The sequence below is a fragment of the Variovorax sp. LjRoot290 genome, assembly GCF_964253985.1.
GTDB lineage: Bacteria > Pseudomonadota > Gammaproteobacteria > Burkholderiales > Burkholderiaceae_C > Variovorax.
On record NZ_CAXURW020000002.1, the window covers coordinates 1,511,893 to 1,565,628 of the forward strand.

General features: G+C 65.2%; 57 protein-coding genes and 2 pseudogenes (2 of these 59 cut by a window edge). 26 read left to right on the forward strand and 33 right to left on the reverse strand.

The window, feature by feature from the left end:
* The 3 genes in view from ACSQ9A_RS36315 to ACSQ9A_RS36325 are tightly spaced (at most 6 nt apart) and all read left to right on the forward strand, a layout consistent with a single transcriptional unit that may run on beyond the window.
* On the forward strand, positions 1-716 hold the 3' portion of the coding sequence (locus ACSQ9A_RS36315; RefSeq protein WP_436307556.1) for an ABC transporter permease. The gene continues 196 nt to the left of window position 1, outside the view; only the last 716 of its 912 coding nucleotides appear in the window; its start codon lies beyond the left edge, outside the window; the stop codon is at positions 714-716.
* A 6-nt stretch (positions 717-722) separates the two neighbouring features.
* On the forward strand, positions 723-1,529 hold the full coding sequence (locus tag ACSQ9A_RS36320; RefSeq protein ID WP_436307557.1) for an ABC transporter permease: 807 nt from the start codon (positions 723-725) through the stop codon (positions 1,527-1,529).
* Complete coding sequence (locus ACSQ9A_RS36325; RefSeq protein WP_436307558.1) at positions 1,529-2,806, forward strand: NAD(P)/FAD-dependent oxidoreductase; 1,278 nt, start codon at positions 1,529-1,531, stop codon at positions 2,804-2,806. Before ACSQ9A_RS36320 ends, ACSQ9A_RS36325 begins: the two co-directional genes overlap by 1 nt.
* 191 nt (positions 2,807-2,997) lie before the next feature.
* Here ACSQ9A_RS36325 and ACSQ9A_RS36330 read toward each other — a convergent pair whose 3' ends face one another.
* Positions 2,998-4,815 (reverse strand): winged helix-turn-helix domain-containing tetratricopeptide repeat protein, encoded by a 1,818-nt coding sequence (locus tag ACSQ9A_RS36330; RefSeq protein WP_436307559.1) that lies wholly within the window; start codon positions 4,813-4,815, stop codon positions 2,998-3,000.
* A 163-nt stretch (positions 4,816-4,978) separates the two neighbouring features.
* On the opposite strand from ACSQ9A_RS36330, the gene ACSQ9A_RS36335 reads away from it, so the two are divergent.
* Both ACSQ9A_RS36335 and ACSQ9A_RS36340 read left to right on the forward strand, forming a co-directional pair.
* Entirely contained in the window at positions 4,979-6,091 is a 1,113-nt protein-coding gene (locus ACSQ9A_RS36335) for a substrate-binding protein (protein ID WP_436307560.1), read from the forward strand.
* Positions 6,092-6,106: 15 nt separating this feature from the next.
* Complete coding sequence (locus ACSQ9A_RS36340) at positions 6,107-6,781, forward strand: glutathione S-transferase family protein (protein ID WP_436307561.1); 675 nt, start codon at positions 6,107-6,109, stop codon at positions 6,779-6,781.
* 19 nt (positions 6,782-6,800) lie between these two features.
* Here the strand turns inward: ACSQ9A_RS36340 and ACSQ9A_RS36345 are convergent, their stop codons facing one another.
* A complete protein-coding gene (locus ACSQ9A_RS36345) occupies positions 6,801-8,960 on the reverse strand; it encodes a hypothetical protein (RefSeq protein ID WP_436307562.1) in 2,160 nt (719 codons plus the stop codon).
* Positions 8,961-9,353: 393 nt separating this feature from the next.
* Positions 9,354-10,007 carry a glutathione S-transferase family protein gene (locus tag ACSQ9A_RS36350; RefSeq protein WP_436307563.1) on the reverse strand — a complete coding sequence of 218 codons (654 nt, stop codon included), beginning with the start codon at positions 10,005-10,007 and terminating at the stop codon, positions 9,354-9,356.
* 325 nt (positions 10,008-10,332) lie between these two features.
* Here ACSQ9A_RS36350 and ACSQ9A_RS36355 point away from each other — a divergent pair, with 325 nt between their 5' ends.
* From ACSQ9A_RS36355 to ACSQ9A_RS36365, 3 genes are read left to right on the forward strand one after another with little or no spacing between them, the layout of a single operon-like run.
* Entirely contained in the window at positions 10,333-10,962 is a 630-nt protein-coding gene (locus ACSQ9A_RS36355; protein WP_436307564.1) for a TetR/AcrR family transcriptional regulator, read from the forward strand.
* Complete coding sequence (locus ACSQ9A_RS36360) at positions 10,943-12,640, forward strand: PEP-utilizing enzyme (RefSeq protein WP_436307565.1); 1,698 nt, start codon at positions 10,943-10,945, stop codon at positions 12,638-12,640. Before ACSQ9A_RS36355 ends, ACSQ9A_RS36360 begins: the two co-directional genes overlap by 20 nt.
* A 15-nt stretch (positions 12,641-12,655) precedes the next feature.
* Positions 12,656-13,516, forward strand: coding sequence for a PEP/pyruvate-binding domain-containing protein (locus ACSQ9A_RS36365; RefSeq protein ID WP_126840234.1), 861 nt, complete (start codon positions 12,656-12,658; stop codon positions 13,514-13,516).
* A 123-nt stretch (positions 13,517-13,639) separates the two neighbouring features.
* Here the strand turns inward: ACSQ9A_RS36365 and ACSQ9A_RS36370 are convergent, their stop codons facing one another.
* On the reverse strand, positions 13,640-13,957 hold the full coding sequence (locus ACSQ9A_RS36370; RefSeq protein WP_436307566.1) for a hypothetical protein: 318 nt from the start codon (positions 13,955-13,957) through the stop codon (positions 13,640-13,642).
* Positions 13,958-14,185: 228 nt separating this feature from the next.
* Positions 14,186-14,866: a redoxin domain-containing protein gene (locus ACSQ9A_RS36375; protein ID WP_436307567.1), complete on the reverse strand. Its 681-nt coding sequence runs from the start codon at positions 14,864-14,866 to the stop codon at positions 14,186-14,188.
* 447 nt (positions 14,867-15,313) lie between these two features.
* On the opposite strand from ACSQ9A_RS36375, the gene ACSQ9A_RS36380 reads away from it, so the two are divergent.
* Complete coding sequence (locus tag ACSQ9A_RS36380; protein ID WP_436307568.1) at positions 15,314-15,523, forward strand: hypothetical protein; 210 nt, start codon at positions 15,314-15,316, stop codon at positions 15,521-15,523.
* 322 nt (positions 15,524-15,845) lie between these two features.
* Here the strand turns inward: ACSQ9A_RS36380 and ACSQ9A_RS36385 are convergent, their stop codons facing one another.
* The 12 genes from ACSQ9A_RS36385 to ACSQ9A_RS36440 form a co-directional block, all read right to left on the reverse strand.
* Positions 15,846-16,040 (reverse strand): hypothetical protein, encoded by a 195-nt coding sequence (locus tag ACSQ9A_RS36385; RefSeq protein ID WP_436307569.1) that lies wholly within the window; start codon positions 16,038-16,040, stop codon positions 15,846-15,848.
* Between the two features lie 1,308 nt (positions 16,041-17,348).
* Positions 17,349-17,744 (reverse strand): hypothetical protein, encoded by a 396-nt coding sequence (locus ACSQ9A_RS36390; RefSeq protein ID WP_436307570.1) that lies wholly within the window; start codon positions 17,742-17,744, stop codon positions 17,349-17,351.
* A 240-nt stretch (positions 17,745-17,984) separates the two neighbouring features.
* Positions 17,985-18,464: an SgcJ/EcaC family oxidoreductase gene (locus tag ACSQ9A_RS36395; protein ID WP_436307571.1), complete on the reverse strand. Its 480-nt coding sequence runs from the start codon at positions 18,462-18,464 to the stop codon at positions 17,985-17,987.
* A gap of 188 nt (positions 18,465-18,652) precedes the next feature.
* Positions 18,653-19,105: a hypothetical protein gene (locus tag ACSQ9A_RS36400; protein WP_436307572.1), complete on the reverse strand. Its 453-nt coding sequence runs from the start codon at positions 19,103-19,105 to the stop codon at positions 18,653-18,655.
* 149 nt (positions 19,106-19,254) lie between these two features.
* Positions 19,255-20,352, reverse strand: a complete 1,098-nt coding sequence (locus ACSQ9A_RS36405) for an IS5 family transposase (RefSeq protein ID WP_436307573.1) — start codon at positions 20,350-20,352, stop codon at positions 19,255-19,257.
* Positions 20,353-20,520: 168 nt separating this feature from the next.
* Entirely contained in the window at positions 20,521-21,141 is a 621-nt protein-coding gene (locus ACSQ9A_RS36410) for a 2-hydroxychromene-2-carboxylate isomerase (protein ID WP_436307574.1), read from the reverse strand.
* Complete coding sequence (locus tag ACSQ9A_RS36415) at positions 21,138-22,133, reverse strand: Bug family tripartite tricarboxylate transporter substrate binding protein (RefSeq protein WP_436307575.1); 996 nt, start codon at positions 22,131-22,133, stop codon at positions 21,138-21,140. The genes ACSQ9A_RS36410 and ACSQ9A_RS36415 overlap by 4 nt, the downstream gene beginning before the upstream one ends.
* A gap of 19 nt (positions 22,134-22,152) precedes the next feature.
* The gene (locus ACSQ9A_RS36420; RefSeq protein ID WP_436307576.1) at positions 22,153-24,030 is read right to left on the reverse strand and encodes an AMP-binding protein; all 1,878 of its coding nucleotides are present in this window, start codon (positions 24,028-24,030) and stop codon (positions 22,153-22,155) included.
* A 25-nt stretch (positions 24,031-24,055) separates the two neighbouring features.
* On the reverse strand, positions 24,056-24,898 hold the full coding sequence (locus ACSQ9A_RS36425; protein ID WP_436307577.1) for an SDR family oxidoreductase: 843 nt from the start codon (positions 24,896-24,898) through the stop codon (positions 24,056-24,058).
* 10 nt (positions 24,899-24,908) lie between these two features.
* A complete protein-coding gene (locus ACSQ9A_RS36430) occupies positions 24,909-26,219 on the reverse strand; it encodes a serine hydrolase domain-containing protein (protein ID WP_436307578.1) in 1,311 nt (436 codons plus the stop codon).
* A 40-nt stretch (positions 26,220-26,259) separates the two neighbouring features.
* Positions 26,260-26,940, reverse strand: coding sequence for a TetR/AcrR family transcriptional regulator (locus tag ACSQ9A_RS36435; RefSeq protein WP_436307579.1), 681 nt, complete (start codon positions 26,938-26,940; stop codon positions 26,260-26,262).
* Between the two features lie 54 nt (positions 26,941-26,994).
* On the reverse strand, positions 26,995-27,285 hold the full coding sequence (locus tag ACSQ9A_RS36440) for a hypothetical protein (RefSeq protein WP_436307788.1): 291 nt from the start codon (positions 27,283-27,285) through the stop codon (positions 26,995-26,997).
* On the opposite strand from ACSQ9A_RS36440, the gene ACSQ9A_RS36445 reads away from it, so the two are divergent.
* From ACSQ9A_RS36445 to ACSQ9A_RS36460, 4 genes are all read left to right on the forward strand, one after another.
* The gene (locus ACSQ9A_RS36445; RefSeq protein WP_436307580.1) at positions 27,169-27,510 is read left to right on the forward strand and encodes a hypothetical protein; all 342 of its coding nucleotides are present in this window, start codon (positions 27,169-27,171) and stop codon (positions 27,508-27,510) included. The genes ACSQ9A_RS36440 and ACSQ9A_RS36445 overlap by 117 nt on opposite strands.
* 177 nt (positions 27,511-27,687) lie before the next feature.
* Positions 27,688-28,392, forward strand: a complete 705-nt coding sequence (locus ACSQ9A_RS36450; RefSeq protein WP_436307581.1) for a ParB N-terminal domain-containing protein — start codon at positions 27,688-27,690, stop codon at positions 28,390-28,392.
* Between the two features lie 114 nt (positions 28,393-28,506).
* Positions 28,507-28,782 (forward strand): hypothetical protein, encoded by a 276-nt coding sequence (locus ACSQ9A_RS36455; RefSeq protein WP_436307582.1) that lies wholly within the window; start codon positions 28,507-28,509, stop codon positions 28,780-28,782.
* Positions 28,769-28,912: a hypothetical protein gene (locus ACSQ9A_RS36460; RefSeq protein WP_436307583.1), complete on the forward strand. Its 144-nt coding sequence runs from the start codon at positions 28,769-28,771 to the stop codon at positions 28,910-28,912. The genes ACSQ9A_RS36455 and ACSQ9A_RS36460 overlap by 14 nt, the downstream gene beginning before the upstream one ends.
* A 125-nt stretch (positions 28,913-29,037) precedes the next feature.
* Here the strand turns inward: ACSQ9A_RS36460 and ACSQ9A_RS36465 are convergent, their stop codons facing one another.
* Positions 29,038-29,571 (reverse strand): H-NS family nucleoid-associated regulatory protein, encoded by a 534-nt coding sequence (locus ACSQ9A_RS36465; protein ID WP_436307584.1) that lies wholly within the window; start codon positions 29,569-29,571, stop codon positions 29,038-29,040.
* A gap of 128 nt (positions 29,572-29,699) precedes the next feature.
* The gene (locus ACSQ9A_RS36470) at positions 29,700-30,725 is read right to left on the reverse strand and encodes a tyrosine-type recombinase/integrase (RefSeq protein WP_436307585.1); all 1,026 of its coding nucleotides are present in this window, start codon (positions 30,723-30,725) and stop codon (positions 29,700-29,702) included.
* A gap of 118 nt (positions 30,726-30,843) precedes the next feature.
* Here ACSQ9A_RS36470 and ACSQ9A_RS36475 point away from each other — a divergent pair, with 118 nt between their 5' ends.
* The 6 genes from ACSQ9A_RS36475 (at position 30,844) to ACSQ9A_RS36500 (ending at position 37,633) form a co-directional block, all read left to right on the forward strand.
* Entirely contained in the window at positions 30,844-31,197 is a 354-nt protein-coding gene (locus tag ACSQ9A_RS36475) for a hypothetical protein (protein WP_436307586.1), read from the forward strand.
* A gap of 141 nt (positions 31,198-31,338) precedes the next feature.
* Complete coding sequence (locus ACSQ9A_RS36480) at positions 31,339-31,701, forward strand: hypothetical protein (RefSeq protein ID WP_436307587.1); 363 nt, start codon at positions 31,339-31,341, stop codon at positions 31,699-31,701.
* A complete protein-coding gene (locus tag ACSQ9A_RS36485) occupies positions 31,701-32,021 on the forward strand; it encodes a hypothetical protein (protein ID WP_436307588.1) in 321 nt (106 codons plus the stop codon). Before ACSQ9A_RS36480 ends, ACSQ9A_RS36485 begins: the two co-directional genes overlap by 1 nt.
* 454 nt (positions 32,022-32,475) lie before the next feature.
* Complete coding sequence (locus ACSQ9A_RS36490; protein WP_436307589.1) at positions 32,476-33,393, forward strand: DMT family transporter; 918 nt, start codon at positions 32,476-32,478, stop codon at positions 33,391-33,393.
* A 710-nt stretch (positions 33,394-34,103) separates the two neighbouring features.
* Positions 34,104-36,893: a PAS domain-containing protein gene (locus ACSQ9A_RS36495; protein WP_436307590.1), complete on the forward strand. Its 2,790-nt coding sequence runs from the start codon at positions 34,104-34,106 to the stop codon at positions 36,891-36,893.
* The gene (locus tag ACSQ9A_RS36500; protein ID WP_436307591.1) at positions 36,890-37,633 is read left to right on the forward strand and encodes an EAL domain-containing protein; all 744 of its coding nucleotides are present in this window, start codon (positions 36,890-36,892) and stop codon (positions 37,631-37,633) included. The genes ACSQ9A_RS36495 and ACSQ9A_RS36500 overlap by 4 nt, the downstream gene beginning before the upstream one ends.
* A gap of 305 nt (positions 37,634-37,938) precedes the next feature.
* Here the strand turns inward: ACSQ9A_RS36500 and ACSQ9A_RS36505 are convergent, their stop codons facing one another.
* Both ACSQ9A_RS36505 and ACSQ9A_RS36510 read right to left on the reverse strand, forming a co-directional pair.
* Positions 37,939-38,286 carry a hydroxyisourate hydrolase gene (locus ACSQ9A_RS36505; protein WP_436307773.1) on the reverse strand — a complete coding sequence of 116 codons (348 nt, stop codon included), beginning with the start codon at positions 38,284-38,286 and terminating at the stop codon, positions 37,939-37,941.
* Positions 38,287-38,325: 39 nt separating this feature from the next.
* Positions 38,326-38,556 (reverse strand): hypothetical protein, encoded by a 231-nt coding sequence (locus tag ACSQ9A_RS36510; RefSeq protein ID WP_436307592.1) that lies wholly within the window; start codon positions 38,554-38,556, stop codon positions 38,326-38,328.
* Between the two features lie 768 nt (positions 38,557-39,324).
* Between ACSQ9A_RS36510 and ACSQ9A_RS36515 the strand changes: the two are divergent.
* A pseudogene (locus ACSQ9A_RS36515) lies at positions 39,325-39,420 on the forward strand (ABC transporter substrate-binding protein); the annotation flags it as partial.
* On the forward strand, positions 39,420-39,596 hold the full coding sequence (locus ACSQ9A_RS36520) for a hypothetical protein (protein WP_436307789.1): 177 nt from the start codon (positions 39,420-39,422) through the stop codon (positions 39,594-39,596). The pseudogene ACSQ9A_RS36515 and the gene ACSQ9A_RS36520, both read left to right, overlap by 1 nt.
* A gap of 101 nt (positions 39,597-39,697) precedes the next feature.
* On the opposite strand, the gene hpxZ is transcribed toward ACSQ9A_RS36520, so the two are convergent.
* From hpxZ to ACSQ9A_RS36575, 11 genes are all read right to left on the reverse strand, one after another.
* Positions 39,698-40,087, reverse strand: coding sequence for an oxalurate catabolism protein HpxZ (hpxZ, locus tag ACSQ9A_RS36525; RefSeq protein WP_436307593.1), 390 nt, complete (start codon positions 40,085-40,087; stop codon positions 39,698-39,700).
* An 8-nt stretch (positions 40,088-40,095) separates the two neighbouring features.
* On the reverse strand, positions 40,096-40,872 hold the full coding sequence (locus tag ACSQ9A_RS36530) for an ABC transporter permease (protein ID WP_436307594.1): 777 nt from the start codon (positions 40,870-40,872) through the stop codon (positions 40,096-40,098).
* Complete coding sequence (locus tag ACSQ9A_RS36535; RefSeq protein ID WP_436307595.1) at positions 40,869-41,711, reverse strand: ABC transporter ATP-binding protein; 843 nt, start codon at positions 41,709-41,711, stop codon at positions 40,869-40,871. The genes ACSQ9A_RS36530 and ACSQ9A_RS36535 overlap by 4 nt, the downstream gene beginning before the upstream one ends.
* Complete coding sequence (locus ACSQ9A_RS36540) at positions 41,711-42,652, reverse strand: ABC transporter substrate-binding protein (protein WP_436307596.1); 942 nt, start codon at positions 42,650-42,652, stop codon at positions 41,711-41,713. The genes ACSQ9A_RS36535 and ACSQ9A_RS36540 overlap by 1 nt, the downstream gene beginning before the upstream one ends.
* A 49-nt stretch (positions 42,653-42,701) precedes the next feature.
* On the reverse strand, positions 42,702-43,241 hold the full coding sequence (locus ACSQ9A_RS36545; RefSeq protein WP_436307597.1) for a VOC family protein: 540 nt from the start codon (positions 43,239-43,241) through the stop codon (positions 42,702-42,704).
* A complete protein-coding gene (locus tag ACSQ9A_RS36550) occupies positions 43,238-44,452 on the reverse strand; it encodes an FAD-dependent oxidoreductase (RefSeq protein WP_436307598.1) in 1,215 nt (404 codons plus the stop codon). The genes ACSQ9A_RS36545 and ACSQ9A_RS36550 overlap by 4 nt, the downstream gene beginning before the upstream one ends.
* Positions 44,449-45,876: an amidase gene (locus ACSQ9A_RS36555; protein ID WP_436307599.1), complete on the reverse strand. Its 1,428-nt coding sequence runs from the start codon at positions 45,874-45,876 to the stop codon at positions 44,449-44,451. Before ACSQ9A_RS36555 ends, ACSQ9A_RS36550 begins: the two co-directional genes overlap by 4 nt.
* Entirely contained in the window at positions 45,873-47,045 is a 1,173-nt protein-coding gene (locus ACSQ9A_RS36560; protein WP_436307600.1) for a ring-opening amidohydrolase, read from the reverse strand. Before ACSQ9A_RS36560 ends, ACSQ9A_RS36555 begins: the two co-directional genes overlap by 4 nt.
* A gap of 123 nt (positions 47,046-47,168) precedes the next feature.
* Positions 47,169-48,074: a LysR family transcriptional regulator gene (locus ACSQ9A_RS36565; protein WP_436307601.1), complete on the reverse strand. Its 906-nt coding sequence runs from the start codon at positions 48,072-48,074 to the stop codon at positions 47,169-47,171.
* 171 nt (positions 48,075-48,245) lie between these two features.
* On the reverse strand, positions 48,246-48,899 hold the full coding sequence (locus tag ACSQ9A_RS36570; protein WP_436307602.1) for an NrsF family protein: 654 nt from the start codon (positions 48,897-48,899) through the stop codon (positions 48,246-48,248).
* The gene (locus ACSQ9A_RS36575) at positions 48,896-49,462 is read right to left on the reverse strand and encodes a sigma-70 family RNA polymerase sigma factor (protein ID WP_436307603.1); all 567 of its coding nucleotides are present in this window, start codon (positions 49,460-49,462) and stop codon (positions 48,896-48,898) included. Before ACSQ9A_RS36575 ends, ACSQ9A_RS36570 begins: the two co-directional genes overlap by 4 nt.
* 200 nt (positions 49,463-49,662) lie before the next feature.
* Between ACSQ9A_RS36575 and ACSQ9A_RS36580 the strand changes: the two genes are divergently transcribed.
* From ACSQ9A_RS36580 to ACSQ9A_RS36600, 5 genes and pseudogenes are all read left to right on the forward strand, one after another.
* Entirely contained in the window at positions 49,663-49,980 is a 318-nt protein-coding gene (locus ACSQ9A_RS36580) for a BufA1 family periplasmic bufferin-type metallophore (RefSeq protein WP_436307464.1), read from the forward strand.
* 14 nt (positions 49,981-49,994) lie between these two features.
* Positions 49,995-50,444, forward strand: a pseudogene (locus ACSQ9A_RS36585) (multinuclear nonheme iron-dependent oxidase); the annotation flags it as partial.
* 8 nt (positions 50,445-50,452) lie between these two features.
* Positions 50,453-50,908 carry a hypothetical protein gene (locus ACSQ9A_RS36590; protein ID WP_436307604.1) on the forward strand — a complete coding sequence of 152 codons (456 nt, stop codon included), beginning with the start codon at positions 50,453-50,455 and terminating at the stop codon, positions 50,906-50,908.
* 334 nt (positions 50,909-51,242) lie between these two features.
* The gene (locus ACSQ9A_RS36595) at positions 51,243-51,539 is read left to right on the forward strand and encodes a hypothetical protein (protein WP_436307774.1); all 297 of its coding nucleotides are present in this window, start codon (positions 51,243-51,245) and stop codon (positions 51,537-51,539) included.
* Between the two features lie 361 nt (positions 51,540-51,900).
* On the forward strand, positions 51,901-52,821 hold the full coding sequence (locus ACSQ9A_RS36600) for a F510_1955 family glycosylhydrolase (protein WP_436307605.1): 921 nt from the start codon (positions 51,901-51,903) through the stop codon (positions 52,819-52,821).
* Between the two features lie 159 nt (positions 52,822-52,980).
* Here the strand turns inward: ACSQ9A_RS36600 and ACSQ9A_RS36605 are convergent, their stop codons facing one another.
* Positions 52,981-53,736, reverse strand: the 3' portion of a protein-coding gene (locus tag ACSQ9A_RS36605) for a TIGR04325 family methyltransferase (protein ID WP_436307606.1). The gene runs 12 nt beyond the window's last position; 756 of the gene's 768 nt are visible here — the last part of the coding sequence; the start codon falls outside the window, past its right edge; its stop codon occupies positions 52,981-52,983.

Below are 53,736 nucleotides of genomic sequence, written 5' to 3' on the forward strand. Positions count from 1 at the left end.
TGACCCTGATGAATTACGTACGGATCTTCACGGAAGAAGGGACGCTTGCAACGTTCCAGCGGACCTTCGTCGCAAGCCTCGCCGTCACCGCGATTTGCGTGGTGCTGGGATATCCGGTTGCATTCCTGGCGGCGGTCAGCAGGCCGCGCACGGCCACCATCATCATGGTGCTGGTTCTGATCCCGTTCTGGACCAGTGTGCTGGTGCGAACCTACGCCTGGCTGGTGCTGCTGCAGCGCACGGGGCTGGTCAACCAGTTCCTCACGTGGGCTGGCGTGGTGGAGTCCCCTCTTGCGCTGGTGCACAACCTCACCGGATCCATCATCGGCATGGTCCACATCATGCTTCCCTTCGTCGTCCTGACGCTGTACAGCAGCCTGACGCAGATCCCGCCCGACTTCGGACGCGCCGCCGCCAGCCTGGGCGCGCGTCCGGGCCGCGTGTTCCGGACGGTGATCCTTCCGCTGTCGCTTCCCGGGCTGGTGGCGGGCAGCGTGTTCGTGTTCGTGCTGTCGCTTGGCTTCTACATCACGCCGGAGCTGCTCGGCGGCGGGCGAACCGTCATGGTCTCGATGCTGGTCCAGCGCAATATCGATCTGTACTTCCAGTTCGGTTCGGCCAGCGCGGTGGCTTTCGTCCTTCTCGGCGCCACGCTGCTGATCCTGTGGCTGGGCGACCGGGTCGTTCCTCTGGGCAAGATCCTGGCGGATCGGTGAGACACAATGATCCTGCTCGAACGTTCGCACCGCATCGTGATCGCATCGGCGGTCGCCCTGATCCTGTTGTTCCTCACGATCCCGGTGCTGATCATCCTTCCGGTCTCCTTCGGAGACAGCGCTTCGTTGCGCTTTCCGCCGCCGGGCTGGTCGGTGCGCTGGTACCAGGCGTTCTTGGGATCGCGCCAGTGGCTGGCCGCCGCTTCCACCTCCTTCGAGATCGCGACGCTGACGATGCTGATCGCGGTGCCGATCGGAACCGCGGCCAGCTATGGCCTCATGACCTGCGGGATGGCCAGAGCGCGTTACGCCTACGTCCTGCTGATGACGCCGATGATCGTCCCGATCATCATCATCGGCGTCGGCGTGTTCGCTGTCTTCAGCAAGATGGGGCTGGTCGGAAGCATGGGGGCTTTGGTCCTCGCCCACGTGCTGTTGGCGATCCCCTATGTGCTACTCACCGCCGGTGCCGGACTGCGCTCTTTCGACATGAACCAGGAAATGGCGGCGCGCAGCTTGGGCGTCAACCGGGCGAAAGCCTTCATCACGGTCACCCTGCCGCAGATCCGTACCAGCATGTTCGTGGCTGCAGTCTTCAGTTTCCTGTCATCGCTGGATGAAGTCGTCGTTGCGCTGTTCATCGCGCGCGGAGAAACCACGACCCTGACACGTGAGATGTTCCTGTCGATCCGCGAGCAGGTCGATCCCACTATTGCGGCGGTGAGTTCGATCTTGGTGTCGATGACCGTGCTGCTGGCAGCGCTTGCCTACGCCTCGCAGCAGCGCTCCGCACGGCGGACGCACGCCGCGTGATGAAGCTGGCGTCCTACTGGACCGACACGGCAGCGCAATTCGAAGGGCTCGACCCGCGCGGCCTCGATGCCCGGGCCGATGTTGCGATCATCGGCGGTGGCTTCACCGGACTGTCGGCAGCGCTGGCATTGACACGCAAGGGGGCGACGGTGGTCGTCCTCGAGGCCGGGCGCGTGGCGGGTGAGGCGTCAGGGCGCAACGGCGGCCACTGCAACAACGGACTGCCCCATGACTTCAGCGTCGTGGCGCGGCAACTTGGGCTGGAGCAGGCGCGCGCGCTCTACCATGCCTACGACAGCGCAGTGGACTGCGTCGAGCGGTTGGTGCGGGACGAAGGGATCGAATGCGACTTCCGGCGCAACGGCAAGATCAAGCTCGCAGCCAAGCCGCACCATTTTGCCAAGCTGGAGAAGGCATACGCCCTGCTGCAGCGCCATGTCGACCCGGATACGTCGCTGGTGGGCCCGGAAGTGATCGCGAGCGAGGTCGGGTCAGAGCTCTTCTACGGCGGGCTGGTGATGCACAAGAGTGCCCAGATGCACATGGGCCGTTTCGGCGCGGGACTCGCCGCAGCGGCGCAGCGCAGCGGCGCGCGCATCTTCCAGAACACCGCGGTCATCGGACTGGCACGCCTGTCGGGCAATGCATTCCGGGTGCAGACCGCTCACGACACCGTTGAGGCTGACCAAGTGCTCGTGGCGACGGGTCCGTCGCGACACGGGCCATTCGGTTATTTCCGCCGCCGCATCGTTCCGATCGGCAGCTTCGTCGTGACAACCGAGCCGCTGTCCGAAACGCTGGTGGCGTCAATCATGCCGGGCGGCCGGAATGCGACGACAACGAAGAATGTCGGCCACTATTTCCGGCTGACGCCCGACAACCGGCTGGTCTTCGGCGGTCGGGCCCGCTTCGCGCTGTCAAGCCCGGCATCCGACGCCAAGAGCGGTGCCGTGCTCGAACGCAACATGAAAGTCCTGTTTCCCCAGTTGCGCGACACGCGCATCGACTATTGCTGGGGCGGCGTCGTCGACATGACCGCCGACCGCCTGCCGCGGGCAGGTGAGGTGAAGGGGCTGCACTACGCAATGGGCTTCAGCGGCAGCGGAACCCAGATGTCGGTGTACATGGGGCAGAACATGGCTCGGGCCATCAACGGCGAGCCGGAGGCCAATCCACTGCGCAGACTGCAGTGGCCTCCCATTCCCGGCCATCTCGGGCCACCCTGGTTCCTGCCATTCGTGGGCGCGTACTACCGATGGTTGGACCTGGTCAGCTGACGCCACAAGACTGCCGCTCCATCGCCATGCCTTGCGGCAGGAATCAAGCCGACATTGGATTGGGCTGCAGCCCCAGAGAGGGCCGGCCGCGCAAATCTGAACACGCTGCAAGTGGATGGGCTGCTCAGCCCGGCATGACAAGTGCAGTGCGAATGAGCAGAAGAGCGCGCCGGACCCACGTCGTTGCGCCGTCAAAACCCGAAGATCTCCCTAGGCACACCCTTCGCCCATTCACACTCTTGCCGAAAATCGTAGGGTACCTCGTCCGCGCAATCGGGCCACTGACCGCTGGCGAGCCAAAACTCCACCAGTCCCAGACGCGCGCACAGCCGCGGGAAGCGTGGGTCGTTGCGCAGCTCGGGCATGCTGGCCTGGAACAGCAGCGCGGTGCGGTAGCCGTCGGGGCCCATGATGTCGATGCTGGCCCCCACAGGGCCCAGGCGGGCGCCCTCGGCAGCACGGAAGGCCTCGTCGACCAGGCCCAGGTGCGCGGCATAGACCAGGCGCGCCACATCCACACCGCCGGTGATCATCACGTGCGCCTCGAACTCGCTGCGCCAGGCGCCGATGTGCTCAGGCGTCGGGTCGCGCTTGGCGCGGACGAAAGGGATGGTGTCCTGGAACTCGCGCAGCGGGCGCGTGGCCGCGAGCGCGAGCAGGCGATCGACCGCCGCCCAATCCTGCAGGAAGGCATGGGCCCGCAGCAAGCTCGAGATCGGAAAGCTCATGTCGGGGATGCGCGCCACGAGGTCTTCGTACACGGGCACCGCCTCGGCGACCTGCCCCGTGGCCATGCGGGCCAGCGCCACCAGGTTGGCCGACATCGGATCGAGCATGTCCAGGCGGTAGATGCGTTCGGCCTCGTCGAGGCTCGCACGCAGGCGGCCGGTCAGGCGCAGCAGCCAGCTGATGTAGCGCCGGCCGGCGCCCGAGCCGGGCGCCTGGCGCAGACGCTCGAGGAACTCCTCGGCTTCGACGAACCGGCCGAAGGGCGGCATCACGAAGCATCGCGCGACGAGGGCGTCGTTGTTCTGCGCGTCGAGCGCCAGCGCGTGCGAGGCCTCGCGAACCACGTGCCCGGCGCTGGCTGCACGCTCGGCAAATGGCAGGTACATGTGCAGGAAGCTGCGCACGTAGGCGAGCCTCCCCCAGGCCTCGGCGAAATGCGGTGCGCGCTGCGTCACCACCTCGAGCACGCCGACGCTGGTGCGCAGCTCGTCCGGGGCATAGGACTTAGGGCTGGATCGCAGGTAGAGGTCATAGACCGCAGGATCGACTGCGCGCGTCGCAACACCGAAGAAACCGTGGTCGAGCGCGCGCGCGATGCTTTCGGCGATGTCGTCCTGGACCTCGAAGATGCCTTCCAGCGCACGGTCATAGTGGTCGGACCACAGCGTCGTGCCGGACGCGGCCTCTATCAGGTGGGCGCTGATGCGTACCTGGCCGGCCGCGCGGCGGATCGAGCCGTCGAGCACGTAGGCGCAGTTCAGGCGTTGCGCCGCCTCGGCCTTTCGTTCGCCACGGAACTGGAAGCTCGTGGTGCGGCTGATCACCCGCAGCTGGGTGCCACGCGCGAGGCGTTGGATGATCTCCTCGCTGACGCCGTCGGAGAAGAACTGCATCTCGGGCTCGTTCGACAGGTTGTCGAAGGCGAGCACGGCGATCACGGGGCGCTCGCGCGGCGATGACGGCTCGGCCGGTGAGGCGGGAGCGTCGTCGTCCAGCAAGGGCAGCGTGAACCGGTAGCCGCGCCCCGCCACGGTGGCGATGGCGTCCGGCCCGAGAACCTTGCGCAGCGACGAGATCTGCACGGTGAGGTTGTTCTCCTCGACCACCGTGCCAGGCCAGACCCGCGCCAGCAGCTCGTCCTTGGCGACCACGCGGTCGCGCAGCTCGATCAGCGCCAGCAGCAAGTCGAACGCGCGTCCACCGAGCGAGACCGGCTGGCCATGGGACAGCAGGCGGCGCTCGGCCGGCCGCACTTCGAACCCCTTCGCCTTGAAGACCAAGACCTGAGCGCCTCTCTTGCTTGTCGGCCCCGATTGTCGGGCCACGCGGCGGGCTTTAGCAACGTTTCACATCGCTTAAAGACGCGGCCGCCCCCCGGCGCGCACAGTGCCTACACCCCGCGACAGGGCCGTACCCATCCACCATCCGCTAGGAGATCCCATCGTGAGCCAAGCATCCATCAAGATCGGCCTCGTCACCGACCAGACCGGCCCACTGTCCTTCCTCGGCATTGCCAACGCCAACCTCGCCCGCCTGGTGGTCGACGAGATCAACGCCGGCGGCGGTCTGCTCGGGCGGCGCATCGAGCTGATCATCGAAGACAGCGCCACCGACGACAAGGTGGCCGCCGCCAAGGCCGCCAAGCTGGTTCAGGGCGATCGCGTGGACGTGATCTTCGGCGGCATCTACAGCTCCACCCGGCAGGCGATCAAGGGCCCGGCCGTCGTGCAGGGCAAGAAGCTCTACATCTACCCGGAGCAGTACGAAGGCGAGGAGAGCGACCCGCTCATCTTCTGCACCGGCCCCGTGCCGGCACAACAGGTCGATTCGCTGATCCCCTGGTTGATGAAGCACACCGATGCGCGCCGGTTCTACCTCCCGTCGGCTGACTACATCTGGCCGCACGTGATGAACAAGCGGGTGCGTGCCGCGGTCACCGCGCACGGCGGCTCGATCGTCGGCGAGGAGTATTTCCCCGTCGATCACGCGGACTACCGCGGCACGGTCGACAAGATCATGTCCAGCGGCGCGCAGGTGGTCTTCAACACCACGGTGCCGCCCGGCGTGACGCCGTTCCTGCGGCAGCTGTACGAGGCCGGCTTCACGAAGCGCGGCGGCCGGATCGTCTGCCCCTACTTCGAGGAGAATCTTGCGAGCCTGCTGCCGGCCGAGCATGTCGAGGGGCTCTACAGCTGCCTCGACTACTACCAGGCCGTCAGCGACCCATTCAGCACGGCGCTGCTGCGCCGCTACGACGCGCGATTTCCGGGCAGCGCCAAGTTCACCGCCGGCAGCGCCAGCACGGGGCTGTATCGCGGGCTGAAGCTCTGGGAGGCGGCCGTGCGGGAGGCCGGCACGCTTGATCAGGCGGCGGTGATCCGCGCACTCGACCACGCGCGCATCGCCGAAGGACCGGGCGGGGCCGCCGAAATGGTGCCCGGCCAGCATCACCTGCGGCTTACCATGTACGTCGGCCAGGTGCAGGCCGGGCAGATGAAGGTCATTGAGAACCTCGGCGTGATCGATCCCAACGAGCGCGTGCAGAGCGCGCAATGAGCTAGGAGACCTGAGATGAAGCTCTACTACCACCCCGCTTCCACCGCGAGCAGGCCCGTACTGCTCTTCGCTGCGGAGAGCGGTATCGATCTCGACCTGAAGGTGGTCGACATCTTCAAGGGCGAGCACCTGCAGCCGGCCTATCGTGCGCTCAACCCGAATGCGCTGGTGCCGATGCTGGAGGACGGTGATTTCCGCCTCACCGAGAGCTCGGCGATCCTGAAATACCTGGCCGACAAGATCGACTCGCCGCTGTACCCCAAGGGCCTGCAGCAGCGGGCCCGCGTCAACGAGCGCATGGACTGGTTCAACACCCAACTGAGCCGCGACTACTGCTTCGGCCTGGTGTTCGCCCAGCTGCTGCCGCACCACAAGCGGCGCAGCGACGAGGCGCAGGCCGGCACGGTGCAGTGGGGCCAGGAGCGCTCGAAGGTGTGGCTGCAAGTCCTCAACGACCACATCCTCGGCCCCGGGCACAACTACGTGTGCGGGGATGCGATCAGCATCGCGGACCATTTCGGCGCCGGACTGCTCACCTTGGGCGAAGTGATCGGTTGCGATTTCACGGCCTATCCCTACGTGCAGGGCTGGCTGGCGCGCATCAAGGCGCTGAAGAGCTGGAAGTCGGTGAACGCCACGCTCGACGGGGTCACCGCCGCGCACAAGGGCGAGTCGTTCGTGACCGTGTGAAGCGCCGGGGCGCGGGCGCTCAGAAGCCGAAGTCTTCTTTCGGCACGGCCCGTGCCTGCTCGCATGCGCGCTGGAAGTCGTAGGGCACTTCGCTCGCGCAGTCGGGCCACTTGCCGCTGGCCAGCCAGAACTCGACGAGTCCGAGCCGCGCGCACAACGGCGCGAAACGCCGATCGTTGCGCAGCTCGGGCATGCTGGCCTGGAACAGCAGCGCGGTGCGGTAGCCGTCGGGCCCCATGATGTCGTCGGCATGGCCGGCCGGCCCCAGGCGTGCGGCGTCGGCGGCGGCGTAAGCCTCGTCCACCAGGCCCAGGTGGGCCGCGTACACGAGGCGTGACACGTCGATCCGGCCCGTCTTGCGAACATGCGCCGCGAGCTCCTCGCGCCACGCACCGATGTGCGCGGGCGAGGGGTCGCGCTTGGCGCGGATGAAGGGCAGCCCGTCCTGGAACTCGCGCAACTGGCGTTGCTCGGCCAGGGCGAGCAGCCGGTCCACCGCGGCCCAGTCCTGCTGGAATGCGTGGGCGCGCAGCAGGCTGGACACCGGAAAGCTCATCGTGGGCATGCGCTCCACCAGTTCCTCAAACACGGGAATGGCGTCGGCGATATGGCCTGCCGCCATGCGCGCGAGGGCGAGGAGGTTGGCCGACATCGGATCCAGCACATCGAGCTGGTAGGCCTGCTCGGTGGCAGTCAGCGCCTCGCGCATCCAGCCGAAGTGGCGCAGGGCCCAGCCGGTGTAGCGCTGCCCGTCGCCCGTGCCGGGTGCGCGGCGCAGACGAACGAGCGCGACATCGGCCTCGACGAAACGCCCGAACGGCGCGATCACGAAGTACTGCCCTGCCATCGCGTCGAGGTTCTGTGCATCGAGCGACAGCGCGCGCTCGGCTTCGCGGTTCACCTGCGCCGCGCTGGCCGCGCGCTCGGCGAACGGCTGGTAGAAGCGCAAGAAGGCACGCAGATAGGCCAGCCGCCCCCATGCCGCGGCGAACTGCGGTGCGCGCGTGGTCACCAGCTCCAGCACGCCAACGTGGGTGCGCAGTTCGTCGGGCGCGTAGCCCTTCGGCCTCGATCGGAGGTAGAGGTCATATACCGCCGGCTCCACCGTCGGGGCCGGTGCGCTGGCGAAGGCCTGATCGAGTGCGCGGGCGATGTTCTCGGAGATCTCGTCCTGCACGGCGAAGATGTCTTCCAGCCCGCGCTCGAAGCGTTCCGACCACAGCGTGGTCTGCGAGGCGGCCTCCATCAGGTGCGCGCTGACCCGCACGCGGGCTGCTGCGCGGCGGATCGAGCCGTCGAGCACGTGGGTGCAATGCAAGGCGTTCGCCGCCTCGGCCTTGCGATCGCCGCGGAACTGGAAGCTCGACGTGCGTCCGATCACCCTGAGCTGGCTGCCACGCGATACGCGCTGAATGATTTCCTCGCTGACGCCGTCGGAGAAGAACTGCATCTCGGGGTCGTTGGACAGGTTGTCGAACGCGAGCACGGCGAGCAGCGGTCCGGCGGCCGGCGCTGCGGACGTCGGCGATGTGGTGGCCTGGGCCACGCGCTGCGCCTTTTCCGCGCTTGGAGGCGGCGTCAGCGCGTCAGCGCCGGCGGTGGCCACTTCGCAGACCTCCACCGGATCGTCAACGCCGGCCATCCGGTACGGCCCGTGCACGGCCCAGCGCAGCGCGGCCTCGTCGGCATGGCCCACCGCACCCCGGCGCGCGAAGTCGTAGGCCGTGCGTGTCATCAGAATGCGCCCCTGGCCGGCGAGCGACATGACGCGCGCGGCGATGGCCTTGGCCAGGCCCTCGACCTCCAACGGCTTGGCGCCTCGCGCGACGTCGGCGGCCGCGTTCTCGCGCAGCACCACCTCGCCGAGATGAATGCCCACGCGCGAGGCGAGGGAAGTCTTCGACTGGGCGCCGAGTTCGAGCAGCTGCGCCTGGTAGGCAAGCGCGAAGCGCACCGCCTCGACCGGCCGCTCGAACAGCAGCAGGAACCCGTCGCTCTTGTCGATCTCGCGGCCGCCGTGGGCAGCAAGCAGGTCACGCGCGATGCGGTCGTGGCGTGCCATCAACTCGGCCGCAGCGGCGTCGCCCAGGCGCTCGACGAGGTGGGTGCTGGCGACCAGGTCGCACAACAGCAGCGCGCGGATCGCGGGGGAGGATGGGCCGGGTGCGGGAGTGGGCATGCAGGGGTCCCTCGATCGAGACCACCGCGCGGTAGCCGCGTCAGGGCACATCTTCGCACAGGAGCCTGCCAGGTCGGCGGCGCATGGCCGTTGCGAGCGATTCGACGTCTGAATCAGGGGAACACCAAGCGTCGAGCGCGCATCCTCGAAGCGGAAACCGCGCTCGACGAAGTCGCGAATGTTCTGTTTCGGAAGCGCCGTGTTTCGGCTCTGGGGTCGAGAGTGCGAGTTCGCAACTTTCGAGTGTGGCCGTTCGGTTGCCGTGTTTTCCCAGTCGTCGATTGACCCCTACCAATGACCGCTTCCGCTGGGCTCTGAGTCGCCCCGGAAGTTCCGCGGATGCCCAGGGCGACGGCTGTGCATCGCTTCGTCCGCGCCGGCAGCGGCGCCCCGTCAGCCCGCCGGTAAGGGGGCGGCGTTGATCGCCAGTTGCGCGGCGAACGCCCGCTGGTAAGCCGGCCGCGCTTCGCCCCGAGCGACATAGGCGGCCAGGCTGGGAAACTCGTTCAGCAGGCCGGACGGTCTCAGCCGGAGCAGCACCGACACCATCAGCAGGTCGCCCGCGCTGAAGCCGCCGTCCAGCCAGTCGCCGTCGCCCAGGCGGGCGGCCAGCTGGTTCAGTCGGGCGCGCACCCGGTCCTCGACGAGGGGCAGGCGCTCGGCCTTCCAGGGCCTGTCGCCTTCCACCAGCTTGACGGTGACGAGTTCGAGGATGGGAGGCTCGACCGTATTGAGCGCCGCGAAGATCCACGTGATGGCGCGCGCCCTTGCGTTGGCATCGGCGGGGAACAGGCCCGAGTGGCGCTCGGCGATGTGCAGCACGATGGAGCCGGTCTCGAACAGCGCGAGGTCGCCTTCCTCGTAGGTGGGGATCTGGCCGAAGGGATGCAGCGCCAGATGCGCGGCCTCCTTCATCGCGCGGAAGGACACCAGGCGCACCTCGTAGGGCAGGCCGGCTTCCTCCAGCGCCCAGCGGACGCGCGTGTCGCGCGCCAGACCCTTGCCGCCGTCGGGCGACCGTTCAAAGGCGGTGATGGTGATGGTCATCGTGAGTGTCCTTTCGTTCGCCGCGGATCATCGCTCTGCAGGAAAGGGCTGTGCGCTCATGCGATCAGGATTGGACTCGTTAGTCGAAAGACCGGTTCTGGCCGACTGTAGCCTGTCGCCGGCCCGCGGCTCCGAGCCCCTTGCGGTCCATGTCGCGGCTAACGGGCTGGCACGCGCACGGCGCAGGGCCGCGGGATTAGTCGCGATGCAGCGTAGAGATTCACGATTTTCAATCGGCTTTGCCACGGCATCATGGGGTGCGGCAATTGAGGACATGCCAGCATGCCTTCTTGACACGACAACGTGACATGATTATTCTGCTGTCATGAGCACGACCACGTACGAAAGCCCGCTCCGCGCAGAACAGATGGAGCAGACACGCCTTCGGATACTGGAGGCGACGGCAGATGTGCTGGCGGACGAGGAGGTCAACGAGGTCACCGTTCCGCTTGTCGCCGTGCGCGCCCGCGTGTCGGTCCGTACCGTCTACCGGCACTTTCCGACCAAGGAGGCGCTCTTCGACGAGTTCGGTGAATGGGCGGAGGAGCACCTCCGGGTCGTCCTCCTTTCCTACCCAGACACGCTTGAGGGCGTCCGCGAGATGGCGCCTGCGCTCTATCGCATGTACGACGAGCGAGCGCCGCTGATCCGCGCCCTCCTATCCAAGCGCGGACAGGAGATCCGGGCCCGCACGCGGCGCCGGCGACTGGCGACGTTCGAGAAGGCGATGCGGGAGGTCACCGACGGGCTCGGGCCGGCCGAGCGCCAACGCGCCCTTGCGGTGATCTACCTGCTCGTGAGCGCGCCCGCCTGGCAGGCGATGCGCGACCAGTGGGGCCTCGAGGGCCAGGAGGCCGGCAAGGCCGCCGCCTGGGCCGTACGCGTGCTGACGGACGAACTTCGCCGCAATCCGGCAAGCATGAAGGAGGTTGGTAATGATGACACTCGTCGCTGAGCAAACCTTCGCCCCACCCGGTCCGGGATCGTGGTTCCTCGACCCGACTCACTGGACGCGGCCGGTGACCCGCTTCCACGCGGAGATCTTTCCCGACGCGTTCCAGCGCGGCTTCGGCGAGAGCCTCCGCCGCTACGGATCGTTGCTCGAGTACCTGGAGGCGGGCTTCGTCAACGGGTTCCCGTACTACTGCGCACGTCCCGTCGGCGCGCCGAGGGAGGCGGTCGGTCACCCTCCGAAAGAGGTGTGGGACGAGCTCGCGGGCAGTCACCCAATGATTCGGCGCCGGCTCGAGACGAGCGCGACCGTGTTCGAGCGCAAGCTCTGGCGTGAGGACCTCGAGCACTGGGACCGGGAGGTGAAGCCCGCGGCGATCCGAGCTCACCTCGCGCTGCTCGCGGTTGACCCGGCGGCGCTCGACACGCCTGCGCTCCTCGCATACATCGATCGCTGCCGCGAGAACCAGATCCATGGCGCGTACATCCATCACCTCTTCAACGTGCCGGCGCTCCTGCCTGTGGGCGACTTCCTCGTGCACGCGCAAGAGTGGACAGGCCGCTCGCCGGCCCAGTTACTCGGTCTTCTCCAGGGCGCGAACCCCGACCCGCTCGGTGCAGACGAGGACCTCGAGCGACTGGTCGGCGCGCTCCGACTGGATACGACGGCGACGACCTTGCTCACGTCGGCCGGAGAGCCGGGCGAGGTGGTCGCCGCGCTTCGCTCGCTGTCCGGCGACACGGGCCGGCTCGCTTCGGCATACGTCGATCGTGTCGCCTACCGGCCGGTAAACGGCGAGGACGTGGGCGACCCGTCGGTGCACGAGCTTCCCGAGCTGATCGTCGGAGCGATCCACACAGCATTCGATCGCCTCGAGACTCCACCGGCGAACGACCTGGACCGGAAGACCTCTGAGTTGCGGGAAGCAGTGCCCGCTCGGCATCGCGACGCCTTCGACGCGCTGCTCGAGGAGGCTCGGGCGACCTACCGGCTACGCGACGAGCGGGGCATCTACGCCGACCTCTGGGCTATCGGGATCATGCGGCGCGCGATCCTCGCGGCCGGCCGCCGGCTTACGGCGGCGGGGCGGCTCGCCGATCCGGGCCATCTCGTCGAGGCCGGCTACGCGGAGCTGCGAAGCCTCGTCGAGTCCGGCGATGGCCCATCGGGCGAGGAACTGGCCGAGCGTGCGCGCTACCGGCTCAAGGCGCGCTACGCGGATGCGCCGGCGTTTCTCGGCGGCGAGCCGGGCGATCCGCTGCCGCCCGAGTGGCTGCCGCCCTCGGCGGCAAGGCTGGAGCGCGCGATCGGTGCAGCCGTGCAGGCGATCTTCGCCGCGCCGAAGCCACGCACCGAGGAGCGAAAGGTTCACGGTCTCGGCGTCAGCCCGGGCGTGTACGAGGGCACCGCACGGGTGATTCGCGGCACCGAGGAGTTTGGTCGCATCGAGCGGGGCGACATCCTCGTCACGAACTCCACGACGACGGCATTCAACATCGTGCTGCCGCTCCTCGGCGCGATCGTGACCGACCGGGGCGGGCTGCTCTCGCATGCCGCGATCGTCGCGCGCGAGTACGGGCTGCCAGCAGTCGTCGGGTGCACCGATGCGACCTCCGTGCTCCTGGACGGTGCGAGGATCATCGTCGATGGCACCGCGGGCGAGGTCGAGCTCGTCGCATGACGGAAGCAGGCGACGATGAAACCGGCAGCACTTACCGAGGAGCTCGAGGAAAGCCTGTTTGGCGGCAAGGCCGCGCAGCTAGCCGCGGCCACGCGTGCGGGCCTGCCCGTTCCCGCGGGTGTCGCGCTTCCGTACGGGTTCGTGGATGCACTCGCTGCTGACGAACGCGACGCGAGGCAGCGGCTGGCTGCAGTCTTTCGCACGCTCGGCGCCCCGCTCGTGGCGCGCTCGTCCGCAGTGGGCGAGGACTCCGAGCAGGCGAGCTTCGCAGGACAGCACCTGACGCAGCTGAACCTGCGCTCCGAGCCCGAACTCGTTGACGCCGTGTCCGCCATCTGGCGCTCGGCGCGCTCGCCTTCAGCGTTCGCGTACCGCGAGCGCCTTCGGCTGCCCCGCGAGCCGAGAATGGCCGTCGTCGTACAGGAACTCGTCGATGCGGACTCCGCCGGCGTGCTCTTCAGCCGTAACCCCGTCAACGGGTCGGACGAGATCGTGATCGAGGCGGCCTGGGGGCTCGGGGAGTCGGTCGTTGCCGGTCTCGTCATCCCAGATCGGTTCCGCTTGAGGCGTGACGGTGCCGTCGCCGAGCGAATCGCGGGACTGAAGGACGTCGCCATACGCACCGACCCGGAAGGCGGCACAAGCAGCACACACGTTTCCGAGGGGCTCACCCGCGTGCTCTGCCTCGACGATGCACAGCTCGCCGCGCTTCATGCGCTCGCGCTCCGCTGCGACGAGGTGTTTGGCGGGAGCCACGACATCGAGTGGGCGTTCGCCGGCGGCCGGCTCTACCTCCTGCAGCGGCGAGCGCTCACGGCGATCCTAAGTCCAGCTGCAGGCGACCACACGGACGAGCACGTGCGCTTGCCTAACTAGCAGACCCGAAACGACCGGCCGCTGTTGGCCGGCAACGGAAGTCTAGGCTGCGCTTCCGAGAGCCACGACGTTGTCACGCCGGAACGGCCACAGTCCAAAAGGCGATGACGTCACGTCGACTGCTCAGCAGGCAAGATGGCCAAATATCACCTTGTCGCTCGGAAGCAGCGGATACGACATATCTTGTCTGATACATATCTCCTCTCCATCGCGGGTGACATGAATGTCCACAAGCACAAAAGTGGGGTCATCGCGCGACAGGTGGTACCGGAAGTATTTCGATGGGTCGTGCGGCACAACGTAGGCGCCTGTTCTCGCTTCAACCTGCTCAAGCATTTCAGCGATAGTGGTGCAGGGCAACATCAATCCCGGCTGTGCGACGAATGTATTCAAAGATTGGTCGAAGGCCAACATTTGGCCGCGAGGATGTACTTCAGGCATTTGAGTGGCTTGGACTTGGCAGTGGCAACCTCGAATTCTGCCTATCCAGCGAAGGGCTGCTCTTGGCCGACACCGGTATTCGGCGCTCGCATGTCACGTACAGCACCGGGCTCCCTTGCGGTCCATCGCCCTCGATCGCTCGACGGCATATGCAGCAAGCAACGGTTGCTGCATATGGCCAGAGGCTGCTTCCTGGCAGCAAAACGGCGGCGGGTGATCCGCCGTAGGTCAACATCCAAGGCTGCCAGCGGCGGCAATGATCTCCGCCGCATTCGGGAAGATGGAGAGGCTGTTCGGCCCGTCGGGCGCCTCGATCTGCACCCAGCCGACGACGCCGGCCGCATCGACCAGGAAGTGTCCGACGAGCTGAGTGCCGTGGTTCGCGACGATCGCCTTGTCGGCTTCTTCAAGCTCGAAGCCGTCCTTGGTGTTGAGTGCGGCGAGGGCTTCCAACGGCTGTAACGGCTCCGGCAGCTCACCGGTAGGGTTGATGCGCGACGCGACGAATTCCGCCATGCTTGCCTGATAGGGCCATTCGGGCTGCTCAAGGCTGCCATCCGGCAGGAACTCGCCACGCGGCACGCCGAAGGCCCGGTGCGTGACGCATTCCGGGTCGCACAGAAGCGTGACCGGCGTCGGCCGGTGGCGGAAATACAGGCGGGCGTTGTCCAGGGGCGTGTTGATCACTGCCACGGTCTCTACGCCGGCCGCATGCAAGGCCGGCTGTACGCCTGCAAGCTGAAGCACCTGGCGCCGGCAGAACGGGCAATGCAGCCCGCGATAGAAGCCAATCAGGAACGGGCGACCACGCAAGCTGTCGAGGGAGACCATTCCTTCGAGGTTGGCCGCCGGAAGCGCGAACGCCGGCGCAAGTTCTCCCGGTCGCAGCGGGCGTCTCTGGTCTCCCATGGAATACCTCCTTTGGGTGTTGTTGTCGTCGAGTTGAACGACGGATTTCGACCGTATCACCTGTCGAAGGAAGGCACAACGCTCAACGTCGAGTGTCGCGTCCGCCTCTTGGATAGCGTGCCGATGCCCGATCCTGGCGACCATCGTCCGTTTCGATTGCGGGACGCGCCCTGCCCAACCTTGGTGGTGGTCTCCCAACAGGGCGCGATCACGATGCCCGTTTTTCTCATCGAATCAACCACTTGCGCGCGCCGCCGTCAAAGTTGAGCCTTAATCTTGATGGGATCTCGGTCTAACTATGAACGAACTCAGCCGGATGCAGGGAAGCGCGTCGCGCAGGCGTACAGTTGCGTATAAGCATGTCGATTCGGTGCGTGTCTTGGCTACTGATGGCGGCGTTACCCCGCCCATCGCGGTATGCACCAATGCTTTCACCGGAGTGTGCCCATGAGCGAAAGATCCGCAATCGACGAAGCACGCTTTTCGCAAGCCGTGCAGCTCGTTGCCGCAGCCGTGTCCGCCAATTCGCTGAGCAGCGATCGGAGCTTTGATGCGCCCACTCACCAAGACGTCATTCGAGTGGCGCTGATTCGCGCCTACCAGACGCTTTGGGACGCCCGTGACGAGATTGAGGGTCATGTGCGCAGTCCGGATTGACCTGGTCCTACGCCTGTGGCGGCCGCAAAGGGGTACGGGGGAATTGAGCGACCTTGGGCTATTCAGACGCCCCTCGGATCCTTGTAGCTCATCGCGGACCGGTTCACTCGCCTCGCTGTCAGCTGTCAATATCGCTGCACAGCGTCTCATCAAGGATGGGCACCTGCCCATTGAGTAGCCGCGTTCGGGCCGCTTGCACTGCGGCCTTGTGAACAACCTCCACCACGCTGCGTCCGCTTAGATAGTCGGCGACCAAGGCCTCAGCGGAGAGCGCCTTCGCTGGTCCCTGAGCCAGATCCCCCGACGGGGCCGGTGTCTGTGATCAATCGGCGTCTTCCGGTGCAAACGCCAGCTCAAGCTCGTCGAGGGCCTTGCGGGCGAGGCGCAGCGCTTCCACGACCTGTTCGGGCGTCGCCGGCGACATGTGCGGGGCCGCGTGCAGTGCGTTCTTAAGGCGCTCGCAAGCGGCCTCCCACATCACGATCCCGCGCCGCCGCGCCATGTTCAGTTCCGTCATCCGACGTTCCATTCCCGGCAAGGCCGAGAGCGACCAGTGTGCGCGCTCTAGGGACGTTCGTCGCTCGGCGCGCGATGCGCCCCCACTCGCATATCCGCCAGGGACTTCAAACTGCTCAAGGGCTTCAGCCACTCAGAGACCGCCTTCACGGGTGGCATCGCCCGCAAGCGCTCGTCGAGACACAGTTCCGCCGCTGCGTCGTCGAGCTGATCAGGGTCCACGGTGCGCCACTGGCGATGCAAGGCGTGTTGGCGCCGACCTCTAGCAGCCTTGGCAATCCAAGCTCCACCGTTTGGCGCGTCGCGTGGTCTTGACTGATGGCTGTTAGCGGGGTGAGGATCCGCCCCGGGCGGTGATTCCGTGGGGATCATGAATGGTTAGCCGGCCAGGTAGCTGCCGGTGGTGACCGACCGCTGATGGCCGCATTCTGCCCGTCGGCTCGGACACGAACCACATGTACCCGATGAAGCTTCCGACTGCGACGACAAGCGGCCTGCACTATTTTGTGAAATAGAACGGCCCCGTACGCGACGAGTCCGGCTAGAACGGCCATGAAAACCTTGAAAGGGCGGCTTGCGGGCTTGTGAGCGCCAGCGTCCTCAAGAAACTGTTGCCAAAGACTGTCGGGAATTCTCATGAATGTGCCGCGTCTCATTGACCGGCCGGTATTGGCCCGCATTCTGTCGCAACGCCGCTGGCATCAAGCGGCCGCAAGGTCCGCAACTTCGTTCGCGACCCAAACGGGCTCACCGGTATCCTGAAGGCGGCAACGACGGCGTGCCCCAGGCCGCTCATCGTCGCCCCCAGGACAAAGGCATCACCAGCACCCGTTTGGCGCCGAGATCCTCCGTGAAAATTCTTGCCTGACGTACCACTTCATGCGCCGGCTCGGGTCCTAAATAAAACTTGAACTGTGAATGGGATTGCTCGTTCGATGAGCACCGCAATGAAAGCCAAGCAGAATGCGGCTCCGGCGAGATGCTCAGTCGGTTATCCACAGGGTCATGCACCGGCCAAGGGGAAAACAAGTTCTTGACTTTCGTGTTTTGGTGCAGTGCACAATGCCCTTTCCACATTGGAAGCAGCACGTTTTATGTGCGTCGGGCCCATGCAGTGCAGCACGCCATGTTGGTGCGTCGCCTGCCATCTTTTCCACAGCGAGATGCGAGCGGCAACTCACCTGCTTCGGGCCGTCTGGACGAAAAAAACGCGAAGCTGGTGATGGCTACTCTGGAAGAAGGAGCAAGCCACATCGAGAGGTCGCCCTAGAGCGTCGCCTTTGCGGCCGCATTCTGCCTTGGCAGTCGGCTACCCAATCGCAGGCTTGGGGCTGACCAGGATGGGCTGATAGAACGCGTCGTCAAGCCGCTTCACGCTCTCGAAGCCAGCCTTGCGCATCAACTCGCAAAGCCGTGCGACCGAAACTGCGTAGTACCTTGAACGCATCGCGTGGGTCTTCACCTGGCCGGTGGCCAGTCCATCTTCAACAACGAAGAAGGACAGGTCGTAGTGGTCGCCATCGAAATCCCAGACTTGGAACAGCACGTAGCGCTTGTCGTCTTCGACCCGCGCTCCGTAGTGCTTGACTAGGTTCGTGCCGCGCGCTTCCTCGTCATAGTCCCTGACACTGATGATGCATCCGCCGCCAGGGCGCAAACACGCGACGAACTGCCGAAACGCAAGTAGCAGGTCGTCGTCGGTCAACAGGTGCGGAACCGAGTTGTCACACGAAATGTGCCAAATTCGGACGGTCGCCAGCGGGCCCTAAGCGGTCAGACGCGAGGACTACGCTCCATGACGGCATGCGCCCAAAGCGAAGTGGCTGGAACCAAAATCCGGTGATGAAGACAGGCAGGACCTTCCGGGGTCAATCGCTTCGCGATTCAACGCCGGCTTGGCCAGGGCATGTCCGCTCGATGGATAGACCCCACCGGTGGTGGTAATTTACTTCTCCGGCATGGCCGAAGAATGGTGGCTGGTGATTAGCCATTGACTACCGTCCCACTTGTAGGTGTACGTGTACCGCGCCTTGACGACAGCTCCCGTCTTGGCGAACGTGAAGGTATATAGGCCAGCATCCACTGCCGTGGTGCAACCTATCTCTATTGTTCTGAAGTCAATGCGGCCGAACGGCTTGTTTTCAAGAAAGTGTTCAAAGTAGTCTTCCTTTTGCGCCGCATTGAGACGCGGTGTGTTGGAAACGGTGGGAAGCAGGACAGATTTCTCCGCATAATTTGCAACCACCTTGTGCGCGTCGCCAGTTTGCAAAGACTGGTTCCAGCGGTCAAACAGCGCGGCAACTTCCCGCTCGCTGGTTGCCTTGCAGACTTCGGTTCGCGTAGATGTGGAACCCGGTGGATTTGAGGCGCATCCTGCAAGCACGGCGCCCGCGGCCAAAAGCGAAAATACGACAGCTTTCTTCACGGGTGCTCCTTTTCGGTCTGGGAACTCGGCTGTAGGCGAAGTAGAGGGTTTAACGAATATATACATATACCGCAAACGGGTGAGTCGGTAAGGCGGCACACGCGGGCCAGCGACCGAGCCCGGTTGATGCATCCCGAGCACGAGCCAGAGGCTCTGTGAGCTTACCGGTCAACCCCGTACAGAGAAACTCAGGCAATTGCCAATGACAGGCCGGGCCTCTCATCGTCCCAGGCCATTGCGCTCATCTTCCACCCTGTGGGCGTCAGAATGAACTGGGTCGAAATCATCCCACGCGCCGTGAAAGAGCGTCCATTCATGGTTCCAGACTTCGAGTACGCGCTGAAGCGGTGCGCGATATTGCCAAAGATTTGCGTTACCTCGGAAAGCTCTTCTTCTAGGAACCTCGTCAGTTCGCCCTTGCGGATCATGGTCTCCCTTGGCTCGATGAATTCCTGAACAGTAGAGATTTCAGGCGTGGCTCCCACGTTCTTGATGAGCAAACCGGACTTGATGAAGAGCGACCGGATGCGCTCATAGGCTGGTGGGCTGCTGGCGGGTTCAAACGACACAGCGCCGAAGAACTCGGAAGTCAGACGGTCGAGTTCGGTCTTCACAGACACGGTGGTTTGCTGATTGCCCATGGCGCCCTCCTAGCAGGCTGCTGAAGTACCAGGCACGCCGAAGGCGCCCAGCGCACTGAAGACGGCATTCTTGTGATTTCGGCGTCCCAAGTCCGCTGCCATCCCTGTTTCCCCCGTTTTGAGGCGCGTTTGGGGCTCTCACTGGCCCGCTACGCGGCCAACGGACGGACTTCTGCCAAGGTCCGCATGCGCACCAAGTTGTAGGCGGCCATCGTCAGCACGAACAACTGGTCGACTTTCTTGATGCCGCGCACCATCACCTGCCGGATGGGGCCGACGAACTTGGCCCAGCCGAAGCCCTGCTCGATGAGCTTTCGCTTGCGCTGCGAGATCGCATAGCCCTCGCTCCGGGCGATCTCGTCGGCCACCGCCGAACGACGCCCCGCTTTGTTCTGCGCCACATGCGGCGTGACGTTCATGCGATGCAGCGCCTCGATGAACTCGGCCGCGTCATAGCCCTTGTCGGCACCAAGCGTGACCTCGGTATCCGCTCTCGCGGTGGCTTGACGTGCGTCCCTGATCATGACCTTGGCCGCTTCACGTTCGGCAAAGCCGTCGGCCTGCGTGACCATGGCGTTGACGACCAGGCCGTGACGGTTGTCGGTGAGCGTGTGCCCCATGTAGCGCAACTCGCTGGCAGTCTTGCCCTTGCGGTACAGCCTCGAATCGGGATCGGTCTTCGACTCGTGCGTTTCGTTGCTGCGTCGCTGCCCCTTGAAGTCCCCGCCGCTGCCGGCATCGTCGTCACCGCCCTTGCTAACGAAGCTCTTGTGTCCTGCCCAGGCCTGGATCAGCGTGCCATCGACGCTGAAGTGCTCTCCCGACAACCAATCCTTGTTCTCCGCCGTCTCCAGCACTTCGTTGAAGAAGGCGACCACCGCGTCGTGCTCAATCAGGCGCTGGCGGTTCTTGCTGAACACCGTCGGCACCCACACCGCGTCGTCCATCGCCAGGCCGATGAACCAGCGAAACAGCATGTTGTATTGCGTCTGCTCCATGAGCTGGCGCTCCGAGCGGATGCTGAACAGAATCTGCAACAGCATCGCGCGAAGCAGCTTCTCCGGCGCGATGCTCGGGCGGCCGCCCTTGATGTCGGCCTCGTACATCCGAGAGAACAACTCGTCCATCTTGGCCAGCGCCTCATTGACCATCACCCGGATGCGGCGCAGCGGATGGTCGGCGGGAACGAAGTCGTCCAGCCGTCTCATCGTGAACAAACCTTCGGTGAATGTGTCAGGGCCGCGCATCGCAGGGGGTTTCGTGGGTCTGCAAGGACAACGCCCCAGGCCCACTTTCGGGGGACTTTCGAATGAGGTATTTCAGCAGCCTGCTAGAGGAGCTAGATTCTGCGCTGCTCGTCGACAACAGGCCAGCGGGTCAGGTTTGCGAACGCCCGCGACCGTGAGTCTGCTTGATCACCATCCGCCAGCGGCGAGCCACTCTTCGACAACCGGCAATTTTTCCAAACCGAAGAACGGCTCTCCATCCACGATGAAGTAGGGCGAACCAAACACGCCGCGTTGGATCGAGTCATCGACATTGCGCCGAAGGAGCTCAGCCGGAGTTCCCTCGGCGCGAGCCGCCTCGAAGGCGGGCCACGACAGCCCGGCCTTTCTTACACACACGCTCAGCACGCTGTCCTCCGAGATGTCGAGACAGCGCACGAAGTAGCTGCTAAAGATGAATCCGGCGAGCCGTTTGGCAGCTGCCGGATCGATTCCCTTTGCCCAGGCGAAGGCGCGTCCAGCCTCCACAGGGCGGGACGTTGGAGACGTGCTGGGGCGTTCGAATGCAACTTGATGCTGCCTGGCATAGCGTTTGGCATCGTTGATGACATATGGACCCTTCAGCGGAAGCTCGACGATGGGCGGCAGACCCATCACCTTGAGCACACTCACGCCCACCAGCATCGATGTCCACTCCACCTCGCGGCCATAACGTCGGGCCAGATCGTCGATTCGAAGGCTTGCGAAGTAGCCGAAGGGGGAAATGAAGTCGAAGTAGAACTGGATCGGCGTTGCGGTTCGCGCCGTCATTTAGCTTCCAGCTTGATCGATCTGGCGAGTCGCCGGAGCTTCTCGGTGTCGTCGCCATAGAACTTCGCTGCTTGCTGCAGCGTCAGGCCGGGCTCGGGAACGCTGGTGCCGTTCTCAGCCGAGAACTTGAGGTACTCCGGGGTGCGAATCGCATCATTGACGGCGGCGTTCACCTTCTTTGCCGCCTCGGCGGGCAACGTGGCAGGGCCGAACAGGCCCAACCAGACGGTGTGGTGCAAGCCCTTCATCTGCCGGGACTCGTCCACCGACGCGACTTGTGGGAGCTGGGGATTTCGCTTGGGGCCCGTCAGCGCGATGGGCTTCACCCGGCCTGAATTGATGAGGCCCACGGTCTGTCCGGCCACGGGCAAAAAGGCGAGGTCGACCTGATTGCCGATCAGATCGGTGACGACGGGTCCCATACCCCGGTAGGGGACGTGCAGCAGTTTCCCGCCGCTGCGATCCTTCAGGTCCTCTCCGATCAGGTGGTAGATCGACCCGTCCCCGAAGGAGGCGTAGCTCAATTCCATGCTGGATGCGGCGCGCATGTGCGCCACGAGGTCATCCAGGCTGTTCAAGGCCAACCCCGGGCGCCCCACGATGACGAATTCGGCTTGGCCCATGTAGCCCAGCAGGCGCAGGTCTTCAGGCTTGTATCGCGCCGACTGGATGGCAAGCGGTGCCAGCACCGTGTCGCTCGCGGTACCGAGGAACAGGACGTGCCCTTCAGGCGCCGCATTCGGCATCTTCTGCACGCCGATGGAACCACCGGCACCCGGCACGTTCTCGACGATGACGGTCTGTCGCCACGACTTCTGAAGGTGCGGTATCGCGACCCGGGCGGTGACGTCCGTCGCGCCGCCGGCGGGAAAGCCGACCACGACGGAAATGGTGCGCGAGGGAAACGCCGGGCTCTGGGCCCGAACGCTTCCGAAAGGCAAAAGCGTAGCTGCGACGGCCGCTGCGGCGGTCCGCCTGTTGACGGGTTTCAAGGTGATCTCCTGGTTGCGATCAGGACGGGCTTGCCTGGGAGCTTGCCCACTCGAGGGTGAGCAGATAGCCCTTCAAGTCGGCAGCGATGCGCTGACGGGTTTCGTGGGAGGAGTCCTCCTCGGCGGCTGCCAACTCGATGCACACGACCAGGCCGCGGCCGGGTTCCTCGCGCACCGTCAGGGCTGCGATCGATTCACCCTGGAGCACCTCCAGCAAGTGCTGCCGTGTGCAGTCCTGCCGCAGTGCGGGCTTGTAGATCTTTCCCACGGCGGTCATGGGCAGTTGCTCCAGGACGAAGAGCCGCCGCGGGAGCGCGGGCGGTTCATTGATGGTGGCCTTGGCGAAAGCCAGCAGTTCGTCCTCGGTGACGACAGTCCCTTGCCGCAGGGTGACATAGGCCACCGGCACTTCGCCCGCGTAGGCGTCCAGCATGCCCACCGCGCCCGCATCGGCCACTGCGGGGTGCCGCATCAGGCACTCTTCGATGACAGCCGGGTCGATGTTGTGGCCGCCGCGGATGATCAGATCCTTAGCCCGTCCCGTGATGAACACACGACCGGTGGCGTCGACGTACCCCACGTCTCCGGTGATGAGCCAGCCGTCCTCGGTAAAGAGGCTGGCGGATTGCCCGGCGTCCTTGTAGCCGGGCGTCACGTTGGGCCCGCGAACCACGAGCATGCCCGCCTCACCCGGCATGCAGGAGCGGCTCGAGGCGCTTGTTCCAGCCAGCGCGCGCGCCTCGACTTCGCAGAACGGTATGGGGCACCCCGCGGACCCCATGACCCGCGCGCGGGACACCGGGTCGACGCAGATCACGCCACCGGCTTCGGTCATGCCATAGACCTCACGCATGGGCTTGCCCGTGAGCAGCTCCATCTGCTCGGCGACACTGCGAGGAAGCAAGGAGGCACCGCAGATGTTGATGCGCACGCGGCTCAAGTCCGCGCCTTTCGGATCGACCTTCACCACGGCCGAGAGCGCTGTGGGTACACCGCCGACGATGGTCGTTCCGGTGCGCTCCACGATGCGCCAGAAGTTGGCGACGATCTGGGGGTTGCGAAATCCGGCTGGCGAGAGGATCACCATCTCCGCGCCGGCAACGAACATGGCCAGGCTGCAAAAGATCGCGGATGCCACATGGAACATCGGCAAGCCATTGACGATCACGTCGTCGGTGCAAGCGCCTACCGCCCAGGCGCCTCCGTAGGCAGCGGCAAGCTGGTTGCGATGGGTATGAATGACCAGCTTCGGTGCGCCGGTCGTTCCGCCCGTATGGAAATAGGCGGCGACATCGTCTGGCTCGGGCAGGTCAGAAAATGCCAGTTGCCGCGAGTTCGACCGCAGCAGATCCGCCAGCAGATGAACGTCGGCGCCGCCGGCGGCTTTCTCACCTCCCACCTGGATCAGGGCGCCGATCGCCGGCACCAGCGCTCTTACCCGCTCGGCCTTGTCCCAGATCTCGGTGCCCGGCAGAGGTCCCAGTGCCACCAGCGCCTTGACACCGGCTGCCCGGCAAAGGCTGGCGATCTCCTCGGCCTTCAGCAGCGGGTTGAGCGGCAAGGCCGACGCAGCCGTCGCCGCGCCCCACAGCACGAACTGCGTTTCGACCAGCGACGGCAGCATATAGGCCACCACGTCGCCCCGCCGCAAGCCGAGAGACCGGAAGGCATTCGCCGTCCGCGCGATCCCCTCCACCAGTTCCGTATAACTGACCTTTCGCGGCAGGGCTTCAGGTTCCGTGCCGAGGAAGGTGATGGCTGTCTTGTCGACGCAGCAGCGCTTTTGCGTGCGCTCGATCGCATCGAACGCGTTCGTAGCCTGAATCCAGTCTTCGAAGCGCGTTCCAGAGCCGGGTGTATCGATGGTCGGCAAGGCGACGCCGGAGGTGCTGTTCATGCTGGTCTCCTTTCTTGTGCAGATTTCAGGCGGCGGCGCGGCCGGCCTGCGCGACTGAATCCTTCAGCATCCGTCCGAACTCCAGGGAGCCGACAGCGGAGAAGCCGCCATCGATCGGAATCACCACGCCATTGATGTAGCGCCCGGATTCGCTGGCCAGGTACAGCGCCATGTCGGCGATCTCCTGCTTGGATGCGCCACGTCCGGACGGAATGGACTGCAGCAGCCTGGCCCAGCTTTCCTGGCCCTGCGGCGCGAGCCGGACCATGCCTTCGGTATCGGCCACCGGGCCCGGCGCTATGCCCACGCATCGGATTCCATCCTCGGCCCACTCCACCGCCAGTGAGCGAATCAACATGTCGATGCCGGCCTTGGCGGCGCACACATGGGCCTGGGCGTAGGTGGGCATGCTGGACTGGACGGCGGAAATGGCCAGCACCAGGGCGGATGGCTTGCGAAGGAAATCGTAGGCGGCGCGTAGCGTATTGAAAGTCCCGACCAGATCGGTGTCAATGACGGCACGAAAGCCGTTGGAACTCATCCCCGTCGCCGGCGCGACGAAATTTCCGGCGGCGCCGGCGACCACGATGTCGATCGGGCCAAACGCCGCGTGCGCCTGCTCGACGGCGTTTCGTAACGCCTCATAGCTGCGCACATCCGCGGACAGCCCGATCGCATGCCCGCCGACAGCCCCGATCTCGGCAGCGGCATCGCGCGCCTTTTCCTCGCTGCGGCCAACGATCGTCACTGACGCACCGGCAAGCGCGTAGGTGATCGCGATCTGGCGGTTGATGCCGCTGCCGCCGCCCGTGATGAACACGGCCTTGTTGCGCAGGAGGCCGGGTTGGAAGGTGTGGTGGGTGCTCATGGCGTTCCTCTCACTGCGCGCGCAGCGCGGCAGCGATGGCGGCGAACGCCCGCCGGTCGAGGTTGTGCGTGAAGCCGGTATCCCCATTGGGGTGGGAAGAGAGCTTGACGATGACCAGCTCGGCCGCCGGGTTGATGTGCATGTGCTGCCCGTTCAATCCCTTCATCTCGAAGGTGCCGTCGCGGTCGTGGGGAATCCACCACTGGTTGTGGTACGAGTAGCCGAAGCGCGTCGCCTGGCCGCTGGCCTTGAACTTCTCGATGTCGGCGCCCTTGCGGATTTCCGCGATGACGCTTTCCGCGATGACCTGCTGCCCGTCGGAACGGCCCGCCGTGCGCAGCGTCTCGCCCACCCGCCCAAGGTCTCGCAGCGTTGCGCTGAAGCCCACGCTGGTGATCTGCGTGCCGATCGGGTCGACCCAGACGTACGCGTCATCCTGGGCGCCGATGCGCGACCAGAGGCGCTCGGACAGGAGCGCGGAATAGCTCTTGCCCGTGACGCGCTGCAGGAGCCAGCCCATGACCTCGGTGTCGACGGTCTTGTATTTGAATCCCGCGCCATGCTCACCATCCTTCTTGAGGGTCACCAGCAGGTCGGGGATGGTGCGGGGCCCGCTGTAAGCGAGAGGCACAGGCAACAGTCCGGCGGCATGCAGGTACTGGAAGATGCCGGAGCTCGGGTCGCGGAAGTTTTCCTGGTACGCAACGCCAGTGGTCATGTCGAGCGTCTGCTGTACGGTGGCATCCGCCCACGCGCTGTCTTTCAGCTCGGGCAGGTACTTCGTGACCAGGGCGTTGGGATCGATCACCCCCTCCTTGATCAGCATCGTTGAGAGCAAGCCGGTAAACGACTTGCTCATGGACCAGAGCGAATGCGGCTGGTGGGCGGCCATGCCGGAGTAGTGCTTCTGGTAGACGATCGCGCCCTTGTGCAGCACGAGAAGGCCATCGGTGTAGGTGCTGCGCTGCCAGTCGGCCAGGGTGGTCTTGCCGCCCTTGTCGTCCTCGAACTTCAGCGCGCCGATATCCTGTTGGGCCTCACGCACGATGGACGGCTTCTCGTCGCCACGCCAGACCTGCACCGTCGGACCGAGTTCTCGCATGTGGTGGAACGCCCAGCGGCCATTGGGGAATTTCAGGACCGTGGACAGCCTGACGGTTTTGTCGGGCGCCGGCGGGAATCCTTTCATGAGTTCCAGCTTCACGGGATCGGTGGCCTCTGGCGGTGGAGGCTGCGGAGCCTGCGCCAGGGAGGCCGAGGCACTGAGGATGAGAGCAACCGCGACGGCAACGGCGCGATGCGGTTTCGATGGGTTCTGCATGATGGTCCTTGCGAGGTGGGATTGGGGTTGGGGTTGGGGTTCAGGGGATTTTTCTTGCCGCTTTGCGAGCGGGGGCGGGGCTGATGCGTTCCAGGGCGCTTGTGCCGCGGCTGCCGGCCATCCCCTGTTGGAGGGCACCGCGCACCAGGGCCGACATGGTCCTTTCGTGGAGTTGCCGCAGTTCGGTGTCGTCGGCCACGATGCCCGAGAGCCTCAGCATCACGAGGCCGTGTGCGGACGCCCACAGCATCTGCCCCAGGGCTTGCGTTTCGCCGCGCAGGATGCCCTTGTCGATCAGTGGGGCCACGTATGCCACCATGCTGCGGCGCGCCCGCGCCAAAGCCTCTGTCAGCTCCGCATTGCCGGTCACGGCGGCTTGGCTGACGTCGAACATCATTCGGTAGGCGTCCGGGTTCTCCAGGGCAAAACCCAGGTAGGCCTGGCCGACGTTGCGTGCGCTCTTGCGCGGGTCCGGGCTCGAGCGCGTCGCTTCTTCGATGACTTCGCAGAACCGGTTGAATGCAGCGGCTCGCACAGCCGCAAGGATTTCTTCCTTGTTCTTGAAGTAGCGGTAGGCGGTGGTAGGACTCCAGGCAAGCTCCGCGGCAATCTGCCGCATCGTGACGCCCTCGACGCCATGACGCGCGAACAGCACCTCGGCAACGCGGCAGACATCGGCACGGAACTGAGCTACCTCTTCGTCGGTCAGTACAGGTCGCATTTCATTTACACCGTTAAATAAACAGTGTTAAATGTACTTTGCTTGCGTTCGTTGTCAATGCTTTTTTGGGCGGATCGCTGAAAAGGCCAGTAGGGACAGGGCACAACGCCCCCACGCGGCAACGGCCGGTACCGACTTCTGAAGACCGATCGCTCGATCTGGACGTCGTGTGCCGCCCGTATTGAGAAAGAGATCGAACAGCTCTCTGGTCTCGCGCAGCGTGAGGGGGTGCACACCGCCGCACTCGCAATCGATGCCCGCAATTGGCAATGGATGAAGCTTGTAGCGTGGGAGCACGCAGTTCCGATTGACCAGGTTGTCACCGAGAAGTACGAGATCCTGCATGTGTCCACGCCCGGCGGGCCGGGTTTGGTAGGGAGCACCGCCTACGCACAGGTGTGCCGAATTTTCAGAGCACCTCTGCGGCCTTGGCAACGCGTGGCGTTTGCCGGCATGCCATCGCGTTCGTGCCCATGGCATTGGCGGCTACCGCGATCTTGTTCTTCTCACGCGGGCGCTTGTGGCAGCCGTGAGCCAAATGGATCTGGCGGCAGAATGGCGTGCTCATAGACTCGCCCTGCTTGCGGCCACAAGCATCGATGATCGGGCGGGTCCAGTAGCTCGCGGAGTTGTCTCTCTAGACTCGTAGCCCTTCACGAAGGAGAGATCGAACGAGGTCGGCGAGCGCAATTCAGGGCGAGCGATCTGCTGAACAGGTCCGACGCATCGATCGCCGATGGCGTGCCCATGCAGGTGGCGTTGTCGTTGATCGACTTCGATCCATCGCAGCCGCGGCGTTCGGTCGATGAAAGGACCATCGCGGAACTGGCGGAGTCGATTCAGACGCACGGGGTGCTGGAGCCCGTGTCGCTGCGCCGGCATCCGGAGGCAGCGGGACGCGACATCGTGAACCGGGGGGAACGTCGCGTTCGCCGCGGCCAGGCGCGCGGGACTCGAAACGGTGCCGGCCTTCCTGGACGACCGGGTGGATCCGTTCGCCCAGGCCGCAGAAAACCTCCACCGCGAAAACATGTCGCCGTCGACCTGGCGCTGTTCATCGCGGAGCGCGAGAGGGAGGGGTATTCGCGCGCGGAGATTGCCCGCAGGCTCAACAAGCCTCGATCATTCATCACCGAGGCCGCGGGCCTGATCGACGCGCCGGCGCAGGTGCGGTCTGCATTCGAGACAGGACGTGTGGGTTGCGATACCCGGGTGCTCTACCAACTCGCAGCGGCGATGAAGAAACGACCGGCCCAGACCGTGGCGTTGCTGGAGGGCAGCGCAGCCATCACGCGCGGCAACGTCGATGCGATTCTTGGTCGACCACCGCCAGCTGAGTCGGGCGCAGCAGCGACTGCGGCGCCCGCCGCGGTTCGTTGCGACTCAAGGCGCACGACAACGACCTGGCAGAGATTCGCTTCGGCGATGGCTCTCGCGACCTCATCAATTTGAAAGAGCTCCGGCTCGTCTGCTGGGCGACGGAGGAATGAACCATGGACCACTTCAATATCGGCCGATCTCGATCTGTGACCGTGCCCCGCGCACCGCATTCCCATCGCGCTTCGGTTGCTGGAGATCTCGCTTTTCGTCGGTTGGCAGGTGGTGCGCCTCGCATGCTGCGCCTTGCTCGTGCTGATGGAGCCGCTTCTGCGCGCGACGTTCATGCCGATCGCATTCCTGGGGTTCCTGGTAACCCTGGTCTTCGGCTTCCTGATCGGCGACCCCCGATTTCCGCGCTGGGGCATGCTTGCGTTCTCGGTGGGGGCGCTGATGCTCTACTGGCTATTCCTGGGCCTGATGAGCCTCTTCATGACCTTGCCGCCCAGCCATGACCGTCATTGACAGCCACCTGCTCGAACGCGTCGCGCGCGAGCGGCGCTTCGATCCGCGGACATTGGAGATTGCCTGGCGGCATTTCATCGAGAAGGAACCGGTCAAGAAGTTGTCGGCCGAGTACGGCGTGAGCAGATGACCGAGCTGGCAGCGGAAGCGAACAAGTAGTCGATGGATCGGCGACCGCGAGGGCATCGGTAGTCGCGAGATCGACTGTTGACGCCCCTGCGCTGCCCATGGAGTGCCAGCGTCCTGGTCGCGTGGTTAACCCCGGAGGTCTTCCAGAGTCTTTCCGGCGGCCAGTGCGGCCTTCAGCCATCCGGGCTTGGGCCCCATCCCGCTCCAGGAATTGCCGGCATCATCCTTGTAGATCTTCGACGCGGCACGCTTCGCCTTCTTGCGGGCAGGGCGGGCAGCTGGCGCAACAGTCTCGCCGGACACGGTCTCCACGGAGACAGGCTTCGACTTCTTGCGCGATCCCACTCGGAATTCGTCGATCGACCGACCCGCCGTCAGCGCGTCACGAAGCCATTGAGGACGCGGTCCACGGCCTGCCCAGACGTTGCCGTTGCCGTCACTGAACTTCGCACCGGACTTGCCCGAAGCGTTCGTGGCCTTCTTCGGCTGAGCAACTGTCTTGTTCGTGCCAAGTCCCAGTTGTGCAGCCGTCAGGCCGTAGTGCGCAATCGCCACCTTGATGCGGTCGATGACACCTTTGACCTCACTGTTGCGCAGAGCTTCTGCCTGTCGTTGAAGCTGTTCGATCTGCTTCTGGATCTGCTTGTACGTTTGCGCCATGGATACTTCCATTGAATGAATAGAGGGCCGACTTTACTCGGTTGCCAATTGGAAGCTGATTAACTCCATTCGCCAGTCCACCAATGCGTCTGATTGATGGGTGCCCGTTCGACAGTGTGAATCAGATGCTAGACCACATCTTCGGGACTGCTCACGACTCTGCGGTATTTGCCCATGGCCTCTGGCTCGACCCCAAGCCACCGTGCGACCTGATCGGAATCTGTCCCGCGGCGCAGCTGCCGCAATGCAAAGGTATGCCGCAACCGGAACGAGCCGCCATCGCTGGCATCCAGACCTGCTTCCTCCAAGACCTGCCTGGCGGCCTTGTACTGCGCGTCCTTACTCCAGGGCTTGCCGCTGCGGGTCGACGGAAAAAGGAAATTGCCCAGAATGCGAGCTTCCGTGCGGACTTGGAGCCAGTGCTGCAGCAACTCGCCCGCCCAGGGGGCGATCGGCGTTTCGCGTGCAGGCGAATTGCCGTTGCCCGGCACCGCGACTTTCCATGGGCGTTCGCGCACGCGGCCACCGCGCGATGTCGGCGCATCGAGGGTCAGCGCGCGAACATCGCCCGGTGCCAGGCCCCCGCCCAATTGCAGCGCAACGGCCACTCGATTGCGCAGCTGCTGCCAGGTGAAAGCCAGATGACTGTCGCGGCGTGAGCCCGACAGACCCGGGCGAGGTCGCGCATCCGACAAGAACGTGATCAGGTGCCGCGCCTCGGCCACCGACAAGAACTCAGGCAAGGGGTCGGCCTGCGCGGCTTCGGCGTACCGGATCTCCGGATGGGCGTCGATCCAGTCGCTCGCCGCCGTGTTCACGGGCTCGCCGGTCTCGGCGGCATGGTGGCGCAGCACCCGGTCGATCAGGCGCAGCAGGCGAAGCGCGTGACGCGGGGTGAGCGACAGGTCGGCGCTTTTCATGCCGAAGCGCGCCGCCTGGAACGCCTGCAGATCGCGGACATCGAGAGACGCCAGCGACACGGCCGGGGATTGTCCGAGGCACCAGGCCGTGAAGCTGCCCCACATGTCTCGGTAGACCTCGATGGACGACGCCTGACGCAGGGATCCAACGGCGCGCTGGTCCTGCAACCATCGCTCAAACGCCAGGCGATGAACGGCGAGGGGCGACTCTTCGAAGAGGGAGAGAGAAGACATTGAAATTACGCTAACGGCGAGGGGAGTGATTTTGCCTAGCTGGGTGGGTTTTGTCACTGTGCAATGGAATGTGCGCGTGCTTGCTGGTCGCTAAGTTGGTGCGCCGTTAGTGTATTAATTGCGGGGCAAGGGATGGGACCCGGCCTGGGGTTCCGGGCTCGAACTCTGGGACAAGAAGCAGGACCGCTGCGTGACCACCGTGCAGCCCGAGTTCGGCCGCACCATCGTGCTGCCGCACGGCCCCGCGAGCTACCACGGCCACACCAAGCCGCTGCAGGCGCCGGACGGCCGGCCGCGCCGTTCGGTCGCCGCCTACTACTACACCAGCCCGCTCGCCGGCAAGCAGCACGGGGACGAATCGGCCTCGGTCTTCATGAAGACGCACCGCGTCGACCGCGTCAAGGCGCTGGCCCGCATGCTGACGCCCCCTGTGGTCTGGCTGCTGGCGCGAAAGGTCAGCGGGCGCGCCTGAGGAGCGGACCCGGCGCTGCCCCGCAGGACGGGGGAGATGTCAGTCTTTCGACTTCGGGACTTCCCCGAGTGTGCGACAGTCCTACGCCAGCACTGGCAACTCCCGACACCCTCGGCCGGTCGCGCTGCAGCAAGATGAATCATGAGACATCTGTGGTTAATGGCCAGGGTGATCGTGATCATCGTGCTGACACCCTTGGTCGCGATTGCGGGCTTGGCCATGGGCCAGATCTACGCCGTGCTGGTGCTGCTGTCGCTGCCGTTCCTGTTGGCGTACGAACTGATCCAGCGGAAGGCCGAAGAAGCCGCCCTGGCCGAGCGCGAACTGGATCTGCTGCAGATGACCTACCCAGACGTTCCGCGGCACATGCTGCGGCAAGCCAGGCGGGAAACTCTCATGCAGGAGGGCGGACATGAAGTAGACGCGCGGCAGTTGGAGCGCGATGCGACAGCGGAGATGTGGGCCGACACTGCAGGGCAACGCGCTCCAGACCTGTCGCGCTGATGCGCTCGCTCGCCGAAGCGTTCGACGGCCCCGTGCTCAACGCGCGCACACGCCTCAATCATCCTTGCGAGTCGCTTGGCGACCTGGCATTCAGTTTCCATCGTCGTGCTCGCATTGACGCAATGAAAGTGGCCGTAGTTTCTGCTGCGGCCAACATCCTGGGTTCCTGGATCGAGGCCGCGGCGCTGCTGCCACTCGAAAGTCGTGCAGGTCTTTTCTGCCAATGGCATGCGCCTGCTGTCCCGCAGACAGTCCGGTTTGGTCATTCACGGCTACCTCCACGCGCGGTCGCACATTGTCGAATTGCTGAGCTGGTATAAGCGTCGGAAACGCTGCCGCGCGCAGCTCGCTCGACGAATTCGAAGACCCCCCCGACACCCGCTTACCGTCAGCACCGGGGCCGTAGACGCGAACGCTTCCTAGGTCCGGCCCGGCGGCACATGAAAGATGGAACTTGAAGTCGCCCCCATCGTCCGAAATGGGGACCAAGTGCGATGGCAGCCCGTCGAGCGGCAGGTTCCTGAGCAGCGCTCGAACGTCAGTCCAATAGGGCGGCTTATTCCCACGTCCTCACAGGTGTCCTTTTGGTGATAGGCCGCCATCATCGCGGATCGCGCGATTGACACACCCTACAAGGCCATCACCTGGCGCACGGCCAGGTCTGGGGCCGCGCGGGACAAAGCACACTAACATTGCGGGCGACCAGCGGCTGGTGTTGGTCGTTCCTGCCGCTCTCGCAAGACGGCACCCCCGGGCCGAGTGCAAGTCTGAGCAATGAGCAACAAGAGCAACAAGAGCAAAAGGATTCGCGGCACCGTCGAGATGGTTGCCGCCATGCTGATTTCGGGGACGATCGGGTGGTTCGTCGTTTTCTTCGGGCAGCCCGTGATCCAGTTGCTGTTTTGGCGCTGTGTCTTCGGTGCCGTGACGCTGCTGATCGCATGTTTCCTCACGAGAACGTTGGTCGGCCCGCTGACGCTCAAGCAAGTCGGTTGGGCCGCCCTCGGCGGTGTGGCCATCGTCCTCAACTGGCTGCTGATCTTTGCCTCGTTCTCGCGCGCGTCGATTTCCGTCGCGATCGCGGTCTACAACACACAGCCTTTCATCCTGGTCGGCCTCGGCGCGATCTTCTTCTCGGAGCGCATCACCGGCACCAAGCTCGCGTGGCTTGGCATCGCATTCGCGGGCGTACTGCTCATCGTCTATGCCAGACCTTCAGCGGCAGCCTACGCCGGGCCCCCAAGCGCGTATATCGCCGGAGTCCTGATGGCGCTCGGCGCTGCATTCTTCTACGCCATCGCGGTGATCGTGACCAAGAAACTGGGCGATACGCCGCCGCATCTCATCGCGTTGATCCATGTCTGCGTCGGCACCGTCATGATCGCGCCCTTCGCGGACCTGACGTCTCTTCCGACCGACTATCGGGCCTGGCGCGATTTCGTGGTGATGGGCGCCGTATACACAGGTCTGGTCTTCGCGCTTCTGTACGGCGCGATCCAGAAGCTGCCGACGCACTCCGTAGGTGCACTGTCCTTCCTCTATCCCATCTTCGCCATGGTCGTGGACTTCGTCGCCTTCGACCATAGGCTCAAGCTGTTGCAGTTCGTCGGCTCGGTTGCCATCCTGATCGCCGCTGCCGGAATGACCCTCGGGTGGTCCCTGCATCGAAGGAAGACTACTTCGCACACCTGAGCTTGGAAGGGGGCCGCCATGGGAGCGGCGGCTGGGCGCGACATCATGACTCTCTTCGTCGCCGCTCGAGTAGTTCACGTTGATGGCCGCGATCGGAATTCTGGCGTGTCCCGGCTCGCCGGAGCCGGCGTTCCACTCGGGAAGTACAACCAGCTCCGAGTGACCCGGGAGTCTTCCGAGTCGAAGCGTCCCTTGGACACCCCTTCTAGGAACCGGTCACGCATCGCAGCGGGAAGCGGCAGTTCAGCAGTGCACGGCCGCCGCTATGACGTACATAGATCTCAATTGGGTGGTCCATCACCGCAGTCTATTCAGCCGAACAATGGGTAGGAAAACTTCCCGCGCCATAGGCTCTGAAAAGGTGTTCCCCTCTGCTAACCGTTGGGACCAGCCTGCTCCCCCTCCTTCCGGTGGATTCATGCAGCGCTTTCGATCTTGCAATGAATGCTTTAGTAAACGCTGAAGGATTGGCTGGCCGAGAAGTGCAGCCGGGGGTTGAACGGCACTGGCCGACAAAACGCCGCCCCTCGAAGCAATTGCGTCGTGACAACGCAACTTCATTCACGCTCGTGCGATCTCTGGTCGCTCACGCACGCGTGCCGGGCGGGCTTTTATGAGTATGCTGGCCGAGGCGTTGACCCGATGACCAGAGCGAAGCGACGCTTCCGGGTCTGCGGCATCGAGCTGCGGCTGTTCTGACCTGAACTCACATGATGCGCCTCCCTGTCCTTCGCCTCTCTCGCCTCGGCCTCCGCGCCCGGTTGACCGTGGGCGTGGTTGCCGTTGTCCTGCTGACGACGCTGGGCGTCGCCACCGCCGCGCTCTACTTTGTCAAGCGCCACATGCAGGAGGACATCGCCAACGAACAGTTCGAGCGGATTTCGGCCATCGCCGATGCAGTGGATCAGAAGTTCTTAAGCCGGCGCACCTTGCTCAAGACCTTCGGCAACAGCGTCGAGGCACAACACATTGCCGACAGCAAGCTGCTGCAGGACTTTGTTATGCAGCACAAGTCGCTGAAGGAGGCCTTTGACAACGTCGCCTTTGTCGACAGGAACGGCGACCTTGTGGCCAACCTCAACGGCGCGGACAAAATCGGCAAGGTCAATATCAAAGACCGTGAATACTTCCTGCGGACGGTCGCTGCCAAGGCGGGCGTCATCTCGCAGCCCTACCGGAATCGACTCAACGGTCTGGCGCAGATCGCGATGACGGAGCCGGTATTGAACAGCCAGGGTGAAGTGGTCTATGTCATCTCCGGCGCCATCAGTCTCAAGGAGCAGAACTTCCTGGGTGAACTTGCCAACATCAAATTTGGCAAGAGCGGATACATGTTCATCGCCAATACGGATGGCATTGTTATCGACCACCCTCGCAAGGACCTGATTCTGCAAAGTGTGAATGCTGAGGGAGGCCGCAATCCTGCGCTGGACCGCGCCATCGCCGGATTTGAGGGTACGGCCGAAGCCATGAATCGCGTTGGCGTGTACGGGCTCTATGCATTCAAGCGCAGCAGCCAGACCAACTGGGTGCTCGGGGGCATTTATCCGCGAAGCGAGGCCTTTGCCCGGATCGAAGAGATCGAACGGTACACCTGGGCGGGCGCGCTGCTCCTGACCGTGCTGGTGGGAGGCCTCGCCTTCGTGGTCATGCGCTCCCAGCTCATGCCCTTGTCACAGCTGCATGAACACATGCAGGTTTCGCGCGCCGTCTCGAACTACGCCCCCTTGGAGCAGGTCGGCCCCAAGGACGAGATCGGCGATCTTTCGCGCACCTTCGATTCGCTCATGCTGGAGCGCCAGATCGCCCACGAGCGGCTGCGGTCGAGCGAACGGTTCTTGCGCGATGTGACCGACAACCTGCCGGCCGTCGTCGCCTACTTCGATCGCCACCAGGTCTGCCTCTTCGGCAACAAGGCGGGACTCGCCATGCGCGGCAAGACGAAGGCCGACATCGGCACCCTGACGATGAAGGAGTCGCTGCCGGAGGCGGTCTACAAGCAACTGGAGCCGGAGATTGCCAAAGTGCTGGCGGGGACGGCGACGCGCTACGTGGGCACCTACGATCGCAATGGCAAGGAGGGTTTCTTCGAGTGCCATCTGGTGCCCGACATACGCCACGCCGGCGAGGTGTTCGGCTACTACGTGATGACCTTCGACGTCACGCGCCAGAAGGTGGCCGAACGCGAGCGGGCTGCGGGCGAGGCTCGCATTCGCACCATCACCGATAACCTCCCGGCACTGGTCTCGCACGTGGATGCATCGTTGCGCTACACCTTTGTCAACGCACATGTGCGGGCGCTGCACGACAACGCGGAGCTGGTGGGCCAGAGCATGGCCGATGTGCGTGGAATCGAAGACTTCAGGACGGTCGAACCCTATGTCCGCCGCGTGCTCGCCGGGGAAGCAGTGACGTTCGAGAAGAAAGGAGACCCTGCGCGCGGGGTCGGCCAGAAGTGGTTTCAGTCCCACTACATTCCCGATCGCAATGCGGAAGGCGTTGTGCAAGGCTTCTATGCAATGACTTTCGATGTGACCGAGCGCAAGCTGGCCGAGATCCGCAGTGCCGAGAGCGAGAAACGCCTGCGCGGGCTCACCGACAACGTGCCGGCGCTCCTGACCGAGCTGGACCTCGACGAGCGGGTGGTATTCTGCAACGGCAGGTACCTGACCTGGCTCGGCATCCCGCCATCTTCGATGATGAACCGGCCCATTCGGGAGGCCGTTGGTGACGCGCACTACGAGATGCGCAAGCCGCTGCTGGCGCGCGCGTTTGCCGGCGAGGAGGTCTCCTTCGAGCAGACGGCCAAGCTGCTGGTCGGCGAGCGAACCCTGCAGACGACCTACCTGCCGCAGAGGAATGCAGAGGGCGAGGTCGTCGGCCTGTACATCCTGGCGAACGACGTCAGCGACCTGAAGCAGAAGCAGATGCAGCTGGACACCCTCGCGCGTGAAGACGCGCTCACGGGCCTGCCGAACCGCCGGTCCTTCGAAGAGCACGTGCGCGAGGCATTCGCCAGATCCCGGCGGTCCCGCCTTCCGGTCTGTCTCATGTTCCTGGACATCGACTACTTCAAGTCAATCAACGATTCGCTGGGCCATGCAGCGGGCGACGCGGTGCTCAAGGAATTCGGCCGTCGGCTCAAGGAGAGCGTGCGTGAGACGGACATGGCGGCGCGCTACGCCGGCGACGAATTCGTGGTCCTGCTCGAAGGTGTCACCGATGCCGACGAAGCGCGGCTGGTTGCCGGCAAGGTGATCAGTGCGATGCAGCCGGTATTCCACCTTCCGAGCCGCACCTTGCAGGTGACGACCAGCATCGGTGTCGCGATCTCGGAGGGGGATGAGGACTTTCCTGCGCTGCTGGCATGCGCCGACTCGGCGCTGTACGCGGCCAAGAAGGAGGGAAGAAACCGATTCATGATGGCCGCGTCGAGGTCCGAAACGCAGCAAGCCCGGTACGGATCCTCATTTGCGAGGCGGGAGCAGTTGGTCCAATGAAAACCGAGAACATCACCGAGGCCGCCGGTTCTCGCATCGGGCCGGACTTCACCATCGCGTTCCAGCCCATCGTGGACCTCGAGCAGCGAGACATCTTCGCGCATGAGGCGCTTGTTCGAGGCATTCACGGGGAAGGGGCCTTCGAGGTGCTCGGCAAGGTGCAGGCGCGTCATCGTTTTGCTTTCCACGAGACGTGCCGCGTGAGGTCGATCGAGATGGCATCGGTGCTCGGCATGCAATCGAGGCTCAGTCTCAATGTCATGCCCAACGACATTGCAAGGCCAGCGGAATGTTTCCATACTGCCATCCGCACGGCCGAGCGAGTGGGCTTTCCCGTCGATCGCCTGATGTTCGAGATCACGGAGGGCGAGCCGTTCAAGGACCTGCGCGAACTGGCCGCGACGTTCGAAACCTTCGAGCGCTTCGGGTTCACCTCGGCCATCGACGATTTCGGTGCGGCCTATGCAGGCTTCGAACTGCTGGCCGCTTTTCAGCCGGATATCGTCAAGATTGACATGAGCTTCATTCGGGACATCCACCTCAGCGCCGTGCGCTTCACGATCGTGAAGGGGTTCGTCGCGACGTGCGACGAACTCCAGATCAAGGTGATCGCGGAAGGGGTGGAGACCCGGCAAGAGGTCGATTCGCTCCGAAGCCTCGGCGTGAAGTTGTTCCAGGGCTACCTATTTGCACGTCCTGGCATAGCCATGCTGCCGAATGTTGCCTGGGATGCGGCCTGAGCTTAGCGCTGCGCGATGCCCATCGGCGCCAGCAGACGGGCGCGCGCGATGGCCTGCTGTCGATTGCCCATGTCACCCGTGACTGGTGTCGACGTCGCCGTGCCGTTGGCGAGGGTCGTCACCGGAGGACCGAGATGGGCGAGGCCGTCAGGGCGCAGTCCTGGCCCACCCTCGCTGCGGGCTCAGAGGCTTCGTAGGTCTCGGACATCGGCTTCGGGCAGCGTGGTTGCACTGTCAGAGCCCAACACCACGGCCAGCAAGGCATTGCACGCCCGCTGATCGGTCCGCGGGACAGAAAGCCGGACCTATGCGCCGCCGCGGAAGCAGGACGAGCCCCACGGCGTCAGCTTCACGGGCAGGTGGTAGTGCTGCGACATATCGGCCAGGCCGAAGCGAAATACCTGCACGCCCATGAACGCGGGCTCGGGCAGCTTGACGCCTCTTGCGCGGTAGTACTCGGCCACGTGCAGGCGCAGTTCGTAGAAGCCGATCTCGAACAAGGACTCGCGGCCTTCGATGCCGCCGACCACGCCATTGCTGCGGACCTTGCCCGAGGCCACGTCCGTCCAGCCGTGGACGGACGGTGAGCGGGTTGTGGTCCGCGACTGCAGGGTCGTCGAGGAACAGTGGGACGAGCGACAGCAGTTCGACATCAAGGGGCTCAATGCAAATCGCGAGGCCACGTGCGTCCTCTACATCGCCTTCAGCCGCAGAGTTCCGTCAGCGGTCTGATACGTGTCCTCGCCAGTCCGCTGAACGATGCGTCCTGTCGTGAGACGGTACTCGGAACCAACCTCGTCTCCGGGCGCTGCTTGGCTGTCGTCAGCTTCAGGGTCCAAGTGGACGGTGTACCGCAACACAACGTGCCGCTTCCCGACCTGGTCAACAACCTTGATCTGTTCTGCCGCCTTCTTTTTGGGCATGCAACTTCCTTCGAATGCGAAATCAAAACCTTGTGCTCTAGGGCGATCTGGATCCACCGCTTCCAGCCACCGAGCAACCCGAATTCGGCTGCCTCTTCAGTGTGTGGCCGGTGGTAGGCGCGTAGTGGGACGTCCGCGGCCTGGAAGACTTCGAATGCGAACCGCGAGTAAGACGGATTCGTTCGACGACGGTTCACAACTTCCGAGCACTCCTCATATCAGCGGTGAATCGTGCGACCTCGCGAGATTCTGGCAAGAGTTCTGCTGCGGCTTCGCATCGGGCTTCCGAGAACCGCCGACGCGCGATGCATGCGCAACCCAAGACCGACTCGATTGTCAGGCCTGGTCTGCATGGCCATCGAAGCAAGTGACACACAGCTTGCGTACCATGTGCATTCGGGTTGCCACCTTGGCGAGCGCATCAAACCGAACTGATTATCTCCTCCAACCTCTTGGTGGAATTAATCCGGGGGTGCAAGCCCCGGGGGTCTTTCTCGCATCGATCCGCTGCGTGACCGTTGCGAACCAGACTTGCAGCGCATGGGGGAGGGCTTGCGCGGCCCTTGCGTTTTGCAGACCGCCGCAAGCACATCGGCAGACGCGGCTGATCTTCTGGCCGCACACGCTAGTCGCGGATCCAAAGTTGCATGATTGACAAGCGTCCGCTCGACGTTTGCCAGGGCCCTACGAGGCTCGGCACACTCGCCTCCTTACGACGTAATGCACCGCTTTGCAGCTCTGTTTTTGAAACCATTCCGAAGCAAAGACGACTGGAACCACGACGACGCCTTCAAGGTCTCCCAGGACTACCTCACGCGCTTCAAGGAGATCGACGCCATCTGGGCCGCCGACGACCACATGGCATGGGCGCGACCACCGCCACCAGCCACGCGGGGGCCACCGGCGACTTCGGCTCCAGCTACCGGAGAGAAAGCACCTCGACCTACAAGCCGCCGATGATGGGCCGAACCACCGTGGCATTCGTCATGGAGGCGAATTGGGTCGGCCCGTCAAGGCCTGCCAGAAGCCCGGCGACCTGATCATGCCGGGTGGCCGGAAGATAAACGTGCTCGAGATGATAAAAAGTCAGACGAAGAAATAGCCCTCAGGCTTTCGCCACGCAGCCGGCACGCGCCCGGCCCTAGCCCACCAGGCTCACGTGCGCGGACACCACGCGCCAGCCCTCCGGCAGGCGCGTCCAGGTCTGGCTCTGGCGGCCCGTGCGGTCGCTGCCTGTGCGCTTGAACTCGACGTTTGCGACCGCGAAGTCCTGCCCGAAGGTGGTAATCGACGTCGCCGTGATCTCGCGCTCGAGGTTGACCGCCGGGCGGCCCTGGCGGAACGCGCGTATCGCGTCGTAGCCATAGAGGTTCTCACCCGCGCCGTAGCGCAGCGTGTGCGGCGAATCCCAGAAGAGCCTGTCAAGCACCGGTACGTCGTTGGTGACGAGCGCACGCTCGTACTCGGCGAACACGGCTTCGACTTCGGCGAGCACGGCGGGCAGGTTGATGTCGGTCATGGGAACGGTCATGGGCTGGTCTACTTTCCGCCCCAGTGAACGAAGCGCCGCTCCACCACCAGGAACACGAGGTTCATCACATAGCCGAGCAGGCCCGCCGCGAAGATCGAGGCGTACATGTCAGGCATGTCGAAAATGGTTTGCGCATTCATGATGCGCTGGCCGAGGCCGTCGGTGGAGCCGATGAACATCTCGGCCACGATCACAATTACCAGCGCGATCGACACGCCCGAGCGCATGCCGACGAACACCTGCGGCATCGATTCGAGCAGGATCACGTCGGTCAGCACGCGCCAGCGCGGTGCACCCATCACCTTGGCCGCGAGCTGGCGCTGCTTGCGCGCGCTCATCACGCCGTAGGCGACGTTGAACAGGATGGCCAGCGCCGCGCCGAAGGCCGCGACCGCGATCTTGGTGGCCTCGCCGACGCCGAACAGCACCAGGAACAGCGGGAACATGGCCGAGGCCGGCGTCGAGCGGAAGAAGTCGATCGCGAATTCGATCGATTCGTAGATCTTCTCGCTCGACCCCAGCACGATGCCGAGCGGCACCGCGATCACGAGCGCGAGGCCGAAGGACGTGACGGTGCGCACGATCGTCTTGAAAAAGTCGCCCCACAGCGTGCCATGGGCGAGGCCGTTCCAGAAGGCGGCGAGCGCTTCGAGTGGCGAGGGCAGCAGCACCGGGTCGACCGCACGCGTTGCATGCACGAAGGCCCAGAGGCCGATCAGCGCGGCGATGCCGAACAGCGGGCGCAAACGCGCGCCGAAGGTGTTGGCGCGATGGGCGAGGCTCATGGCTTACGCACCTCCCGCTGGAACACGTCCAGCGCGCGGGTCTTGGTGGCGATGAAGGCCGGCGTGATCGTGGTGTCGGCCGTGCGCGGGCGCGGCACGTCGAAAGGCAGTTTCTCGGCCACGCGCGTGGGCCGCTTGGTCAGGAGCAGCACCTCGTCGGCCAGCAGCACGGCCTCGTCGAGGTCGTGCGAGACCAGCAGCGTGGTGGTCCGGCGTTCGGTCAGCACCTTCTGCAGACGCTCGCGCAGGAACATCACCATCTCGTAGTCGAGCGCGGAGAAAGGCTCGTCGAGAAACAGCACCTCGGGGTCGACCACCAGCGCCCGCATGATCGACACCAGCTGCTGCTGGCCGCCCGACATCTGGTAGGGATAGCGCTGCAGGTCGAGCTTGACGTCGAAGCTCTCCATCAGCCTGTCCATACGCGCCTGCTGCTCCACCTTCGACAGGTTCAGGTACTGCAGCGGATAGCGGATGTTGTCGATCGCGCGCAGCCACGGGAACACCGCCTCGCGGTAGTTCTGGAACACGTAGCCGATGCGCGTCTCGCGCGCCTCCTTGCCCTCGAACAGGATCTGTCCACTGTCGCAGGGCAGGATCCCCGCGATCATGTTGATCAGCGTGCTCTTGCCGCAGCCGTTGGGGCCGAACACCGACACGATCTTTCCCTTTGGAATGTCGAGGTCGAAGTGGTCGTAGATGGTCGCGTCCTGGAAGCGCTTGGTCAGCCCTCGGATCGTGATGTGCGTGCCCCTCGGGTACCAGCGGTGCGAGGCGTCGGCGTCCGCAGCCTGGGGCGCGGCGGTGCCGATCGGCAGGTGGGGACTCATGGCGCGCATCAGAAGGCCCGCACCAACGCCTTGCCGTCGATCTTGTCCTTGACCACGCCCAGCTCGGTGCCGATGTCGAGGAACTTCTGGAAGTCCCCGACGTCCGCGGGCGTCATGTCCTTCGCCATCACGATGCGCGGGAGCGGCACCGTGGCGGCCAGCTCGGGCGGCACCTTCATGCCCTGCACCAGGTAGCCGCGCGCGCTGCTGTCGGCCTGCGCGTCCTTCACGCCGCGAGCCCATGCGGCGGCGAAGCGCCTGGCCACATCAGGCTTGTCGATCATGAACTTGCCCGACATCACGGCACCGGCCGCGAAAGCCGAAGCGCTCTTGTTGCCCAGCAGATGGGTGGAGATCACGCCGGCCTCGATGCGCTTGCCGATCTTCTGCGCCACCATGATGGTGGCCGACGGCTCGAGGGTGTAGCCGCCGTCGAAGTTGCCCGACTGCAGTGCGCCCAGGTGCACGCCGATCTGCTGCTCCTGGATCGTGAAGTCCTTGCCTTCGACTAGGCCCACCTTCTTGAGCACCGCGCGTGCCGCGCCGATGTTGGCCGGGCCAGGCGCCGAGAAGAGCTTGAAGCCGTTCTTGAAATCCTTCAGCGTCCGGGCCGGGCTGTCGGCCTTGACGACGAACTGCTCGATCATGTGCTGCGCGTTCTGGCCGTTGAGCGAGATGTACTTCAGCGTGTTGGGCCGGCGCGATTCCATATTGGCGCCTTCGAGCGTCACCAGGTTCGCCGCCGCGTCGATGCCGTTCGATACCAGCGCCTGCACGGTCAACGGATGGCTGGTCATGGGCACCTCCTCGATCTCGAGGTCGGCCTCCTTGAAGTAACCGCGGTTCACGGCCACGTAGAACGGCAGCGCCGCGCTCGAGGGGAACACGCCGACCTTGATCCTGTCGGCCGCCTGGGCCGGCAGGGCCAACGCGGCGAGGACGAACGCCATGGCGCCGGCGAGAAGGGCGCTGGCACGAAGGGGCGCAGCGAAAGGAAACTCAGGGCGTGACATCGTGGGGTTCTCCGGAACGAGGTGGCTGGGTCAGGGCGGGATAGGAAAGCGGATCGAAGAAGGAACTGCCGGCGCGGTATACGCGCGCGGCCGACATGTCGGGCGGCGCGCCGTCTTCCACCGCGCCTTCGAAGGTGAGTTCGAGCTGCACGCCGCTCGGGTCGTAGACGAACAGTTGCCACAGCGTGGTGCCGGGCACGAGGAATTCGCGCCAGTCCAGCCACGCGGCGCGAAAGCGCGCGACGTAGGCGTGGTAGCCCGAGCAGGCCAGCGACACGTGGTCGATGGCGCCGCTGCCGTGCGGCACGTGGCCGCTCCCGCCCAGCGCCGGGCCGCCGGCATAGAGGTGGATGATGGCCTGGCCGCCCGGTTGCCCGCAGGCAAGCCACGCGCCGGGGTAGCCGAAGTCGGGCCGCGCGATCTCGCGCAGGCCAATCACGCCGGTCCAGAAGGCGCGGGTGCGATCGAGATCGGCGGTCTTGATCGCGAGATGAAACAGCCCGTGGGTGATGGCGGCGCTCGTCATGGCGCAGGCACCGTTTCGCGTTCGCCCAGCGATACATCGCGGAACAGCGTGGAAAGATCGCCGAGAAACCCGGGCCCGGTTTTCCAGCGCGTACCGGCCACCGGGTCGGCGCCGGCCAGCATGGTGTCGGTGGCCGTGATCGACAGTGCCATCGCGAAGCGGATGCGCTCGCGCCGCGCGGCGTCGACCAGCGCCAGCCAGTCGCGCGGCGCCAGGCGGCCCGCGCGGATCTCGCGCTCGAGGATCAGCGCCGCGGCGCAGGCATCCTCCATCGCCTGGGTCGCGCCCTGGCCCAGCGTGGGCGCCATGCCATGGGCGCTGTCGCCCAGGTACATCACGTTGAAATCGGCTTCGCCGAACAGCACGTCGGACTCCTGCATGCGCGCCCAGTGGCTGTGCGGCAGGTTCGCGCACATGGCGTCCATCAGCCATTGCACCTGCGCGCTCGGCACACCCTGCGCCGGCTGGTACGTGGCGCGCATCGTGGCTTCGGTCTTCCATTCGTCGCGCAGCGGCGCACCGGGTTCGACCGGGTAGGTCGCCGCGATGTAGACATGCCCTGGCGGCACGCAGAAGGCCAACAGCCGGTGCGGGCCATTGAACCACTGGCCGTAGTCGTCGATCAGGCCGCCGCTGGTGTCGGGCACCAGCGTGCGCAGGATCGCCACGCCCACGTGGCGCGGCTCGGGCAGGCCCGAGAACACGGCGCGGGTAGCGGAATAGCGGCCGTCCGCGCCGACCAGCAGATCGATGTCATCGATGCGGTGCTCGCAACCGCCCTGCGTGTAGCGCACGGCGGTGCGTCCGCCGCCGCCCGCGGCTGCGGCGATCGATGCGATCTCGCAGCCGTACCGGATCGCCGCGCCCGCGCCTTCGCGCAGCACGCGGTAGAGCTCCGACCAGCGGATGCGGATGCCGGGGTTGTCCGCCACCTCGGACAGCAGCAGGTCGAACAGCACCGTGCCGTCGGTCAGCGCGATCTGCCAGTGCTTCCACGGCAGGCTCGCGGCCTCGACCTCGGCGGCCAGCGCCGCGTCGCAAAGGTGCAGCGCCTTGACCGCGTTGGGGCCCACGTTGAGGCCCGTGCCGGCCTCGGAATGGTCGTCGGGGCCGACGCGCTCCAGACAATGCAGCTCGACGCCGGGCAGTCCGGCGAGCCGGCGCGCCAGGATGGCACCGGCCACGCCGGCACCGATGATCACGATCTTCATGCGGATAGGATCTCGCTGAGAGGCGCCACCGCGGCAAGCGCGGGACGCCGGTGTTGCCAGGGATGGCGTTGTTCGAAGGCATGGCCGATGGTGCAGAGCAGCGCATCGCTGCCCTGCGGCCCGACGAGCTGGAAGCCGATGGGCAAGCCGTCCACGCCAGGCTCGGCCGGCAGGTTCAGTGCCGGCAGGTTCAGTGCCGGCAGGCCGGCAGCGTTGACGAAGGCAGTGAAGACCGCATGTCCGCGCGCACCGACCGCGCAGCCGGCAATCTGCGAGGGATGGCTGCGCGGCGCCGCCCAGGGCATCGCGGCGCAGCTCGGCGTGAGGATCAGGTCCCACGATTCGAACACCCGCGCCATCGCGGTGCGCACCTCGCGCTGCAGCGCCTGCGCGGCGAACAGGTCGACGGCCGAAAGGCGGCGGCCGGCCGCGAGCAGCTCGGCCATGGCGGGCGACAGCAGGCCTTCGTCGCCCGCGCGATCCCGCAGCACGGCGGCCAGCCCGGTCGCGCTCAGCACCGGCCAGGCTTCGCGGTTGAAGCGGGCGACGGCATCGGGCGCTTCGGCTTCGAGCATCACATGGCCCATCGCGCGCAGCCGGACGGCCACCGCATCGACCTGGTCGGCGATGGCCGCGTCCACCGGACTGCCGGCGATGGCGCGCCAGTACGCGATGCGTTGCGGGCGCGGCGACGGAGCGGCAAGGTCGATGGTGTGCATGGCGGGTGCGAGCACCTGCAGGATGCGTACCAAGTCCGCCGTGGTGCGCGCGATCGGGCCGATCACTTCCAGGCCCGGCAGCATTTCGGGCAAGCCGTCGGCACGCGGCACCGCATCCCACGTCGGCTTCAGGCCGATGAGCCCGGTGTAGGCGCAGGGCCGACGAATCGAGCCGCCGCCATCGGTGGCGAGTGCCAGCGGCCCGATGCCCGCAGCCACGGCCGCCACCGCCCCGCCGCTCGAACCGCCGGGGGTGAGATCCAGGTTCCACGGGTTGCGGGTGGTGCCGGAGAGCGCGTTGGCGGTGTAGCCCTGTAGCGTGAACTCGGGGATGTTGGTCTTGGCGAACAGAATGGCGCCGGCCGCGCGCAGGCGCGCCACCGGCGCTTCGTCGCGCTCCGGCCGGTGGTCGGCAAAAAGACGGCTGCCCCAGCAGCAGGGAAAGCCTCGCACCGGGATGTTGTCTTTCACGCTCACCGGCACGCCATCGAGCACGGACAGCGGCGTGCCGCGTCGCCACCGCGCCTCGCTTTCCCGCGCCGCGCCCAGTGCCACGCCATCGTCCCGGGCGACCACCGCATGGATCCGCGGGTTCACCGCGTCCAGCCGCTGCAGCACGCTGCGCATCGCTTCGACTGGCGATAGCGTGCCGTCGCGATAAGCCTCGGCCAATGCGCCGGCATCGAGTTGCCAAAGCTCTTTCATGCTGTGTGCGCGATCACCGCGATCAGTCCGCCGCCATCCGGCCCCTGGTGCTCGGCACCGCCCGAAACGAAGATGCGCGCGTCGCCCAGCACGCCGGCCACCATGCCGCCGACCGCGCCGCGGATGTGGCGTTGGGCGTTGATGTCGGTGTCGTCGAGCATGGTGTGGCGTGCGCCGCGCACGCGGCCGCGGCGGTCGGGCTCGCACTTGACGAACACCGCCGCCACGCGCGCCGCGTCGGCCGGACTCAGCTGGGGCGCCGCATCCATGCCCAGCGGCCGCAGGGCCTCGGCCACGGCACCGATGTCCAGCGCGTCGCGCATCGGTGCGCAGGCCATGCGCAGCGTGCCTTCCCATGCCGCGCTGTGGCCGAGCACGATCACCTCGTTGGCCTCGACCTCGACGCCCGACGAAATGCTCGCGCGGCCGGAGAAGCGTTCGAAGTCGCGGAACATCGCGGTCTCCAGCGCCGGGTCATCGGGCAGTTCGCCCAATGCGATCGCCACGCCGAAAGCGCCGGCTGCGCGCGCCGCCGCCATCGAGCGGCCCGAGTCGGTGGTCAGCACCGTGTGTCCGGCCGCGGCGGCGGCCTGCGCGCGCGCGGCCGTCACGCAGGGGCATTTGACCTGCACGAAAGCCACGTCCTCGACGCGAGCGATGCCGGCGTCGCGCATCGCCTCGCGCACAGCGCCGGTGACTGACGCCACCTGCGCCCAGCGCCCGACATGCTGCGCGGGCAGCGGCGCGCTGACGGCCGTGCCGATCGCCAGCGCACCCGGGCCGGGCCCGGCGGCCGCGTCCGCTGCGGGCCGTCCGGTGCGGGCGAACACCACGTAGTGCGGGCTCAGTACACCCTCGGTGCCGCCCGACAGGATGCAGGGCAGCTCGCACAGCAGTTCGGCGGCCGGGCGGCCCAGTCGCGTGGCCAGCAGGTTCATCAGCGTCTGCATGAAGTAGCCGCGCGTGAAGTCGTTGACGCCGCCATTGCCTTCAGTCTTGCCGATCACGGCGACCAGTTGTCCGGGCTCGAGCACGCCCTGGTCGAACAGCGCGGCGAGCGCCGAGAGGTCACCCGGATGCGCCATCGACAGCCGGTGCACGGCGAGGCGGGGCCGCGTGGCGGCCTGCGTCGGCGCGATGACTGGGGGGAGGAGGGTGTTGGCGTCCATGGATGCTGCGGTGCAACAGATGAACGCAGTATGGGCAGCGGGGGTGCAAACTTCCAGCGCAATGTTTCGCTCGGACCGAGCGTAAATTGTGTGCAGTGCGTGGTTCGCCGCATGCGCGGCTGCTCAGCCCGGCAGCGCCGCCAGCCGGTTGACCAGCGTTTCCATGAACGAGAGCGTGGCGATCGGCAGCATGCGGCCGGCGCGCGCCGCCAGCACCAGCTGGCTGTGCGCCAGCGCCCGGTCCGACAGCGGGATCGACACCAGTTCGCCGCGCCGCACCTCGTTGAGCGTTCCGATCTGGAACTGGAAGCTGATCGCGCCCGTCTGCCGCGTGAACTCCTTGAGTGTCTGCACGGTGCTGGCCTCCAGCGCGATCTGCAGGGCGATGCGCGAGCGCGCCATCACGTCGTCGAGCAGCCGTCGGCTACCGAAGGACCGGTCGCCCAGCGCCACGGTGTACTTCTGGCAATCGGCCAGTCGCAGCGTGGCGTGCTTCGCAAGTGGGTGATCGGGCCGCAGCATCGCGCACAGCGGCTGCGCGATCGCGCTGATCACGCGCAGCGTCTCCGACGGCTGGGGGTCGTGCACCAGGATCAATTCGACATCATCCGCCATCAGCGCCGCGACCAGGTTGCCCGTCACGCCCGAGACGATCTGGAACTGCACGCCCGGGTGCGTCTGCTGGTAGTGCGCGATGGTGCCGGGGATCAGGTCGGTTGCGACCGATTCGGCGCAGCCGATGCGCACCGTGCCGCGCACCAGTCCGCGCAACTGCTCGATCTGCGACTCGGCCGAGCGCATGTCGGCCATGCTGCGACGCACCGCGGTGATCAGCACCTCGCCCGCTGCCGTGAGGCGCACGCCGCGTGGCAGGCGCTCGAACAGCGGCGTGCCGATGTCGGACTCGATCTCGAGGATCTTGCGGTTGAGCGCGGTCGAGGCCACGTGCAGCTTCTCCGCCGCCTTGCGGATCGATCCCGCGCGCGCGACGGCATCGAGGTAGACGAAGTGACGGGGCGGGTGCAGCATGGGTGGTGGCGAAGATTGTTCCACGGGGGCTCTACCATGCCGCGCCGTGCGGCCGGGAATCACCCGCATGACGACGAACCCACTGCAAGCAATGCCGGCAACGGCGAAGTGACATGAGCATTTGCCAGCGGGAGCAGCCCGCTGGAAGACGATCTACAGGAGCCGGTGGACTCACACGTAGGCCGCGGGGACGACCAGCCGAGAAGCCAACAAGCGGCCCAGTGCGACGATGAGCGCCGCGGTGCCCAGGTTCCAGACCAGGATCATCACGGTTGCGTCCAAGCTGTGAAAAATCGACATCGCCGTGGCGCTCATCGCGCCCACGGCCAGGCTTCCCGTCAGCGAGACTGTGCTCGCCGACAGCACCGCCCCGTGGCGCAGCATGGCGAACATGGCGAGCGACAGCGGCAGACTGATCATCAGCAGGGTAGCGAAACATCGCGCCGTCTCGCCGAACTGGACACCATCGGGGCCGATGCTGACCCAGTTCACCAGACATCCGTACCCGACGGTGCCCACCCACGCGAGCAGCGCGGGCACCGGCAGCAGGGCCCAGCCGCGCGATCGGTCGGGCAGGTTCAGCTTGAACGATGCGATGGCCGCCAGCACGCCCGTCAGCAGCGCGGCAGCGGTGCCGACGATGAAGTCCGGCTGCTCCAGTCGCTGCGCAAGGTCGGGGCGCACGCCGTGGCCCACCGCCAGCAATCCGAAGATCAGCGCCGGCAGCAGCAGCCACAGCGCCGCCCGCAACAACGGCGGCCGCAGACGGCGCACCGGCCGCGCATCGGCCACCAGCGCTTCGATGAGATCGCTCGTCTTGATCATGATCCGCTGCCGGGTCCGTTGAGTAGCTTGTGCAGGTTCTTGATCCCGCGGTGAGCCGCCACCTTCAAGGCGGCGATCGACATTCCGCTGACCGTGGCGGCCTGGCGCAACGACATCTCCTGCAGTTTCAACAACTTGATTGCCTCACGTTGCCCCGGCGGCAGGCGCTCCACCGCCTCGCGAACGGCCACCAAGTCGGCACTTTCCTCAGGGTAGTTCGCTTCGGTGACCACCAAGGTTTCATGTCCGGGGGCCAGCGGTGTCTCGTGCTGTGTGGCGCGGCCCTGGCGGCGCAGCCGGTCGACCATGCGCCGATGCGCAATCGCCACCAGCCATGGGCCGAAGGGGCGGCCCGGATCGTAGGTATGACGGATGGAATGAACGGTGAGCAGGACATCCTGCACCGTGTCTTCGACATCGCTGCGATCGCGATGCGCCTTCACCGCCAGCGAGCGCAAATACGGCGTGATCTCGTCGAGCAGGCGTCGATAGGCCTCTCGATCACCCGCCTGGGCGCGCGCCATCAAGATGGACCAGTCGAACTCGCGCACCACGACGGGCATTTCGCTCGGCGACGTTGTGTGAGGGACGAGCCTCAACGCAGGGTTTCGATCACGGTTGCTGCTCACGCAACGCACGATAGCCCTCAACGCGGTCCGCCGGGGCGACTATTTTTCTTTCGCGGTGCGTAACCTTTCGCCGCCCTCGGACGAACCTTTGAGTGTCGGTCTCGACCCGAGGCCTTAACGCGAGAGGTGAAACCATGACTCATCAAGTGTTCGCAGGTTCAGCGCTGTCTACCGCGCTCGGACTGGTGTTGGCCGCATCGGGGATGGCGGCCCAGGCGCAAGGCATGGACATGAGCAAGGCGCCACAGGCCGTCAAGGACAACATGGCGCGCATGGAGAAGAACAAACTGGAGAAGTGCTACGGCATCAATGCCGCCGCCAAGAACGACTGCGCCGAGGGCAAGCACTCCTGTGCCGGCCAGTCCACGCAGGCGCGCGACCCCAAGTCCTTCGTGCTGCTGCCGGCGGGTGACTGCGCCAAGATCCAGGGCGGAAGCATGAAGTCGAGTTGAGCGCGGTGGCGGCCATGCGCGACGAACGCGGCGCGGTGCCGGCCGCCGCGGGGATCGGGCTGCGCTTCCAGCACCACGAGGCCGTGCTCGAGACACGGCCCGCCGTCGCCTGGCTGGAGGCGCATACCGAGAACTACATGGGCGGCGGCGCGCCGATCCGCACGCTCGAGGCCATCCGGTGCGACTATCCGGTGTCCCTGCACGGCGTCGGCCTGTCGCTGGGCAGCGCGGACGGGTTGGACGCCGCGCACCTCGAACGCATTCGGGATGTCGTGCGCCGGATCGAGCCGGGGCTCGTGTCCGAACACCTGTCATGGAGCGTCGTCGGCGGTACCTATCTGGCCGACCTGTTGCCGCTGCCGATGACCGACGAAGCGCTCGACCTCGTCTGCCGCCATGTCGACCAGGCCCAGACCTGTCTGCAGCGCCAGATCCTGATCGAGAACCCATCGACTTACCTGCGCTCGCCAGTATGATCAGCCAAGACGAGCAGATGGTGCGTGCGGCATCTCTCGCGATGGATCTAACCGCCTGGTTCGTGATCCTGCCGCTGAGTCTCGCCTCGCTGACAACTGGGCTGATTCAAGCACTGGGTACTGCGTGGGGCTTGTTTCGGCACTATTGGATTCTTTTCAAACTCCTACTAACCGCCGTTGCCACCGGCGTGTTGCTGTTGAAGCTGCAGCCAATTAGCTACCTGGCCGACGTGGCGGCAGAGGCGACATTTTCCAGCGCCGACCTCATTGGGCTGCGAACCTCCCTCGTGGTCCACACCGGAGGTGGGCTATTGGTGTTGCTCGCGGCCGTCACGCTGGCGGTATACAAGCCGCGGGGCATGACTCGGTACGTGTGCGAAAGCAGCGCGAACAGGGCAACGCCAGGGCAGGGTCCGACCTCGGGTCGACCACGAGCACGCCACTCTGGGTGAAAGTCTTTGGCGGAATTGTCATCGTCCTGATCCTGATGGTTGGTGTCATGTTGCTTGGCGGCGGCCATGGCCCAGGCGCCCATGGCTAACAAGGCGCTGCACCGGACGGCAATTCCGCTGCGCACCAGCGCGCCGGTGAGCTTTGGCGTTGTGCCCCACCTTCGCTGCCATGAACTCGCTTGAGCTGAAGGTCCCTCCTGCCGCGGCGCTGCTTTTCGGCGTCCTCATGTGGCTCGTGTCCTCGCTGGTCGCGCCGGCTGAAGTGCCGTCCGGCCTTCGCATATCGGTTGCCCTTTTTCTTGCTTCGGTTGGCCTGGTTTTCGGCGTCTCGGGCATGGTCTCCTTCTGGCGAGCAAGAACCACGATGAACCCAATCAAGCCTATGGCTACATCGTCTCTGGTCACCAGCGGTGCCTTTCGCCTCACACGCAATCCCATGTACCTCAGCCTTCTGCTCTACCTGCTTGCGTGGGTCGCGTACTTGTCAAACTGCTGGCTTTGCTTCTGCCGGTGTTCGTGCTCTACGTCAACAAGTTCCAAATCAAGCCCGAGGAGCGCGCGTTGTCCTCGCTCTTTGGTCCACAGTACGCCGCATACAAGAAGAGGGTTCGCCGGTGGCTGTGAGGCATAGCCGTTCCCATATGGACTCCGTCTCAACCGCAAGAAAGCTGCCCGATATTGACGGCTTGAGGGAAGCGCCCGCACGGGCATCTCTAGCGAGCTCCCAACGGAATCCAGCGCCCGCCCAAGTTCACGATCGCCTTCATAGGGGCCGTTCGTCGGCGACCTCCCATCGTCGTTCGGCCACCGCCTGCTTGTAGTTCCGTAGCACCTCCAGCTCGAAAGTTTTGCAAACGTCGAATCTGTGCGCCGTCGCAACACCTCAACGATGGCTTGTAGCCGCGCGCGACGGCACGAAGCTGGTTTGCGTGGCGAGGAACTGTTCTACCTGCCGATACACAAATCATCATGACGAGGACCGGAGGCCTCAGATGATTCGTGCGAGCCTCGCCCAACGACAGACTCTCCACGCCTGGATGCTCGCATGCGCACTTGGCGTCCTCGCGGCGCCGCCGGTTCGCGCCGGCCAACCGGTGACCCTGACTCACGTCCACGGGCTGTCCTATAGCGCTGACGGAAAGCAGCTCCTGATCCCCAGCCACCATGGCCTTGCCGTGTACGCGGACGGGCATTGGTCCAAGGCGGAGGGGCCGGCGCACGACTACATGGGCTTCTCCGCCACGCGCGATGCGCTGTACAGCAGCGGGCACCCGGCGCCGGGTTCCGAGCTGACCGATCCCTTTGGCCTGATCAAGAGCAGCGACGGCGGCAAAACCTGGCAGCAGCTCGGGCTCACGGGCGAGTCGGACTTCCACATACTGGCAACCAGCTTCGCGACCAACGCCGTGTACGTGGCCAACAAAGAGGCAAACACCCGCATGAGCCAAGTCGGCATCTACCACACGCGGACCGACGGCCTCAGGTGGCGACGCGCCGCGGCCAAGGGACTGGGGCGCTGGCTCCATAGCCTGGCCGTGCATCCCACCAACGCTGCCGTCGCCGCCGCGGGCACGGACGAGGGACTCTATCTGTCCCGGAATTCGGCGGAGAGCTTCGAGCGGCTGGTCGGCGGCATGGTGACTGCCGAAAGCTTCGATCTGGATGGGCAGCACTTGTGGTTCAGTACCTATGCCGACAAGGCGGTGCTGGCGAGGATCGTATTGAAGGCCAGGGCCAAGGCCGAAGAGGTGCCGATCCCAGCGCCGACAGACGATGCTGTGGCGTACATCGCGCAGAACCCTGTTCGGCGCGAAGAGATCGCGATCGCCACCTTCAAGCGAAGCGTGTTTCTCAGCAAGGACCAGGGTCGGACCTGGACGCAGATCGCGAAGGGCGGAACGACCCATGAGTGACTCGACGCCACGCCGGCGGCCTCCCGCATCGACGGTTAAGGGTGGCGCGTGCCGCCCAAGCGGTTCGGCAACCGGCACACTGTCTAGTCGTTGTGAAGCGGAGCGGCGTCCAAAGCGGGCTGAGCAACGGTAGCGTACATCTTGGGCCCGCGTTGCCCCCTAGGACAGGTCAAAGCAGCAACCCGCGTAGTACGCTTTGTCGCCGCCGTCGACGAAGGGCACCTCGATCGGCTTGCCCTCGTTGCGCCAGGCGTCGCGCCGCTTGTAGCCGGATTCGGCGAGCTCGGCGAGGAGCTCGTCGTGGTGCTGGATCCGGTAGGGACAGACGGCAAAGCCGATGCTGTTGAGCGTGTAGAGCGTGCGCTCGGGATGCACCGCCGTCGTGTTGAGCACGATGCGCCGTGGCTTCACGGGCAGCGCGGCAATGATCTCGGACATGCGCGTCGGCAGGTACTGCAGGCTGCCCGAGGCGTAGAGCACGTCGCAGCCGCTCGCGTCGCGCCAATCGGTGGTGAAGCTGAGCTGCGCGCTGGCCTCGCGCTGCACCGCGAGCTCCCGGCCGCTCGCCACCACGTTAGGCACGTCGCAGACGGTCCAACGCAGGTCGGCAGGGTAGTTGAGCATGCGGCGGAAGGCGTAGTACTTGATGCCGACATGGCCGCCCAGGTCGAAGATGCTGCGCATGCCGTCGTCGAGCGCGCGGCCGAGCCAGAACAGGCCCGGGTAGTCGTAGAAAGCGACCTGGTGACTGTAGAAGGCGTCCGCCGGGGCGTTGTCGTATCCGATGGCCTTGGAGGGCGGCGCGCCGGCTTCGGCAGCGGCGAAGCTCTCGAAGGAACCCATGAACAGGTTTTCTTCGCGGTTGTCCAGGAACTTGCGCCGGTAGGCAGCTTCGCGGACCGACGACGGCAGCAG

Excerpts from the sequence above, each read along its gene's own strand:
- ACSQ9A_RS36465 (WP_436307584.1), bottom strand. The coding sequence starts at position 29,571 with ATGGCGCAAACGTACAAGCAGATCCAGAAGCAGATCGAACAGCTTCAA.
- ACSQ9A_RS36450 (WP_436307581.1), top strand. The coding sequence starts at position 27,688 with ATGCAGGTGGCGTTGTCGTTGATCGACTTCGATCCATCGCAGCCGCGG.
- ACSQ9A_RS36540 (WP_436307596.1), bottom strand. The coding sequence starts at position 42,652 with ATGGCGTTCGTCCTCGCCGCGTTGGCCCTGCCGGCCCAGGCGGCCGAC.
- ACSQ9A_RS36470 (WP_436307585.1), bottom strand. The coding sequence starts at position 30,725 with ATGTCTTCTCTCTCCCTCTTCGAAGAGTCGCCCCTCGCCGTTCATCGC.
- ACSQ9A_RS36520 (WP_436307789.1), top strand. The coding sequence starts at position 39,420 with ATGGGCGCGACCACCGCCACCAGCCACGCGGGGGCCACCGGCGACTTC.
- ACSQ9A_RS36385 (WP_436307569.1), bottom strand. The coding sequence starts at position 16,040 with ATGACGGAACTGAACATGGCGCGGCGGCGCGGGATCGTGATGTGGGAG.
- ACSQ9A_RS36325 (WP_436307558.1), top strand. The coding sequence starts at position 1,529 with ATGAAGCTGGCGTCCTACTGGACCGACACGGCAGCGCAATTCGAAGGG.
- ACSQ9A_RS36545 (WP_436307597.1), bottom strand. The coding sequence starts at position 43,241 with ATGACGAGCGCCGCCATCACCCACGGGCTGTTTCATCTCGCGATCAAG.
- ACSQ9A_RS36570 (WP_436307602.1), bottom strand. The coding sequence starts at position 48,899 with ATGATCAAGACGAGCGATCTCATCGAAGCGCTGGTGGCCGATGCGCGG.
- ACSQ9A_RS36340 (WP_436307561.1), top strand. The coding sequence starts at position 6,107 with ATGAAGCTCTACTACCACCCCGCTTCCACCGCGAGCAGGCCCGTACTG.
- ACSQ9A_RS36345 (WP_436307562.1), bottom strand. The coding sequence starts at position 8,960 with ATGCCCACTCCCGCACCCGGCCCATCCTCCCCCGCGATCCGCGCGCTG.
- ACSQ9A_RS36510 (WP_436307592.1), bottom strand. The coding sequence starts at position 38,556 with ATGCCCAAAAAGAAGGCGGCAGAACAGATCAAGGTTGTTGACCAGGTC.
- ACSQ9A_RS36410 (WP_436307574.1), bottom strand. The coding sequence starts at position 21,141 with ATGACGGCGCGAACCGCAACGCCGATCCAGTTCTACTTCGACTTCATT.
- ACSQ9A_RS36565 (WP_436307601.1), bottom strand. The coding sequence starts at position 48,074 with ATGCTGCACCCGCCCCGTCACTTCGTCTACCTCGATGCCGTCGCGCGC.
- ACSQ9A_RS36355 (WP_436307564.1), top strand. The coding sequence starts at position 10,333 with ATGAGCACGACCACGTACGAAAGCCCGCTCCGCGCAGAACAGATGGAG.
- ACSQ9A_RS36320 (WP_436307557.1), top strand. The coding sequence starts at position 723 with ATGATCCTGCTCGAACGTTCGCACCGCATCGTGATCGCATCGGCGGTC.
- ACSQ9A_RS36550 (WP_436307598.1), bottom strand. The coding sequence starts at position 44,452 with ATGAAGATCGTGATCATCGGTGCCGGCGTGGCCGGTGCCATCCTGGCG.
- ACSQ9A_RS36590 (WP_436307604.1), top strand. The coding sequence starts at position 50,453 with ATGATCAGCCAAGACGAGCAGATGGTGCGTGCGGCATCTCTCGCGATG.
- ACSQ9A_RS36460 (WP_436307583.1), top strand. The coding sequence starts at position 28,769 with ATGACCGTCATTGACAGCCACCTGCTCGAACGCGTCGCGCGCGAGCGG.
- ACSQ9A_RS36480 (WP_436307587.1), top strand. The coding sequence starts at position 31,339 with ATGAGACATCTGTGGTTAATGGCCAGGGTGATCGTGATCATCGTGCTG.
- ACSQ9A_RS36430 (WP_436307578.1), bottom strand. The coding sequence starts at position 26,219 with ATGCAGAACCCATCGAAACCGCATCGCGCCGTTGCCGTCGCGGTTGCT.
- ACSQ9A_RS36555 (WP_436307599.1), bottom strand. The coding sequence starts at position 45,876 with ATGAAAGAGCTTTGGCAACTCGATGCCGGCGCATTGGCCGAGGCTTAT.
- ACSQ9A_RS36505 (WP_436307773.1), bottom strand. The coding sequence starts at position 38,286 with ATGTCGAACTGCTGTCGCTCGTCCCACTGTTCCTCGACGACCCTGCAG.
- ACSQ9A_RS36595 (WP_436307774.1), top strand. The coding sequence starts at position 51,243 with ATGGTCTCCTTCTGGCGAGCAAGAACCACGATGAACCCAATCAAGCCT.
- ACSQ9A_RS36360 (WP_436307565.1), top strand. The coding sequence starts at position 10,943 with ATGATGACACTCGTCGCTGAGCAAACCTTCGCCCCACCCGGTCCGGGA.
- ACSQ9A_RS36530 (WP_436307594.1), bottom strand. The coding sequence starts at position 40,872 with ATGAGCCTCGCCCATCGCGCCAACACCTTCGGCGCGCGTTTGCGCCCG.
- ACSQ9A_RS36375 (WP_436307567.1), bottom strand. The coding sequence starts at position 14,866 with ATGGGAGACCAGAGACGCCCGCTGCGACCGGGAGAACTTGCGCCGGCG.
- ACSQ9A_RS36405 (WP_436307573.1), bottom strand. The coding sequence starts at position 20,352 with ATGCGCGGCCCTGACACATTCACCGAAGGTTTGTTCACGATGAGACGG.
- ACSQ9A_RS36535 (WP_436307595.1), bottom strand. The coding sequence starts at position 41,711 with ATGCGCGCCATGAGTCCCCACCTGCCGATCGGCACCGCCGCGCCCCAG.
- ACSQ9A_RS36575 (WP_436307603.1), bottom strand. The coding sequence starts at position 49,462 with ATGCCCGTCGTGGTGCGCGAGTTCGACTGGTCCATCTTGATGGCGCGC.
- ACSQ9A_RS36500 (WP_436307591.1), top strand. The coding sequence starts at position 36,890 with ATGAAAACCGAGAACATCACCGAGGCCGCCGGTTCTCGCATCGGGCCG.
- ACSQ9A_RS36440 (WP_436307788.1), bottom strand. The coding sequence starts at position 27,285 with ATGCAGGATCTCGTACTTCTCGGTGACAACCTGGTCAATCGGAACTGC.
- ACSQ9A_RS36495 (WP_436307590.1), top strand. The coding sequence starts at position 34,104 with ATGATGCGCCTCCCTGTCCTTCGCCTCTCTCGCCTCGGCCTCCGCGCC.
- hpxZ (WP_436307593.1), bottom strand. The coding sequence starts at position 40,087 with ATGACCGTTCCCATGACCGACATCAACCTGCCCGCCGTGCTCGCCGAA.
- ACSQ9A_RS36560 (WP_436307600.1), bottom strand. The coding sequence starts at position 47,045 with ATGGACGCCAACACCCTCCTCCCCCCAGTCATCGCGCCGACGCAGGCC.
- ACSQ9A_RS36600 (WP_436307605.1), top strand. The coding sequence starts at position 51,901 with ATGATTCGTGCGAGCCTCGCCCAACGACAGACTCTCCACGCCTGGATG.
- ACSQ9A_RS36580 (WP_436307464.1), top strand. The coding sequence starts at position 49,663 with ATGACTCATCAAGTGTTCGCAGGTTCAGCGCTGTCTACCGCGCTCGGA.
- ACSQ9A_RS36490 (WP_436307589.1), top strand. The coding sequence starts at position 32,476 with ATGAGCAACAAGAGCAACAAGAGCAAAAGGATTCGCGGCACCGTCGAG.
- ACSQ9A_RS36400 (WP_436307572.1), bottom strand. The coding sequence starts at position 19,105 with ATGGGCAATCAGCAAACCACCGTGTCTGTGAAGACCGAACTCGACCGT.
- ACSQ9A_RS36420 (WP_436307576.1), bottom strand. The coding sequence starts at position 24,030 with ATGAACAGCACCTCCGGCGTCGCCTTGCCGACCATCGATACACCCGGC.
- ACSQ9A_RS36485 (WP_436307588.1), top strand. The coding sequence starts at position 31,701 with ATGCGCTCGCTCGCCGAAGCGTTCGACGGCCCCGTGCTCAACGCGCGC.
- ACSQ9A_RS36380 (WP_436307568.1), top strand. The coding sequence starts at position 15,314 with ATGAGCGAAAGATCCGCAATCGACGAAGCACGCTTTTCGCAAGCCGTG.
- ACSQ9A_RS36350 (WP_436307563.1), bottom strand. The coding sequence starts at position 10,007 with ATGACCATCACCATCACCGCCTTTGAACGGTCGCCCGACGGCGGCAAG.
- ACSQ9A_RS36425 (WP_436307577.1), bottom strand. The coding sequence starts at position 24,898 with ATGAGCACCCACCACACCTTCCAACCCGGCCTCCTGCGCAACAAGGCC.
- ACSQ9A_RS36370 (WP_436307566.1), bottom strand. The coding sequence starts at position 13,957 with ATGCCTGAAGTACATCCTCGCGGCCAAATGTTGGCCTTCGACCAATCT.
- ACSQ9A_RS36435 (WP_436307579.1), bottom strand. The coding sequence starts at position 26,940 with ATGCGACCTGTACTGACCGACGAAGAGGTAGCTCAGTTCCGTGCCGAT.
- ACSQ9A_RS36365 (WP_126840234.1), top strand. The coding sequence starts at position 12,656 with ATGAAACCGGCAGCACTTACCGAGGAGCTCGAGGAAAGCCTGTTTGGC.